The following is a 54,480-nucleotide window of genomic DNA, read 5'->3' as shown; positions in this document are numbered from 1 at the left end:
GGGCTAGGGTCGAGCCGTGAGCAGGATGGGTGACGTCGCGGCAGGCGGCGGGATGCGCGGAGGGGCGCGCGGCGGGAGGATCTCGAGCAGCGATCCGGACAGCCAGCGGGAGATCAACGCGGCGGCTCCGAAGGTCGACGACCTGCTCCGGCGCATCGCGGGACTCTTCCGCGACCACCGCCCCAAGCTCACGCTCACCGTGATCCTCGTTCTCGTCGGCGCCGCCCTCACGGTGGTGCCGCCGCTCCTCACCCAGCTGGCCTTCGACCGCGGGCTCTTCCCGCCCGGCGGACGCCCGAACCTCCCCGTGCTGCTCGAGCTGGTCGGCGTCATGGTGCTGGTCTGGGCGTTCTCGGCGATCCTCGGCGTCTGGCAGACCTACCTCACCGCGACCGTCGGCAACACGGTCATGGGGGAGCTGCGCATCCGCCTCTTCCGCCACCTGCAGGCGATGGAGCTCGGCTTCTTCACCCGCACCCGCACCGGCGTCATCCAGTCGCGCCTCGCCAACGACGTGGGCGGCGTGGCCAACGTGCTGACGAACACCGTCTCGAGCGTGCTCGGCAACACCGTCACCGTGATCGCGGCCGTCGTCGCGATGCTCCTGCTCTCGTGGCAGATGACGATCGTCGCCCTCGTCCTCACTCCGGTGCTCGTCGTGGCCCAGCGCCGCGTCGGCCAGGTGAGGGCGCGCATCGCGACGAAGACGCAGGAGTCGCTGTCCGAGATGACCGCGATCACCCAGGAGACCCTGAGCGTCTCGGGCATCCTCCTCGCCAAGAGCTTCGGCCGCCAGGAGTCGGAGGTGACGCGCTACGCCGACGAGAACGGCCGCCAGATCGAGCTCCAGGTGCGGCAGCAGATGTCCGGCCAGTGGTTCTTCGCGATGGTGCAGATCTTCCTCTCCGTCATCCCCGTGATCGTGTACCTCGTGGCCGCCTGGCTGATCCTCGGCGGCACCACCGTCACCGCCGGGACCGTCGTGGCCTTCACCACCGTGCAGGCGCGCCTGATGTGGCCGCTCCTGGGCCTGATGCGCGTCGCGCTCGACCTGCAGACGGCCGGAGCGCTGTTCGCCCGCATCTTCGAGTACCTGGACCTGCGCCCGGCGATCACGGATCGGGCGGATGCACGCGAGGTCTCGGGCGAGCTCGGCCGGGTCGAGCTCGACGACGTCGTGTTCCGCTACCCCGACCAGGCGGAGGACGCGCGCCCGACGCTCGACCACGTCTCGGTCGCGATCGAGCTGGGCCAGTTCGTCGCCTTCGTCGGTCCCTCCGGCGCGGGCAAGACCACCATCTCGTACCTCGTCCCGCGCCTCTACGACGTGGCCGGGGGAGCGGTGCGCTTCGCCGGCACCGACGTGCGCGAGCTGCGGCAGGAGTCGCTCGTCTCGCACATCGGCATCGTCAGCCAGGAGACCTACCTCTTCCACGCGACGATCGGCGACAACCTCCGCTACGCCCGCCCGGACGCGACGCAGGAGGAGCTGGAGGCGGCCGCCCGCGCCGCGAACATCCACGCGACGATCACGTCGTTCCCCGACGGCTACGACACACTGGTCGGCGAGCGCGGCTACCGGCTCTCCGGAGGCGAGAAGCAGCGGCTCGCGATCGCGCGCGTCCTGCTGAAAGACCCGGCGGTCCTCATCCTCGACGAGGCGACCAGCGCCCTCGACACCGTCTCGGAGCGGATCGTCCAGACCGCGCTCGACGACGCCGCCCGCGGCCGCACCACGATCGCGATCGCCCACCGGCTCTCGACCATCGTGTCGGCCGACGTCATCCACGTCGTCGAGGGCGGCCGGATCGTCGAGTCGGGCACCCACCGCGAGCTGCTCGGCCTCGGCGGTCTCTACGCCTCGCTCTACGCACAGCAGACGGAGTCGGCCCTCCAGGGCTGAGCCGCGGATCGGCGGCCGGACTTCGCGGGGCTACTCGCAGCCGACGCCGTCTGAGTCGCCGGGCCCCGTGCACGACGTCGGCGGAGAGCACGTGCCCCTACCGGTGGGGGAGGCGCACCAGTCTCAGCCGATGTCGTGCGCGCCGGAAGCGGTCACTCCGCCGGGCGGTCCTCGAGCATCTGCTCCATCAGCGAGATCTCGGCCTCCTGGGCCTTCACGACGGAGGAGGCGAAGTCGGTGGCGACCGTCACGCGGCTCCGGGCGAGCAGCGCCTCGGCCATGTCGATCGCGCCGCGGTGGTGGGCGATCATCAGCTCGAGGAACATCCGGTCGAAGTCGCGGCCCGTCGCGCTGCTGAGGGCCGTGATCTGGTCCGGTGTCGCGAGACCGGGCATGCTCGCCGGCACGACGCCGTCCTCGGTCCCCATCCCCATCGACGAGTGCTCGTCGGCGGCTCCGGCCAGGGTCGGCCGGCCCATCCAGGTCATCGAGGGCTCCGGAGCAGCCTGCGGCAGGCCCCACGAGTTCAGCCAGCCGAAGAGCTGCCCGGCCTGCTGCTGCTGGGTGAGCAGGATGTCCTTCGAGACAGTGAGGACCTCGTCGTCGGCGCTGCGCTCGCGGGCGATCATCGCCAGCTCGGCGCCCTGCAGGTGGTGCACCTGCATGTCGCGCGCGAAACCCGCTTCGGCGCTGGCGCTCGAGGGCGTCGCGGCGGAGGCGAACGGGGCGAGCGCGCCGAAGAGGTAGCCGCCGGCCGCCCCGAGGAGGAGCGCGACCACGGCGACCGCGGCGACGAGGATCCGGCCCCTACTGCTTGCCGGGCGCATCGATCCCTCCGGTGCAAGGGGCGCCGGGCTCCGGAGCGCTCGAGGACTGCCAGAATCGCTCGACGAAGGCATCGATGCGGGGGTCCTCGGGCGAGTCGATCGCGACCTGGGCGTCCCAGGCGCTCAGCACGATGGGCGACTCGAGGCCCTCGTAGGGCGAGACGACGGAGTAGGTGTCGGGCATCGCGGCGATCAGCGCGTCGACCTCGCTCTGCGGGAGCTCGGGGTCGTAGGTGGCCCAGACGGCGCCGTGCTCGAGGTCGTGCACCGCGTTCTCGTTCGGGACGGGCTCGTCGTAGACGCCGCAGTTCATCCACACGGCGTTGTGCGGGCCCCCCGCCGGCGGGGTCTGCGGGTAGTCGACGGCGCCGGCGACGTGGGTGGCGTCGTTGTCGAAGGTCTGCAGGCCGTCGATCTCGCGCGCCTCGACGATCTGCTGGTTCCCGAAGACGGTGACCGCGACGATCCCGCCGACCGCGAGGACGGCCAGGGCCGACAACGACCAGATCCAGATGCGGGAGCCGCGCTTGCGGCGGTCCTGCTCGCGCTTGTAGGCCTCGAGCTTCTCCTGTCGGGCGCGGTTCTTGGCGGACATCGTGTCTTTGGGCACGGCGGCGTCTCTCGTTCTGAGGGCGGAAGGCGCCTGTGGCGGGCGCAGGCGCCTGAGAGGCGCTCTCAGAGGATAACGAGCGAGGCTTCGGATCGGATCAATGCGCGGTCAGGGGGATCTCGATGCGCCCGCGGAGCGGGCCGCTCGATCAGCGGGAGAGGAAGCCGCGGAGGAGTGGGACGGTGCGCCGTGGCTCCGCTCAGGGGGCGAAGGTGAGCCAGAGCAGCAGGCCGTTCAGGACGATGAGGAAGACGGCGGCCAGGGCGGCGGCGAGGGTGGTGAACCAGCGGTTCGTCTGGTCGCCCATCAGGCGGCGGTCGCGGGTCAGGATCACGAGCGGCACGAGCGCGAAGGGGATGCCGAACGACAGGACCACCTGGCTGAGCACCAGCGCGCGCGTCGGGTCGAAGCCGATCGCGAGCACCAGGAGCGCCGGGATCAGCGTGACGAGACGACGGGCGACGAGTGGCACCCGCACCTGGAGCAGACCGTGCATGATCTCGGCTCCCGCGTACGCGCCGACCGAGGTCGAGGCGAGGCCGGAGGCGAGCAGGCCGACGGCGAACAGGGTCGCGACCACCGGTCCGAGCGCCGCCCCGATGGCCGCGTGGGCGCCCTCGAGGCTGTCGGTCCCGGCGACTCCCGCGAGGGAGTGCGCGGCGAGGAGCAGGATCGCGAGGTTCACGGTGCCGGCGATGGCGAGCGCGATCGTCACGTCGATCCGGGTGGCGACCAGGATCCTCCGGCGCGCGCCGACGCCCTCGACGTGGCCGAAGCGGTCGCGGGCGAGCGCGGAGTGGGCGTAGATCGCGTGGGGCATGACGGTCGCGCCGAGGATCGAGGCGGCGAGCAGCACCGACTCCGAGCCCTCGAAGCGCGGCACGAGACCGGCGACGGTCGCGCCCGCGTCCGGGGGATCGACGACCACGCCGACCGTGAAGCCGACGGCGATCAGCACCATCAGCGCCGTGATCACCCGCTCGAACGGCTGCGCCCCGCCCCGCGTCTGCACGAGCAGCAGCACCAGCGAGACCGCGCCGGTGACCACGCCGCCGGCCAGCAGCGGCAGTCCGAAGAGCAGGTTGAGCGCGATCGCGCCGCCGATCACCTCGGCCAGGTCGGTCGCCATCGCGACCGTCTCGGCCTGCAGCCAGTAGGCCCGGCGGCCCCAGCGGCCGCACAGGCGGTCGCCGAGCAGCTCGGGGAGGCTGCGGCCGGTCATCAGGCCGAGCTTCGCCGAGAGGTACTGGATGAGCCAGGCCATCAGGTTGCCGAGCACCACCACCCAGACCAGGAGGTAGCCGAACCGGGCGCCGGCCGTCATGTTGCTGGCGACGTTGCCCGGGTCGAGGTAGGCGACTCCGGCGACCAGCGCCGGGCCGAGCAGGCGGAGGAGGTGGATGTCGGCCGGACGCCGCGGCGGTGCGGCGATCGGTGAGGTCATTCGGGGTCCGTTCCGGGTCGACGGCGGCGCTCGCGGACCCCCACGATAGGGCACCGGCGCGACCGGCGGCACTCCCCTCCCGAGACCGCTCCCTGTGCCTCCGCCCACCCCCGTCACACGCCGGGAGCCGGTTGCTACGCTGGCGGGATGAGCCTGGATCGCGCCCTTCCCGCACGCCCGGAGACCGGGATGGCCTACGCCGATTCGGTCCTCGACCTCATCGGCGACACCCCGCTGGTGAAGCTGGGCCCGGTCGCGGCGGGCGTGCAGGCGACCGTGCTGGTCAAGGTCGAGTACCTGAACCCCGGCGGCTCGTCGAAGGACCGCATCGCGACCCGCATCATCGACGCAGCCGAGCGCGACGGGCTGCTGAAGCCCGGCGGCACCATCGTGGAGCCGACCAGCGGCAACACCGGCATCGGCCTCGCCCTCGTCGCGCAGCAGCGCGGCTACCGCTGCGTGTTCGTGCTGCCGGACAAGGTGGGGGAGGACAAGCGCAACGTCCTCACCGCCTACGGGGCCGAGATCGTCGTGACGCCGACGGCGGTCGCTCCGGAGGACCCCGCCTCCTACTACTCCGTCTCGGACCGCCTCGCCCGCGAGATCCCCGGCGCCTTCAAGCCCAACCAGTACGCGAACCTCAACGGACCGCTCAGCCACTACGAGACCACGGGCCCCGAGATCTGGCGCGACACCGCCGGCCGGCTCACCCACTTCGTCGCGGGAGTCGGCACGGGCGGCACCATCAGCGGCGTCGGCCGCTACCTCAAGGAGATGTCGGAGGGCCGCGTGCAGATCGTCGGCGCCGACCCCGAGGGCTCCGTCTACTCGGGCGGCGGCGGTCGCCCGTACCTGACCGAGGGCGTCGGCGAGGACTTCTGGCCGAGCGCGTACGACCCGAGCGTGGTCGACCGGATCATCGCCTCCAGCGACGCCGAGTCGTTCGCGATGACCCGCCGCCTCGCCCGCGAGGAGGGGCTGCTCGTCGGCGGATCGAGCGGGCTCGCCGTCTCCGTCGCGCTCAAGGCCGCCGCCGGTCTCGGGCCGGACGACGTCGTCGTCGTGCTCCTTCCGGACGGCGGGCGCGGCTACCTCGGCAAGATCTTCAACGACCGCTGGATGCGCTCCTACGGCTTCCTCGAGATGCGCGACGAGGGCACCGTCCGCGACGTGCTCCGCGCGCGGGCGGCGAGCGGGCAGGCCGACCTCCCGGCGCTCGTGCACGCGCACCCGACCGACACGATCCGCGACGCGATCGGCATCATGACCGAGTACGGCGTCTCGCAGCTCCCGGTGCTGACCGCCGAGCCGCCGGTCGTGATGGGCGAGGTCGTCGGAGCCGTCGACGAGCGCGAGCTGCTCGACCGCGTCTTCGCCGGATCCGCCTCGATGAACGACCCGCTCGGCGACTGCGTGGGCGACGCGCTCGCGCTGATCGGGCTCGGCGAGAGCATCACCGCCGCCCGCGCCGCGCTCACCGAGCACAGCGCCCTCCTCGTCACCGACGAGGGCAAGCCCGTCGCGGTGATCACCCGACAGGACCTTCTCACCTACGCCACGGCCTGACGGCCGCCGCCTCCGCACCTCCGACCCAGGGAGCCCGCACCATGCCCAAGAAGCAGCACTTCGACACCCGCGCCATCCACGCCGGCCAGGAGTTCGATCCGACCACCGGGGCGGTCGTGCCGCCCGTCTACATGACCTCCACGTTCGTCCAGGACGGCATCGGCGGTCTCCGGGGCGGCTACGAGTACGCCCGCTCGGCGAACCCGACGCGCGACTCGCTCCAGGAGCTCATCGCCTCGCTCGAGGGCGCGGACGTCGCCTACTCCTTCTCCTCCGGCCTCGCCGCCGAGGACACCCTGCTGCGCGCCGCCCTCGCGCCCGGCGACCACGTCGTCCTGGGCAACGACGCGTACGGCGGCAGCCACCGCCTGATCGACCGGGTGCACAGCGCCTGGGGCGTGCGCAACACGGCCGTCGACATGTCGAACCTCCGCGAGGTGCAGCGGGCGATCGTCCCCGGCGAGACGAAGATGCTCTGGGTCGAGACCCCGTCGAACCCGCTGATGACCATCAGCGACATCGCCGAGCTCGCCGACCTGGCCCACGCGCACGACCTGATCGTCGTCGTCGACAACACCTTCGCCTCGTCCGCGCTGCAGCAGCCGCTGGCACTCGGTGCCGACGTGGTCGTGCACTCGACCACGAAGTACCTCGGCGGCCATTCGGACGTCGTCGGCGGCGCGCTCGCCCTGCGCTCGGGGCCGCTGGCCGAGAAGATCGCGTTCCTGCAGTTCGCGGTCGGAGCGATCTCGGGCCCGATGGACGCATGGCTCACGGTCCGCGGCATCAAGACCCTCGGGGTGCGGATGGAGCGCCACTCCGTCAACGCGCAGGCGGTCGCCGAGTTCCTCGTCGAGCACCCGGCGGTGACGGCCGTGCACTACCCGGGCCTGCCCTCGCACCCCGGCCACGAGCTGGCGAAGCGCCAGATGTCGCGGTTCGGCGGGATGCTCTCGCTCGAGCTCGCGACGCCGCGCGCGGCCCGGAAGTTCGCCGAGTCGACCGAGCTGTTCCAGCTCGCGGAGTCGCTGGGCGGCGTCGAGTCGCTGATCGGCTACCCGAGTGAGATGACGCACGCGTCGGTGAAGGGCACGCCGCTGGAGGTCTCGGAGTCGCTGGTGCGCCTCTCGGTGGGCCTCGAGGACTCGTCGGACCTGATCGCGGACCTGTCGGCGGCGCTGCCGAAGAAGTAGAGGCGGGAACGCCGCCCCGCGGGGCGGCATCTCGATGGTGCGCCCGATCCGGCCCCTGCCAGGATCGGGCGCATGACCTCCTCGCGCCGCTTCGTCGATCTCAGCCACACCGTCGCGGACGGGCTGGTGACCTACCCGGGCCTGCCCGCTCCGCGCATCCGGTCGCACCTCACGCGTGAGGCGTCCCGCGCCTCCTATGCGCCCGGCACCGAGTTCGCGATGGACGTCATCGAGATGATCGGGAACACGGGCACCTACCTCGACAGCCCGTTCCACCGCTACGAGGGCGGAGCCGATCTCGCCGCTCTCCGCCTCGAGACGCTGGTCGATCTGCCTGCCGTCGTGGTCGACGCGACCGGAGCCACCGGACGGGGCATCAGTGCGGACGCGGTCGCGGGACTCGACGTCCGCGGCGCCGCCGTCCTCCTCCGCACCGGCTGGGACGCGCACTTCGCCACGCCCGGGTACGGCAGGGGCGCCCCCTTCCTCAGCGGCGCGGCGGCGGAGTCGCTCGTCGCCGCCGGCGCGGTGCTGGTCGGCATCGACTCGGTGAACATCGACGACACGGAGTCGGGCGGATCGCGGCCCGCGCACTCGGCCCTCCTCGCCGCGGGAGTGCACGTCGTCGAGCACCTCACCGGCCTCGGCGGGCTGCCGGCGACAGGGGCGCGCTTCACCGCCGTGCCGCCGAAGGTGCGGGGCTTCGGGACCTTCCCGGTGCGGGCCTTCGCGGTCGTCGACGAGCCCTGACCGGCGCAGGGCCCCCGGGCGCCTCCGGCTAACCTGGACCGATGCATCCCGCTCTCGCCGCCGTCGGCCGGCGCGTCCGGCCCCGCACGCGCCTCGCGGCGCTGGGCCGTCGTGTCCGCCCCCGCACGCGGCTGCGCTCCGCGGCCCGGGTCGTCCGCTCCGCCCCTCAGCGCCTCTCGAAGCGCCGCGCCGCCGTGATCGCCGCCCGGCCGATCGACCACCCCTCGCCCGCGCTCCGGCGCGAGCTGCTGCTGCTCGACCTGGCCAACCGCTTCTCCCGCCGCTCCGCGGTCGATCCGGCGGGCGAGGTCGTGGTGACGATGACCACGCACGGCGAGCGGCTGCAGCGGGTCCACGTGGCGCTCGAGTCGATCGCCCGCGGCGACGCCCGGCCCGCGCGCCTGGTGCTCTGGCTCGACGACCCGGCCCTGCACGCCGACCTGCCCGCGCCGCTGCGCCGCCTCCGCCGCCGCGGCGTCGAGATCCGCCTGGTCGACGGCTACCGCGTGCACACGAAGTACTACCCGCACCTGCTCTCGGGCCGGGCGGGGGAGCGCGACCTCGTCACCTCCGACGACGACATCGTGTACCCGCGCACCTGGCTGAGGGGTCTGCTCGACGCCCGCTCGCGCTACCCCCGCGAGACCGTGCTCTGCTACCGCGCCCACCGGGTGGGGATCGTCGACGGCGCCGTGGCTCCGTACACGAGCTGGACGCCGGTCGCCGACACGCGCGCGTCGACCGACGTCTTCGGCACCTCCGTCTCCGGGCAGCTGCTGCCCGCCGCGCTCCTCGGTGAGATCGCCGCGCACGGGGAGGCGTTCCGCGAGATCGCCCCGGACGCCGACGACATCTGGCTGCACGTGCGCGCGGTCGACGCCGGCTACCGGATCGCGCAGATCGAGCCCCGGGCCCAGCTGTTCCCGTTCGTGCCGCGGACGCAGCAGTCCGGGCTCTACCTCGTCAACTACTGGGACGGCGGCAATGACCGCCAGGCCCGCGCGGCCTACACGCCCGAGGTGACGGCGCGGATCGCGGCGGGCGCCTCCGCGAGAGGGGAGGTGGGGTGATGCGCCTGCTGTTCGTGAGCAACCTCTACCCGCCGCAGGTGCTCGGCGGATACGAGATGACCTGTGCGCGCGTCGCGGAGGCGATGGCGGTCCGCGGCCACACCGTGCGCGTGCTGACCACGCCGACCTACCTGCCGCCGGAGCCCTCGGGCGTCGAGGTGCACCGCACGCTGAGCCTGCGCACCTACTTCCCGCTGCCGCAGACGGGCGGCGAGATCGCTCAGCTGCTGCACCACGAGAGCGCCGTCTCGCGGTTCGAGAACACCCGCATCCTGCTCGAGGAGCTGCGCGACTTCGCGCCGACCCACGTGGTGGCCTTCAACCTGCTCGGGATCGGCGGCCTCGCGCTGATCGACCTGCTGCGGGCGGTGGAGGCCCCGTGGATGTGGAACCTCGGCGACCGCATCCCGAACGCCCTGGTCGACGGGCTGCCCGAGCGCGTGCTCCGCGTCTACGGCGCCCAGGCCCCCGACCACTTCGACCGCGGCGAGATCGTCGCGGTCAGCCGCTCCCTCGTCGACGCGATCGAGGCCGGCGGGCTGAGCCTGGGCGAGATCGAGGTGATCGGGCGCGGAGTGTCGGTTCCCCCCGACATCGCGGAGCCGCGGCGCTACCGCGAGGGCGGGACCACCCGGTTCACGTTCGCCGCGTCGCTCGGCGAGCACAAGGGCGTCGGGCTGGTGCTGGAGGCGGCGGCGTCTCTCGCGGAGGAGACCCGCGACTTCCGCGTGGACCTCTACGGCGACGGAGACGTGGACGGCTGGCGCGCCCGGGCGGACGAGGCGGGCCTGGCCGGCCTGGTCGAGTTCCACGGAGCGACGCCGCACGCCGAGGTGCTCGCCGCGCACGGCCGCGCCGACGCGTTCCTCTTCCCGACCTGGGCCGGAGAGGCGTTCGGCGTCGCGCCGGTCGAGGCGGCCGCGGCGGGCGCCGTGCCGATCGTGACGGCGGCCAGCGGAGTAGCGGAGTTCCTCATCGACGGCGTCGACTGCATCAAGATCACCCGCTCGGCCCCGGCGCTCCTCGAGGCGATGCGGGACGTGGCGAGCGGGGCCGTGGACCTCGAGGCGCTCGGTCGGCGGGGCCGGGCCGCGGCGCGCGGACCGCTCTCGTTCGAGCGCTCCGTCGAGCTGATCGAGGCCTCGCTCGAGCGCCGCTCCCGGCCTGGCCTCGCCGACCGCCTCGCCGACACCACCCTCGAGGCCGACATCATGGACAAGGATCTGCGGGCGATGGACGTGCTCCACCGCCGCTTCTCCGGACGGGACCACGACGATGACCACTGACCACGACTTCCTCCAGGACCCCGGCTCCGCGCCCACCCGGCTCGGCCGCGGCGGCGTCGTGCTCCGCGATGCCGTGCACCGGCTGGTCGCCCCCTGGTTCGAGCAGGCGCGGCTGCGCACGGAGGAGCTGCGCGCCGAGACGGCGGCGCTGCGCGACGAGGTGGCCGGGCTCCGCGGCGAGCTGAGCGCGGTGCAGGGCGACGTCTCCGTGCTGCGCGACGAGTCGGCGGGCCTCCGGGAGGCGCTGGACGAGCTCAGCGCGTCGGTCGCGGCCGACCGAGCCTCGTCCGAGGCGGCGGGTGCGGCGGCCGCCGAGCAGGCCGCCGACACCGCGGCGGCTCTCGACGAGCGCGTCCGCGGGGTCGAGCTCGAACTTCGGGCGGTCACCCGGCGCCTCGCGGAGGCGCTCGACCGCTGAGGCGGCGAGGCCCGGTCCTCGCGGCGATCAGGCGGGGACCGCCGTCCGCGCGAGCAGCTCGGCGATGCGACCGGTGCAGCCGCCGCAGCCCGTGCCGGCGCGGGTCGCCCGCCCGACGCAGGCGACCGTCCCGTGTCCCGCCGCAGCCGCATCGGTGATCACCGCCGCCGTCACGCCGTTGCACCAGCAGACCGTGGCATCGGGGGCGAACGGATCGCCGGTCGCCGCGGCACCCGCATCCGGGGCGTCCAGACGCAGGAGGCTCGACCGGTCCGCCGGCAGCTCCGAGCCCCGCTCGAAGAGGAGGCTGAGCTCGGCGCCGACCCGGGGCAGACCCACCGAGACGAACCCGCGCAGCACTCCTCCCGCGGTCACGAGCTTGGCGTAGCCCCCGCGGGCGGGGTCAGCCCATAGCGTCACTTCGAGGTGCTCCTCGCCCGGGCGGTGCGGGTCCCACGGCTCCGGGGCCACGTCGCCTCCTGCCACGAGGTCGACGCCCTCGGCCTTCAGCATCACGACCGCCGGTCGGGCGTCGGGGACGCGCTCCTCGCCGCAGCGGCCCTCCGCCTCCGCCCGGATCCGCGCTGCGAGCCGGTCCGCCTGCTCCCATCCCGGACCGATCAGTCCGCTCGGTCCGCCGGGCACGCGGCCGTCGGGCAGGGCCGAGCCGCGGGGGGCGACGTGCGCGCAGTCGCCGATCGCGAAGACGTCCGGGTCGCTCCAGCTGCGCAGCTGCTCATCGACCAGGATCCCGGTCGAGACGGCGAGCTCCGCGCCCGCGGCCAGCTCGACCCGCGCACCGACACCGCACGAGAGCACCAGCAGATCCCCCTCGATCTGCTTGCCGTCAGCGCAGACGAGCGCCTGGAAGTGCGCACGGCCGCGGTCGTCGTGCGCGAGCAGGACGCTCTCGGACCGGGCGTGCGCCACCATCTCGACGCCGGCCGCGCGGGCGGCCGCGGCCAGCATCCGGCCCCCGCCCGTGTCGAGATTGCGGGCCATCGGGATGTCGCCGTGGAAGACGACCACCACCTGCGCGCCCTGCTCGGCGGCGGCGAGGGCGAACTCGATCCCGAGCACTCCCGCCCCGAGCACGACGAGGCGCGCGCCGGAGCGCACGGACTCGCGGACCACCCGGGCGTCGGCCAGGTCGCGCAGCGCCACCACCCGCTCCGGGAGGGGCCGGGAGCCCGCGTCGAGCGACTCCGGATCGGCGGCGCGCACCGTCCGCTCACGTCGGGCCCGCTCCATCCCGGCGAGGGTCGGCACGTTCGCCCGGGCGCCGGTCGCCAGGACGAGGCGGTCGTAGGGGAGGCGCTCGCCGTCGTGCAGCCGCACGACGTTCCGCGCGCGGTCGATCCCCACGACGGCCGCTCCCAGGCACAGGACGACGCCCGCCGCCTCCGCCGCCGTCCGGTCGCCGAGGTCGAGGCGCTCGCGGGTCGCCCGGCCGACGGCGTACTCCGCGAGCAGGACACGGTTGTAGGGGTCGTCGCCCTCGGCGCCGACGACCGTCAGCGCGACCAGACCGGCCCGCACGGCCGGCAGCAGCTCCTCGACGAAGCGCGAGCCGACGGGGCCGTAGCCGATCAGGACGATCCGCTCGGGAGGTGTCTCAGGCATGTGCCGTCCCTTCCGCGCGGACCCAGACCCGCGTGCGCTTGAACTCGGGCATCGACGACACCGGGTCCACGACGGCCTCGGTGAGGAGGTTCGCGCACTGCTCACCCGCGTAGTGGAAGGGCAGGAACACCGTGTCGTGGCGGATGTCCGCGGTGACGCTCGCGCGGGCGCGGACCACGCCGCGCGCGTTCCCGATCGCCACAGGTGCTCCGTCGCGGACGCCGAGCCGGGAGGCGGTCGCCGGGTGGATCTCGAGCCGAGCCTCCGGGCGGGCCGCATCGAGCTCCGCGACCCGCCGGGTCTGGGTGCCCGACTGGTACTGCTGGAGGTAGCGGCCGGTCACCAGGGTCAGCTCCTCGCCGCGGTCCACGACGACGGGGACGGCGGGGATGACGGCGACCAGGCGCGCCCGGCCGTCGGGGTGCCCGAAGCGCTCAGCGAAGAGGCGCGGCGTCCCCGTGCCGCCCGCTGGGTAGGGCCAGTGGGCGGCGATCCCGGTGTCGAGCAGGGCGTGCGAGAGGCCGGAGTAGTCGGCCACGCCTCCCGCGGACGCGCGGGCCAGCTCGTCGAACACCTCCGAGGGGACCGCCGACCAGCTCGAGGGGGCGTCGAGACGGCGCGCCAGCTCGCTCATGATCCAGAGCTCGCTGCGCACTCCTGCCGGCGGGTCGATCGCCCGGCGGCGGCGGAGCACCCGGCCCTCGAGCGAGGTCATCGTGCCCTCCTCCTCCGCCCACTGCGGCACCGGGAGCACCACATCGGCCAGCGCGGCGGTCTCGGAGAGGAAGAAGTCGCAGACGACCAGCGTGTCCAGGGCCTCGAGCCCGGCGCGGACGGCGTCGGCGTCCGGAGCCGAGACGACCACGTTGGAGCCGTGCACCAGCAGGCAGTGCACGGAGCGTCCGAGCTCGGCGAGCAGGGCGGTGGCGGGCAGGCCCGGGCCGGGGATCGATTCGGGCGTCACGTCCCAGACGGCGGCGACGTGGCGCCGCGCCTCCGGATCGCGGATGGAGCGGTACCCCGGGAGCTGATCGGCCTTCTGGCCGTGCTCGCGTCCGCCCTGGCCGTTGCCCTGACCGGTGAGCGTGCCGTACCCCGACCCCTCGCGGCCCACCAGGCCGAGCACGAGAGCGAGGTTGATCGCGGCGGTCGCGGTGTCGGTGCCGTCGACGTGCTGCTCGACCCCGCGGCCGGTCAGCACGAACGACCGCCCCGCGGCGAGCCGGCGCGCGAGGGAGCGGAGGAGCGTGGTCGGCACGCCCGTGACCGCGGACGTGCGCTCCGGCCACCACGCCGAGACGCTGCGGCGCACCGCCTCGGCGCCGGTCGTGCGCGCGGCGAGGTAGGCGGTGTCGGCGAGGCCCTCGGCGAAGACCAGGTGGATCAGCCCGAGCAGGAGCGGCAGATCCGTCCCGGGAGCGGGCTGCAGATGCGTGCCGGCGCCGTCCTCCGTCAGCCGCGCGGTGGCCGAGCGGCGCGGGTCGACGACCACCAGGCCGCCCCGCGAGCGGGCACCGGCGAAGTGGGCGAGAAGCGGCGGCATCGTCGCGGCGACGTTCGAGCCCAGGAGCAGGATCGTGTCGGCGTCGTCGAGGTCGGACACCGGGAACGGCAGTCCGCGATCGACGCCGAAGGCGCGGTTGCCGGCCGCCGCGGCCGAGGACATGCAGAAGCGGCCGTTGTAGTCGATCCGGGAGGTGCCGAGAGCGATCCGAGCGAACTTCCCGAGCTGGTAGGCCTTCTCGTTGGTGAGGCCCCCGCCGCCGAAGACGGCCACCGCGTCGGCGCCGTGCCGCTCCCGGACGCCGCGCACCGCCCCGGCGACCGCGTCGAGCGCCTCCTCCCACGACGCCTCCGCGAGGACGCCGTCGGCGCCGCGCAGCAGCGGGGAGACCAGGCGCTGTCCGCTCGTCAGCAGCTCGGCGGAGGTCCAGCCCTTGGCGCAGAGCCCGCCCCGGTTCGTCGGGAACTCCCTCCCCTCGACCGCCACGGGTACGGGGCCCGCCGCGGGTGTCAGCGTCATCGCGCACTGCAGGGCGCAGTACGGGCAGTGGGAGTCGGTCGGGGCGGGGGCGCTCATCGTCAGATCCGGGTCCCCGTCTTCGCGGCGAGGCGGAGGTAGACGCCGGCCGTGATCGCGAGCATCACCGCGTAGGCGCCGACGAACCAGCCCAGCGCCGTGGTGTAGTCGCCGAACTCGGTCTTGGAGAAGCCGAGCAGCTGGGGGATCACGAAGCCGCCGTACGCGCCGATCGCCGAGATCAGGCCGAGCGCCGCGGCGGACGTGCGCTGGGCGCCGATGCCGTCGTCGCCGCGCTGGCGGGCGCGGAGGGCGAACACCGTGGGGATCATGCGGTAGGTCGCGCCGTTGCCGATGCCGGCCGCCGAGAAGAGCACGAGGAAGCAGGCGAGGAAGAGCCAGAAGCTGCCGAGCGGCAGTGTCGCGATCACGCCGAGGATCCCGGCGCCCATGGCGACGAAGGCGAGGACCGTGACAGGCGCTCCGCCGAAGCGGTCGGCCAGACGGCCGCCGGAGGGGCGGGACAGCGAGCCCACCAGGGAGCCGAGGAACGCGAGGCCGACCGTCGCCGAGCCGACGGCGAAGCCGGAGAACTCGGGGAAGGTGTCGGCGATGAGCTTCGGGAACACGCCGGCGAATCCGATGAAGGACCCGAAAGTGCCGATGTAGAGCACAGCCAGCAGCCAGAGGTGCGGCTCGCGGAGCGCGGCGAGGGAGGCGGCGACGTCGGACTTCGCGGTCGAGAGGTTGTCCATGCGCTTGGCGGCGCCGATCATCGCCACGACGATCAGGGGGACCCAGAGGAAGCCGGCGATCGGCAGGTTCAGCGTGGCCGCGGCGCCGACGGTGATCGCGATCGGCACGACGAGCTGCGCGACGGAGGCGCCCAGGTTGCCGCCCGCGGCGTTGAGCCCCAGAGCCCAGCCCTTCTGCGCGTGCGGGTAGAAGAAGGTGATGTTCGCCATCGAGCTGGCGAAGTTGCCGCCGCCGAAGCCGGCGAGCGCGGCCACCAGGAGCATGACGCCGAACGGGGTCTCCGGATTCGAGACCGCGATGCCGAGTCCGACGCTCGGGATCAGCAGGAGGCCCGCCGACACGATCGTCCAGTTGCGGCCGCCGAAGCGGGGGACCATGAACGTGTACGGGATCCGCAGGGTGGCGCCGACGAGGCTCGGCATCGAGATGAGCCAGAAGATCTGCCCGGTGTCGAAGGCGAACCCGGCCGCCGGCAGCGAGACGACGACGACCGACCAGAGCTGCCAGACGACGAAGCCGAGGAACTCGGCGAAGATCGACCACCTCAGATTGCGAGCGGCGACGGAGCGTCCCTCCGCCTCCCACTGGGCGGGGTCCTCGGGGTTCCAGCCGTCGATCCAGCGGCCCGGCCGTCGGATGATGCCGGTGGATGTGGCGGCGGTCGTGGGGACGGTGGTCGGGGGTGCAGCAGTCATCGTGGTCCTCCGGAGGGTGGGCGGCGCGCGCGAGGGCGCGCTCGGGACGGGGAGGTGGAGCGGTGGTGGTGCGGGGAGGAGGCGTCAGGCGTTGCGCCCGAACAGCTCCGAGACGATGTCGACCAGCTCGCGGGCGGGCGGATCGACGGCGGTGAGGAGGGGAGCGGAGGCGAGGTCGGCCCCCGCGGAGGCGGCCAGGCCGGCGAAGTAGCCGGGCGCGAGCAGGTAGGTGGCGACCACGACGCGCGCGCCGGGGTGGGCGGCGCGCTCGGCGGCGACCGCCTCCGCGACCCGCGGCTCGGCGGCCGAGATGAACGAGGTGCTCACCTCGCGGCCGAGCTCGGCGGCGAGGAGGCGGCCGGTGGTCCAGCAGTCCGCGACGGCACCGGCGTCGCTCGAGCCGGCGGCGGCGAGCACGACGCGGTCGCCGTCGTCGAGCCCTGCCTCGTGGAGCCGGCGGGCGAGCACGCGCGCCAGGCGGGGATCGGGTCCGAGCGCGCCCGAGACCCGCACCGGCCGCTCCGCCTCCGCCGCGGCCTCGGCGAGGTCGACGTGCACGTGGTAGCCGGCCGAGAGCAGCAGCGGCACGACCACCGCCGGCCGGCCCGGCTCGAGAGAGCCCAGGGTCGCGGGGACGTCGGGCTGCTGCACGTCGACGAAGGAGTCGAGCACGTCCAGCGCCGGGTTGGCCCGGCGGACCGCCTCGACCAGCGCGGCGACGGCACGCCTCCCGTCGTCGTCGGAGGTCCCGTGGGACGCGGCGACCAGAGCGGTCCGCTGGGCGACCTCGATCGTGCCGTCGCTCTCGCGCACCTGCCAGGTGGCGAGGTGCAGCTCCGCTCGTGTGAAGCAGGCGCCGGTCTCGAGGTCGAAGACGTCCTTGTGCAGGGGGGAGGCGATCGTGGGCCGCTGCACCCCGTCGACCAGACGCGAGCCGACGATGCCGCGCGAGAGCACGGCCGCGCCGGTCGCGGGGTCGAGGTTCGAGACGGCCCGCACCCGCCGGTCGGGCAGGAGGAACAGGGCGAGCTGCACACCGCCGACCAGGGCGGCCTCGCCCCAGAGCGGCTCGAGGTCGCCGACGGCGCAGACCGGCACCCAGGTGGTGGCGGTCGCGGGGGCGAGCCGATCGAGGAGGGTCATCGCTGCGCCTTCTTCCTGCGGGTGGGCCACCGCATCCGGTCGGACGCGATGAGGCAACGGTAGGGATCGCGCGTTTCGTGCGAGCACGCCTCCGGTGTCACGGGCGTAACGAAGCCCTCACGGCCTGCGGCGCTCGCCGAGAGGCGCGCGTCACACGCTGTTACACCGGGGCAACGGCGGGGAAACGGGCCGTCCCTACGGTGGACGTCATGACTCCTGGAGCGAACCCCGCCGCCCGGCCCCGACGTGTGCTCGTCGTCGGAGCGGGACCCGCCGCGCACCGCCTGGTCGACGCGCTCGTCGCCCGGGCCGGCGACCAGGCGCTGGAGATCACCGTCCTCGGCGAGGAGGTGCACCGTCCCTACGACCGCGTCGCACTCTCGAAGCGCCTCGACGGCGAGCACGACCTGACTCTCGGCGACGGCGCTCTGTGGGAGTCGGCGCGGCTGATCACCTCCTCCCGTGTCGTCGCGATCGATCCCGACCGCCTGCGCGTCGAGCTCGCGGACGGCCGCTCCCTCGAGGGCGACGAGATCGTCCTGGCGACGGGCTCCACCGCCACGGTCCCGCCGATCGAGGGCGCCGAGCACGGCCGCGTCTACCGCACGCTCGAGGACGTGGACGGGCTCGTCGCCGAGCTCGCCGCGTTCCGCGCCCGGCGCGGCCGCCCCGCGATCGTGGTCGTGGTCGGCGGCGGTCTGCTCGGCCTCGAGGCGGCGGGAGGCGCGCACCGGCTCGGTGCGCGCACCGCCCTCGTCCACTCCGGCCGCTGGCTGATGAGCGCGCAGCTCGACGAGGGCGCCGGGCAGGCCCTCGGCCGCATCATCTCGGCGCAGGGGATCGCGCTGCACCTCGGCAACCGGCCCACCGCGATCCTCACCTCGCCGACAGGGACGGTGCTCGGCGTCGCGCTGACCGACGGCAGCAGCATCAGCGCCGATCTCGTGGTCTTCTCCATCGGGATCACGGCGCGCGACGAGCTCGCCCGAGCGGCCGGGATCGAGGTCGCACCGCGCGGAGGTGTGGTCGTCGACGAGGCCTGCCGCACCAGCCGGGCGGGAGTCTGGGCCATCGGCGAGGTCGCCGCGATCGACGGCCGCACCGTCGGGCTCGTCGCACCCGCCAACGCGATGGCGGAGGTTGTCGCCGACCGGATCCTCGGCGGCGACGCGACCTTCCCGGGGGTCGACGACGCCACCAAGCTCAAGCTCTCGGGCGTGGAGGTCGCCAGCTTCGGCGACGCCCTCGGCACCACGGAGGGAGCGCTCGAGGTCGTCTACGCCGATCCGGCCCGCGGTCTCTACCAGAAGGTCGTCGTCTCGGACGATGCGCGCACGCTGCTCGGCGGGATGTTCGTCGGCGACGCGGGCCCCTACTCCTCCCTCCGCCCGCTGCTGGGGCGCGAGCTGCCGGCCGAGCCCGGCGCCTACCTCGCGGCGGCGGGGGCGGAGGCGCCCTCGGGCGACCTTCCGGACGACGCCCAGGTCTGCTCGTGCAACAACGTCTCGGTCGGCGAGGTCCGTCACGCGATCGGCGAGGGGTGCACCGAGCTGGGGCCGCTCAAGGCCTGCACCCGCGCGGGCACCCAGTGCGGATCGTGCGTGCCCCTGGTGAAGAAGCTGCTCGACACGGAGCTGATCCGTGCGGGCGTCGAGGTCTCCCGCGCCCTCTGCGAGCACGTGGCGCTCAGCCGCAGCGAGCTGTTCGAGTCGGTCCGCATCCTCGGGCTGCACTCGGCCGAGCAGGTGATGGAGCGCTTCGGCTCCGGGCTGGGCTGCGACGTCTGCAAGCCGGTGATCGCCTCCGTCCTCGCCACCCAGACGAACGCCTACATCCTCGACGGCGGCCAGGCGCCGCTGCAGGACACCAACGACCGCGCCCTGGCCAACATGCAGAAGGACGGCACCTACTCCGTCGTCCCGCGGATCCCCGGGGGCGAGATCACGCCGGCGAAGCTCAAGGTGATCGCCGAGGTCGCCGAGCAGTACGGCCTCTACACGAAGATCACCGGCGGGCAGCGGATCGACATGTTCGGCGCCCGCCTCGAGCAGCTGCCCGAGATCTGGCGCCTCCTCGTCGACGCCGGCTTCGAGTCGGGTCAGGCGTACGGCAAGTCGCTGCGCACGGTCAAGTCGTGCGTCGGATCGACCTGGTGCCGCTTCGGAGTCCAGGACGCGGTCGGGATGGCGGTCTTCCTCGAGGAGCGGTACCGGGGTCTCCGCTCGCCGCACAAGTTCAAGCTAGGGGTCAGCGGCTGCGCCCGCGAGTGCGCCGAGGCGCGGGGGAAGGACATCGGCGTCATCGCGAGCGACCTCGGCTGGAACCTCTACGTCGGCGGCAACGGCGGCTACCAGCCGGCGCACGCCCAGCTGCTCGCGCAGGACCTCGACGACGAGACCCTGGTGCGCTACATCGACCGCTACGTCATGTACTACGTGCGGACGGCCGAGCGGCTCCAGCGGACCGCACGCTGGCAGGAGGAGCTCCCCGGCGGACTCGAGCACGTGCGCGAGGTGGTCTGCGAGGACTCGCTCGGCATCGCCGCCGAGCTGGAGGCCGCCATGGCCACGCACGTCGACACCTACGTCGACGAGTGGGCGGCGACCCTCGCCGATCCCGACCGGCTCCGCCGCTTCCGCTCCTTCGTGAACGCCCCGGACACCGCGGATCCGCGCGTCGCGACCGTGCGCGAGCGCGGGCAGGTCCGGCCCGCCGGCCGGGACGAGAGACCGGACGGACCCGTGCTGGTCGCGGGGCCGAGGATCCCCGTCGGTCCTGCCGGGATCGGATCGGACTCGTGATGCAGCTCTCCCTCGACCTCGCCGGACGCCGCGTGCTCGTGATCGGCACCGCCTCCGGGACCCGCCGCGTGCTCGCCCGCTACCGAGCCGCCGGCGCACTCGTCGAGCGGCACGAGGCGGAGGACGCGCTCACCCCGGCGCCCCCGGCCCTGATCGTGTGGGTGGAGGGGCCGGCGCCGCTCCGAGCAGCGGCGGCCGAGCTCTGCCCCTGGATCCTCGACGAGGCCCCCGCGCCGACCCGGCCGGTCGGGCACGTCAGCATCGTCGGCGGCGGCCCCGGCGATCCGGATCTGATGACCCTCGCCGCCCGCCGCGCCCTCCGCGACGCGGACGTGGTGCTCTACGACCGGCTCGGTCCGCACGAGGGCCTGGCCGAGTGGGCGCCCGGCGCCGAGCTGATCGACGTCGGCAAGACGCCGGGTCATCATGCGGTGCCGCAGCACGAGATCGAGCGGCTGATGATCGAGCGGGCCCTCGCGGGTCTGGACGTCGTGCGCCTGAAGGGCGGCGATCCGTTCGTGTTCGGCCGCGGGTCGGAGGAGGTGCGCGCGTGCCGGCTCGCCGGCGTCGGCTCCACGGTCGTCCCCGGAGTGACCAGCGCGATCTCGGTGCCCGCCGCCGCCGGGATCCCGGTCACCCACCGCGAGGTCAGCAGGGCCTTCACCGTGGTCTCGGGCCATGCGCCGTTCAGCGAGCAGGAGCTCGGCCATCTGGCCGGGCTGGGCGGGACGATCGTGGTGCTGATGGGCGTGAACACCCTCCCGCACCTCGTCGCCGGGCTGCAGCGCGCGGGGATGCGCGCCGACACGCCCCTCGCGATCGTCGAGCGGGGCTGGTCGCGCGACCAGCGCACGACGGTCTCGTCGGTCGGCGGAGTGCTCGGCCTGCTCGCCGAGCTGGCACCGCGCTCGCCCGCCGTGATCGTCATAGGCGAGGTGGTCCGGCAGGCCGCGTGCCATGATGCGGGGGACCCCGAGAGCATCGCCCGAGCGGTCGATGCACTGACCGCGTGAGACCCCGAGGGGACCGAGCATGACCGGCACCGATCCCGACGCCGCCGTGGGGTTCCGACCCGACCAGCTGGACGGCTTCCGCATCGGGGTCACCTCCGACCGCCGCTCCGAGGACCTGATCGCCGCGTTCGAGCGCCGCGGTGCCGCCGTCACGCACGCCCCCACCATCCGCATGCGGGGCGTCGACACCGAGGGCGCGCTCGAGGAGGAGACCCGCGCCATCGTCGCCGCCCGTCCCGACGTGCTCCTCGCCACCACCTCCTACGGCCTGCGGCGCTGGCTCGAGGCCGCGGACGCCGCGGGGATCGAGCTGGCCGACGCGCTGTCCTCCGCGCGGATCCTCGTCCGCGGACCCAAGGCGCGCGGAGCGATCCGTGCGGCGGGTCTCGACGACCACGGGATGAGCGAGCGCGAGACGACCACCTCCCTCGTCGACCTGGCTCTGCGCGAGGGCGTCGCCGGCCGCACGATCGCGGTGCAGCTGCACGGATTCACCGACCCGGCTCAGCTGCAGCGTCTCCGCGACGCCGGCGCCCGGGTGCTCACGGCCGCGCCCTACCGCTGGAGCGTGCACGAGGACTCCGCCCGGGTGCTGCGGCTGATCGACGCGGTCTGCGGAGGGGGCATCGACGCCGTCACCTTCACCAGCGCGCCGGCGGTGGAGGCGCTCTTCACGGTCGCGGAGGCCGCGGGCCGCCTCGACGACCTCCAGGCGGCCTTCCGCGAGACGGTGGTCGCCGCCGCCGTGGGCCCCGTGACCGCAGCACCCCTGGTCGAGGCAGGGATCCTCCCGGTCGTGCCGGACCGGTTCCGGATGGGCGCGCTCATCCGCCTGACCTGCGAGCACCTCGAGCAGGCGTCGCCCCGCATCGAGACGGCCTTCGGCACTCTCGAGCTCCGAGGCCGGCACGCCGTCCTGGCCGGGACCCGGGTGGCGCTGACCCCGGTCGCGCTCGCGGTGTTCCGGACTCTCGTCGCCGCCGAGGGCGCGACCGTCGCGCGTCACGTCCTCGCGGCCTCCGCGCCGGAGGCTCTCGACGACCACGCGGTCGACGTCGCCGTCAGCCGCCTCCGTCAGGCCCTCCCCGAACCGCGGCTCGTGGCGACGGTGATCAAGCGCGGCTACCGGCTCGCGACCCCGCTCTGAGCGGCGGCGCGGTGCCACACTGAGCGCGTGGGCAGGCTGAGGGTCGTCGTCGCGCCCGACTCCTTCAAGGGGTCGGCGAGCGCGGTCGAGGTCGCACGGGCGATCGCCGAGGGCTGGAGCGCTGCGCGCGCGGGAGACGAGATCGTCCTCGCGCCGATGGCCGACGGGGGAGAGGGCACGGTCGAGGCTTTCGCGCTCGCGGTCCCGGGGTCGCAGCGGCTGCCGGTGGTCGTGCCCGGCCCGGACGACCGGCCGGTCCGCGCCTGGTGGCTGCTGCTCCCCGACGGGACAGCCGTCGTCGAGCTCGCCTCCACGAGCGGCATCACGCTGCTCGACCCGCTCCGACCGCTCACCGCGCACACGCGCGGCTTCGGCCGCGCGATCGCCGCCGCCCTCGACGCGGGGGCGCACGCCCTGCTGCTGGCGATCGGCGGCAGCGCCTCGACCGACGGCGGAGTCGGAGCGCTCCGCGAGCTCGGCGCGCGCTTCTCCACCGCCTCCGGCCGCGACCTCGGCGAGGGAGGCGGTGCGCTGCCCGCGCTCGCCGCCGCCGACCTCCGCGGGCTGCGTCCTCTGCCGCCCGGAGGTGCGGTCGTGCTCAGCGACGTCGCGACCCCGCTGCTCGGCGACTCCGGGGCGGCCCGCGTCTTCGGACCGCAGAAGGGGGCCGGCCCCGAGGACGTCCTCCTCCTCGAGAGCGGCCTCCGCCGTCTCGCTGCGCACCTGGACGCGGATCCCGATGCGCCGGGCTCCGGGGCGGCTGGCGGGACGGGCTTCGGGCTGCTCGCCTGGGGCGCGCGTACGACCTCCGGCGCCGGCGCCGTCGGACGGGCGATCGGGCTCCCGGCGCTCCTCGCGGGCGCGGACGTCGTCATCACGGGGGAGGGGCGCTTCGACGCGCAGTCCGCCGCCGGCAAGGTCCCGGTGCACGTCCTCGCGCTCGCCGAGGCGGCCGGGGCGCGGACGCTCCTCGTCGCCGGGGCGATCGCGGCGCCGACTCCCGGCTTCACCGCTGCGGTGTCGCTGACGGAGGCGGCGGGCTCCTCGTCCGCGGCCCTCGCGGACCCGTTCCCGCACCTGCGCGCCGTCGCCCGGGAGTGGGCCGCGCAGCTCCTCTGACCGTTCGCGGTGTCGGTGGTCGGGCGTACCGTCCGGGCATGCCCCGAGATGTGATCCGACCACCACATCTTGTGGTCGAGCCGCCGCGCGGACCCCACCGGTCGGGCATGCCGACACGCCGTGGCGCGTTGTACACAGTGAACGGGATCCTTCTGTCCACACCTGTGGATGGTTCGTCCGGATCCGCGTCCTTCCGCGGTTCCACGGGCTCCGGCCTGTGGATGAACGGGGGAGGAACCGGTGGATAACTACACGGCTGTAACTACTACGTCTAGTGGGCTGACACCGGCCCGCCCCCTATATGTAGTATTGCTGAGCAGGTCGGAGCGAGAGCCCCACCGGCACCCAGAACTCACCCGGACCACCCTCCGACCCCGCCCGCATCGCGAGCCGCCGGTCGGGGAGCGGCACCGGGACACCCCCTCCGAAAGGCGACACCCATGGCTGTGACGGTCTACACCAAGCCCTCCTGCGTCCAGTGCACCGCGACGTACCGCGCCCTCGACAGCAAGGGCATCGACTACGAGGTGTTCGACCTCTCCGTGGACGAGAAGGCCCTCGAGGCCGTCAAGGCCCTCGGCTACCTCCAGGCGCCGGTCGTCATCACGGACGACGACCACTGGTCCGGCTTCCGCCCCGACAAGATCGCGACCCTCTGAGGCGCACGGACGACGATCCGCAGCGTCGTCGGCGGGCGCCGTAGCGCCGCTGCGGCTTCCTCCTCCGCCTCGCGGCTCACCACGCAGCCGCCTCGGAGGCGGGACCGAGAACAGCAGCTGACGGGGAGAGGGGCCGAAGGATGAGCGGGCTCGTGTACTTCTCCAGCAGCTCGGGGAACACGCACCGGTTCATCGAGAAGCTCGGACGGCCGGCGCAGCGCATCCCGCTCCACGCCCGCCGCGACGGAGCCGCCCTCGACACGCTCCACGTCCACGAGCCGTACGTGCTCGTCCTCCCCACCTACGGCGGCGGCAACGGCGGGGGAGCGGTCCCCAAGCAGGTCATCCGGTTCCTCAACGATCCGTGCAACCGCTCCCTGATCCGCGGCGTCATCGGCGCCGGCAACACGAACTTCGGCGAGGCGTACTGCCTCGCCGGCGACATCATCGCCCGCAAGTGCGAGGTGCCGCACCTCTATCGATTCGAAGTATTCGGAACACCCGACGACGTCCGCGCCGTCGACGAAGGATTGGACACGTTTTGGACGCAGCAGTGATCGACGCTCCCCGCGACGCCGCACAGATGGACTACCACTCGCTCAACGCGATGCTGAACCTCTACGGCCCGAACGGAGAGATCCAGTTCGACAAGGACCGCGAGGCCGCTCGCGAGTTCTTCCTGCAGCACGTCAACCAGAACACGGTGTTCTTCCACACGCTCAAGGAGCGCCTCGACTACCTGGTCGAGAAGGAGTACTACGAGCAGGCCGTGCTCGACCAGTACTCGTTCGAGTTCATCCAGCAGCTCAACGACCTGGCGTACTCGAAGAAGTTCCGCTTCGCGACCTTCCTCGGCGCGTTCAAGTACTACACCTCGTACACGCTCAAGACGTTCGACGGGAAGCGCTACCTCGAGCGCTTCGAGGACCGCGTCGTGATGACCGCCCTCGGCCTCGCCCAGGGCGACGAGACGCTCGCGACCGCCCTCGTCGAGGAGATCGTCGCCGGCCGCTTCCAGCCGGCGACCCCGACCTTCCTCAACACCGGCAAGGCACAGCGCGGCGAGCTCGTCTCCTGCTTCCTGCTGCGCATCGAGGACAACATGGAGTCGATCGCCCGCGGCATCAACTCCGCGCTCCAGCTCTCCAAGCGCGGCGGCGGCGTCGCCCTCTCGCTCTCGAACATCCGCGAGGCCGGCGCCCCGATCAAGCAGATCGAGAACCAGTCCTCGGGCATCATCCCCGTGATGAAGCTCCTCGAGGACAGCTTCAGCTACGCCAACCAGCTCGGCGCGCGCCAGGGCGCGGGAGCGGTGTACCTCTCGGCGCACCACCCCGACATCCTCCGCTTCCTCGACACCAAGCGCGAGAACGCCGACGAGAAGATCCGCATCAAGACGCTCTCCCTCGGCGTCGTCGTGCCCGACATCACGTTCGAGCTCGCGAAGAACAACGAGGACATGTACCTCTTCTCGCCCTACGACGTCGAGCGCGTCTACGGCATCCCCTTCGGCGACATCTCCCTCTCGGAGAAGTACCGCGAGATGGTCGACGACCCGCGCATCAAGAAGACCAAGATCTCGGCGCGCGAGTTCTTCCAGACCATCGCCGAGATCCAGTTCGAGTCGGGCTACCCCTACATCGTGTTCGAGGACACGGTGAACCAGGCGAACCCGATCAAGGGCCGCATCAACATGTCCAACCTCTGCTCCGAGATCCTCCAGGTCAACACTCCGACGACCTACAACGAGGACCTCTCCTACGCGCAGATCGGCAAGGACATCTCCTGCAACCTCGGATCGCTGAACATCGCGCTGACGATGGACTCGCCCGACTTCGGCCGCACCATCGAGACCGCTATCCGCGGCCTCACCTCGGTGTCCGACCAGTCGCACATCACCTCGGTCCGCTCGATCGAGGACGGCAACGACAACTCGCACGCCATCGGCCTCGGACAGATGAACCTGCACGGCTACCTCGCCCGCGAGCGGATCCACTACGGATCCGAGGAGGGCATCGACTTCACCAACATCTACTTCTACTCGGTGCTGTTCCACGCCCTGCGCGCCTCCAACAACCTCTCCATCGAGCGCGGCACCACCTTCGAGGGCTTCGCCGACTCGAAGTACGCCTCGGGCGAGTTCTTCGACACCTACACCGAGAAGGAGTGGGCGCCGGCCACCGAGCGCGTCTCCCGCCTCTTCGCCGACTCGGGCATCGCGGTCCCCACCCAGGACGACTGGCGTGCGCTCAAAGCCTCGGTCATGGAGCACGGCATCTACAACCAGAACCTGCAGGCCGTCCCGCCGACCGGCTCGATCTCGTACATCAACAACTCGACGTCCTCGATCCACCCGATCGCGTCGAAGATCGAGATCCGCAAGGAGGGCAAGCTCGGCCGTGTCTACTACCCGGCGCCGTTCATGACGAACGACAACCTGGAGTACTACCAGGACGCGTACGAGATCGGCTACGAGAAGATCATCGACACCTACGCCGCGGCCACGCAGCACGTCGACCAGGGCCTCTCGCTCACGCTCTTCTTCAAGGACACGGCGACCACCCGCGACGTCAACCGCGCCCAGATCTACGCCTGGCGCAAGGGCATCAAGACGATCTACTACATCCGCATCCGTCAGCTGGCGCTCGAGGGCACCGAGCTCGACCAGTGCGTCTCGTGCATGCTCTAGAGCACGCAGCCCCACCCCCCTCCGCACGACCCATCCGCAGCAGCGAGAAGGAATCATGACTCCCCCCGAGAAGCTCAAGCTCGTCGACTCCGTCCAGGCGATCAACTGGAACCGGATCCAGGACGACAAGGACGTCGAGGTGTGGAACCGCCTCACGAGCAACTTCTGGCTGCCCGAGAAGGTCCCGCTGTCGAACGACATCCAGTCGTGGAACACGCTCACGCACCAGGAGCAGCAGCTCACCATGCGCGTGTTCACCGGGCTCACCCTGCTCGACACCGTGCAGGGCACCGTCGGCGCCGTCTCGCTCATCCCGGACGCGATCACTCCTCACGAGGAGGCCGTCTACACGAACATCGCGTTCATGGAGTCGGTCCACGCCAAGTCGTACTCCTCGGTGTTCTCGACCCTGTCGAACACCCAGGACATCGACGAGGCCTTCCGCTGGTCGATGGAGAACCCGAACCTGCAGAAGAAGGCGTCCATCGTGATGGACTACTACCGCGGCGACGACCCGCTGAAGCGGAAGGTCGCCTCCACGCTGCTGGAGTCGTTCCTCTTCTACTCGGGCTTCTACCTGCCGATGTACTGGTCCTCGCGCGCCAAGCTCACCAACACGGCCGACCTCGTGCGCCTGATCATCCGCGACGAGGCCGTGCACGGCTACTACATCGGCTACAAGTTCCAGAAGGGACTCGAGCGGGTCGACCAGGCCAAGCGCGACGAGATCAAGGACTACACGTTCTCGCTGCTCTACGAGCTCTACGACAACGAGGCGCAGTACACGCAGGACCTCTACGACCAGCTCGGCCTGACCGAGGACGTCAAGAAGTTCCTGCACTACAACGCCAACAAGGCGCTGATGAACCTCGGCTACGAGCCGATGTTCCCCAAGCAGGTCACCGATGTGAACCCCGCGATCCTGTCGGCCCTCTCGCCCAACGCGGACGAGAACCACGACTTCTTCTCGGGCTCCGGCTCCTCCTACGTGATCGGCAAGGCCGTGAACACCGAGGACGAGGACTGGGACTTCTGAGCGCCAGCATCATCTCTTCTCCGGCGACCAGCCCGTAAAGAGAACGAAATCGATGCCAGAAGCGCGCATAACCGAACAAGTCATTCTCCAAATTGGCGACCTTCACTACCCCGACTTTGCTAGTGCGACAACGCGAGTTGACAATCACGACAATTCGGTACCAGGTGCGCTTGATTCCTCGTTGGGACTTCCTATTCCCCACGCGATCAAGCGTGCTATCGAGTTTCAACTGAGCAGCAATCCCAGCGCCATACTGGCAATATGTGGGGACTTGACGACTCGGGGCGACGCGCAAGCCTTTCGAGATGCGGCCCGCTATCTGGCGACGATTGCACAGAAGGCCAAGCATCCTCAAGACTTTGAATACGTCCACGTTGTTCCGGGAAATCATGACGTCGCCTATCGCGGGTCGCAACCGTTCGTCTCTTTCGAAGACGTAGCGCGCTTCGAGGAACTTGCAACAACTGCGGAGGAAGAAGGGCTGCGGAATTTTACAGTCACATCTCGCTCGTCGTCATACGGCTCCGGTTACGGTGGCGTAGATTTCGTCAGCATCAATACCTGCCGCGGAGCGGGTGCAACAAGAGAAGCGGCGGCGGAAGTAAGCGGGGTATCGGCAGCGACCGAGTCAAGTGATTCAGCAGAAATTCTGGATATTCCGTTATTTCATCCTCATGAAATGTCAGTTATTCAGGACCGGTGGGGCACCCTCGATCAACGCCTGTTCCCGGTAATGCTTGGCCATCACGGATTGCTGCCTCAGCGCATCCCACGCCTCAACCCATATACGGAAATGGCTAATGCGGGCCAGGCTCGCTATGCCCTCGCCTCTCTCGGGCGCACAGTTTTGTATTTGCATGGTCATATTCATGAGCGTTCGACCGAAGTTATTGCGTTCCCTCAGGGATCGATTCCGACGCCTCAAGGACGCCTCGTAATAGTATCGGCGCCCGAGCTCCACGAGGGCTTCAATAAAATCACCGTGAAGTTCGATCCGGAAGGCTATCCTTTCGGCCTACGGATTGAGTACTTTGCAATGGCGCGGGGAGATCAGTCGCTAAGTCGGGAGCGTACGATCGAAATACCTCTTGGTGACTCCATGAATCAATCGCGATCTCAACGCAAGATTCTCGAGTACCTAGTGAGAGAGGGTCGGGCGACCGGGTTTGAACTTCTTGCGGAGCGGGATCGCTTGTCTTTAGATGTAACCGACAACGGAATTGAAACCTTCGTCGAGAAGTTATGCTGGAGTGGAATCTTGAGAAAGACCGATTTGCTCGAAGTGCAGTTCAATCGGGCGGGCTTTACGCTATGAGAAGTCCTAGGACGGCGATCCATTTTTTTGATGATCGATGGGAGCAGGACCGCATCGAGCATTTCTATTATCTAGAGACTGCAGCCTATCGAAGGTTGTCCTCCATTGCGAAGCATGCGGTGGTCAAAGGGCATCGTGGCACCGGAAAGACCACCCTTTTAAAGGCGCTCGATTGGCGTGAGCGAATCTCAAACAAGCACCTTGCTCGGGCGCTCCAGGGTAAGCCTTTCGCAGATGGAGTCGTCGGCTGTTTCATGCAGATTAAGCTGATGCCAGTCGATATGCTGGATATATGGCTGTCTGACTCTTCGAGAACAGTTCGATTCGCATTAATCTCTACTTATCTTCGGTCGGCGTGGTTGGTTGAGGCCGTCGACGCTCTAATCGGCCTGAACGCCGGCTTGCATTACTGCTCCTTTGCTGATGAAGTCGATGACTTCGCCTCCGTATCAGAGACTGTGTGGACTTGGAGCGCGCAGTCGTTGGATATTGATTCGCCAGCGGACCGCGCGACACTTACGCTCGAAAACATACGCTTTATCGCAAACGAAGTAATGCGGTCAATCCGAGCGTCGGCAGCTATTGGAACTATCGCGCCGGAAGTTCTAGTGGCCAAGTTCGACCTTCAGCCTTTCGCCGCAATAGTATCCAGATTGTTCACGCAGATGGCGGCAAACTTGCGGCGTCTCGATGCCTCAAGTTCCTGGATATTCAGAGTTTGTATGGACGAAGGGGAATTTCTTTCAGATGAGTGGGCTCTTGTAGTTCGCTCTCTGATTCGCGAAACAGACGGGCCTGTATACCTCGCAGTGTCTGTCCTTCAAACGCTTGGATCTGAAACCCGCCAAGTTGGAGCTGAGCTTTCCATCGATGACCGTGAGCTGATCGATCTCGATGATCGCTCTCCTGAGGAACTAGGTGCCCTAATGGCAGGAATAGTCCGGGCGCGTTTTCAGATGATCGGTGCGGGTCCTCGGCGTTTCGACGTCAAGACGTTCCTCGGTAACCCCGATGTGGACGAGCTCTGTCGCCGAGCCGTCGCCAAGAGCGAAAACCGTAGCGCTGAAATTCAGCTTCGCGCGCTCGGTGAAGCCCCGATCAGGCAGCACTTGAAAAATGTAGGTGCAATAGCAAGCGGCGCGGTAGCGTCCAGGTCCGAGCAGAGTTCTGGTTATAGGAAGAAGAAAACCGCCGGTTATCTGCACCTTCTTGGGGCGATCGGCATCAATCGGCCCTTCTACGCGGGCTGGCGTATTGCCACCGCTATGTCGGACAATAGTGTTCGTGACTTCCTGCGGTTCCTTCGATACTCCTTCGAGATCGCCGTGAACAGGGAGGACTATGACGGGTCTCTTGATGAGATCCTGACGTTCTTGTCGAAAAGCCGCCTTTCATTTGATATCCAGGATGCAGCGCTCGAACGGCTGGGTCGCCGAAAGTTGGATTCTATTCCGCAGAATCTGACGGACCCAGGAGAAGCGGAAATTCTAATCCGGCTCTTCGGGGAGCTGGCGCATCGGTCTGATTTTTACGCCGCCTTGCCGCTTACAAAGCCAAATGCAACAAGAATGGCCGTGCGCGCAAGTCCCCGAGATGGGGGAGACCCATCCTTTGACGATGTAAAGCGCGTTCTCGTTCGAGCAGCGAGCTACGGATATATTGCTGATCTGCGTCTCGGTAATGGCCAAGTGGTGAAATTCCGATTAAACCTCTCTTTGGCCCGGCACCTTGGATTCTCGTACTGGAAGCCCCAGTATGAGACGGTGGTGCCGTTCCGGCTCGTGCGTGCGGCGGTATTGAGTCCTGATATGCCCGTGACGCGACTTATGTCGCGAACTTATAGACGATCGGTCGAAGCTGCGTCGCAAACCATGCTTCCCGGCTTCGAGCTAGACTAGGACAACGTGGGCATGCACAGGTTGCAGTCAATCAGTCAGACAAAGGCGAAGATATCAAAGCAAATAATCGTCGACCATGTTGACCTCGTCATAGCCGCAGCAACCTGGGATAGGAGATGTTTGACAATTAGCGAACTCGCCTATCGAGAACGACCAGATAGAGCGCTTCTTTTGCGGTTCAAAGATAAAGGGTCTTCGGGGGCGGTCGAACGTCACGAAGGGCTTCTGCTTGAGGAGCTCTCCTCGATTACGGGCGGTCTGGTGAGCCGGATGGACGTCGATGTCGACGACCTAAAAAGCGCCTGGGCATCTTTCAGGCGTTTTATGCTAGAGGCGTATCGCACAAACGGTAGGCCGCTGAAGGTCGTCCTTGACCTGAACAGTGTTCCGCGCTATCTCGCTTTGAGCCTGTTTGGTCTGGCTTGGCGGTCAGGCGTATGTTCCGATATTACTGCGGTCTACTCTGCTGCGAAGACTTACCAGCATGAAAGTCCTGGTCAATTTACCGCTGGGCAATGGATGCCGATGGCTATTCCCACTTTAGGTGAGGGGGCGCCGGCGAGTTCGCGAAGCCATTTGATCGTCTCGGCTGGGTTTGAGGGAGATCACACTCGTCGTCTAGTCAGTGCTCTAGAGCCAGATCAATTGTCGATCGTGCTTACTGCTGGGATTGGGGCGGACCATGAGATGGTCGCGCGTCAGGCCAATAGTGCCTTGGCGGCGGAGTATCTGCTTGGGAAAAACGACATTGTCTGGCTGCCGGCTGGCGACGTAGGCGCTGCGTTGGCATCTTTACGAACGCACTTGAGGGCGTCGGGCCAGCGTGATGACCACTCGACGGTGGCGCACAGTTTCCTTCTTTCGGGTTCGAAGCTGGCATCGCTCGCTGTCGCGCTTTATTCGTTGGAGGAAGAGGTTGCGCAGGTCTATTACTCGGCTCCAGATGCTCGCCTCGAAGCGGGCGCGGCGGAAATAGAGTGGATTACGGCTGTGAAGGTACTCTTCTGATGGATCTGCACGCGCTCGAGGGGTATCAAAGGTGCGACGCGCCTCTCCGTTGGGCTGGAGGAAAAAGGCGGTTGGTCCCTCTTCTTTCTGCGTACGCAGGCAGCCGCGATCTGCGAGTTGTAGAGGCGTTCTTAGGCGGGGCAGCGGTCTCTCTTGGATTGGGCTCGACTTCTGTCCTGGCTTCGGACACCAATGAAGATCTGATGAATTTCTATATTGGTTGCCGCAACGCCGTCGACCGCGTAGTTGAGGCGTTGGGGCATTTCCGCGATACGAGCGATGGGTTTTATGCGGCGCGCGCGTCGTCGCCGACAGATCCTGAACTCGCTGCTGCCAGGTTTTTCTTCCTGAATCGGACGGCATACATGGGTCTTCATAGGACCAATCGGCTCGGGAAGTTCAATGTCCCATATGGTGGAGGGGGGCGTTTCGCATATGTTGCCGACTCGGAGCGGCTTCGAGTGCTGTCTTCGGTTCTGCAGAAGTTTGATTTGAAGACAGAATCTTACGAGGTTGTTGCGTCCGGAGCGACGTTTGGTGACCTTCTGTTTCTGGACCCGCCGTACGGAAGCCGGGGTGATCTGCCATTTCGTCGCTACGGTGCCCAACCATTCTCTTCCGTGGATCACGTGCGGTTGGCGAAGATGGCTCGAGAGCGAGCGCGCTGTGGAGCTGCCGTGTATGTCACGCTTCCTGTCGATGGACATCTTCTTTCTAATTACGTCGGTTGGGACATTGGGGGGGTTCGGAAGACCAAGTCCGGCGGGCTGAAGGAAGTTTTGCTGGTCGACGACGTCGCCCGAACGGAGGGAATAGGCAGTGGCGAGTGGTCAGCGGTTGCGTGGAAAGTTGGTGCCGGGGGTTCGTTACTTCAGGGAGGGTGCGCTACTCAGCCATCCGGCCGTTAGCGGGAGGCGCATCGCGACGCGCGGGAACCCGCTCAGCACCGACGTCGTGCCGGCCGCCCATGAGAAGCCCGGGCGCTCGAACGGCCCGCGGGTGCCGACGTAGGCCATCGTCTGCTCGACCCTTGCGCCAGCGTTGTCGACGGGGTAGCCCTCAATCGCTTGAGCGCGGACGAAGTTGCCGGCACCGGCAAGTAGCGCGTGTGAGATCCCGCGCTTGCGAAAGCCGGGGCAGAGTCGGACGCACCAGGCACTCCAGGTGTCGAGATTGTCGATGCACGGGATCTTCCGGTTCTTCGCAGAGCTGGTGCCGGCGCGCAGGTGGACGGCGGTCTAGCCGGCCACATCGTCGCCGTCGTGGGCGAGGACGCCCGGTGGCGGATCCTCGGCGGCCAGTTCCCGCATCCGCTCGCCTCGCGCCGGCCCCCGGAGCGAGTTGTTCTCGGGCGACGAGATCAGGCGGTAGCTCAGGCACCAGCACAAGCTCCCGTCGGGGCGCTTCGGGCCGTTCACCGTCGCCACTTCGTCGAAGTCGGTGGCGGGTCCTACCTCGATCGTTATGGCGGCAGCCTTCAACCGTCCGGTTCACCCGATAAGGCGTTCACCACGGAGGAGGAACGTCACGGACCTCGCTCCTTATCCGCGGAAGACGCGTCGGCCGACCCCATCCTTCCTCCGTTGTGAATATCTCGACCTGATTCACCACTCCGCCGGATGAATCGCACCAGCACCCCCTGTTGGACGGCGCCCAGGCGGGGCGCCTACCGTGGACGAGGTATCCAACGAAGGAGCACTCCCTGTGAAGCACGTCCCCCTCGGCACCTCCGGTGTCGACTCCCCGAACGTCGTCCTCGGCCTCATGCGCATCCCCGAGATGAGCGACGAGGCGATCCGCGGCCTCGTCGGCGCCGCCCGTGACTCCGGCATCGACTTCTTCGACCACGCCGACGTGTACGGCGGCGAGCTGCACCGCTGCGAGGAGCGCTTCGCCGAGGCGATGGCGCTCACCCCGTCGGAGCGCGAGCAGGTCGTCCTGCAGACCAAGGCGGGCATCGTCCCGGACGGCCCCTACTTCGACTTCTCGTACGAGCATCTGATCGCCTCGGTCGAGGGCTCGCTGAAGGCGCTGCGCACCGACTACGTCGACGTGCTGCTCCTGCACCGGCCCGACGCGCTCGTCGAGCCCGACGAGGTGGCCCGCGCGTTCGACGAGCTGCACGCGTCCGGCAAGGTGAAGCACTTCGGCGTCTCGAACCAGACGCCGTACCAGATCGAGCTGCTGAAGAAGTCGCTGAACCAGCCGATCGTGGCGAACCAGCTGCAGCTCTCGATCACTCATGCGCCGCTGATCGCGCAGGGTGTCGCCTCCAACATGGTCGGCGAGGACCAGTCCGTCATGCGCGACGCCGGCATCCTCGACTACTGCCGACTGAACGACATCACCGTGCAGGCCTGGTCGCCCTTCCAGGCGGGGTTCTTCACCGGCGTCTTCCTCGACAACCCGGCCTACCCCGAGCTGAACGCCGTCATCGACCGGCTCGCAGCGACGTACGAGGTCCCGGCGATCGCCGTGGCCACCGCCTGGATCACCCGCCACCCGGCGGGCATGCAGGTCGTGCTCGGCACGACCAACGAGCAGCGCGTGCGCGATGCGGCCCTCGGCTCCGATCTGCCGCTCACGCGGCCGGAGTGGTACGAGCTGTTCCGCGCGGCGGGCTACCTCGTCCCCTAGAGCTCCCACCCCGGAGGAAATGCGCGTCGGCGCAGAGAGGCACGGACTCCCCGGAGTCCGTGCCTCTTCCCGTCCCCGCGGGACGCCGGTCGGAACGCCCGCCGCGGTGTGCCGTGGACCGAAGCGGCATCTCGCTGGGGAGGGGCGGGAATAGGAACGGCACCCCTGCGTTGAACTTGAGCGTAACCGACTCAACTTCCTCAGGAGGACAGGTGCCCGACAACTACAGCGAGGCCGGAGCGAGCTCGTTCGACGACTTCCTCGCCCGCTACCTCGACGGTGAGCGCGCCCGCGCGGCGCGGTCGATCGACCTCAGCCGATTCCTCACCGCCCGTACCCGCGACATCCTGCAGTCCGCAGGACGCTTCGCCCTCGAGCGCGGCCAGACCGAGCTCGACGCCCTGCACGTGCTCCGCGTGCTCATCGACGACGAGACCGTCTCGCAGGCCGTGCGCCGCATCGGCGTCGACCCCGCCGCCATCGCCACCGCCGCGGAGGCGCGCCTCCCGCAGGCCGACGAGGCCCACGCCTCGCAGAACGCGGCCACCATCACCCCCAGCGCGCAGCGCGCGCTGTTCCACGCCTACCAGGTCGCCCGCTCCAGCGGTTCGACCTACATCGAGCCCGAGCACCTCTTCTTCGCGCTCGTGCTCGGCCAGGACGCCCCCGCCGGGCAGGTCCTCGCCCGCGCCGGCGTCACCGCCGAGGCCCTCACCCAGGGCATGCGCGAGACCGAGGCCCCGCAGCAGCAGGAGGCGGGACAGCCCGCCTCCGACACTCCGCTGCTCGACAAGTTCGGCACCGACCTCACCGCTCTCGCCCGCGAGGGCCGGCTCGACCCGGTCATCGGGCGCGCCGACGAGATCGAGCAGACCGTCGAGATCCTCAGCCGCCGCACCAAGAACAACCCGGTGCTCGTCGGCGAGGCCGGCGTCGGCAAGACCGCCATCGTCGAGGGCCTGGCCCGCGCGATCGTGGCGGAGGAGGTCCCCGAGCAGCTGCGCGGCAAGCGCGTGATCTCGCTCGACCTCCCCGGCATGCTGGCCGGCACCCGCTACCGCGGCGACTTCGAGGAGCGCCTCACCGGCACCATGGACGAGATCGCGGCGCACTCCGGCGAGCTGATCGTCTTCATCGACGAGGTCCACACCGTCGTCGGTGCGGGCGGCGGCGGCGAGGGCGGCATGGACGCGGGCAACATCCTCAAGCCGCGTCTGGCCCGAGGCGAGCTGCACCTCGTCGGCGCCACCACGCTCAAGGAGTACCGCACCATCGAGAAGGACCCGGCACTGGAGCGGCGCTTCCAGCCGGTCCGCGTCGGCGAGCCCGGCATCGAGGACGCGGTCGCCATCCTGCACGGCCTGCGCCCCGCCTACGAGGAGCACCACCGCGTGCGCTTCACGGACGAGGCCCTGCGCGCCTCCGTCGAGCTCTCGGCCCGGTACCTCACCGACCGCGTGCTGCCCGACAAGGCGATCGACCTGATCGACCAGGCCGGCGCGCGCCTCCGCCTCCGCCTCGGAGCCGGCGTCGACACCGGAGCTCTGCTCGAGCGTCTGGCGACCCTGGAGGCCGACAAGAACGCGGCCGTCTCGGCCGAGCACTACGAGGAGGCGTCCCGCGTCCGCGACGAGATCAGCGCCGTGCAGGCGGAGCTCGACGCGGCCACCGGCAGCGCCCCCGCGGAGGCGGTCGTCGGCGAGACCGAGATCGCGGCCGTCATCGCCCGCGCCACCGGCATCCCGGTGTCGCGGCTCACGGAGGGGGAGCGCGAGCGCCTCGCGCACCTCGAGACCGAGCTGCACCAGCGGGTCATCGGCCAGGACGACGCGGTCACCGCGGTCGCCCGGGCCGTCCGCCGTAGCCGCACAGGCCTCGGCGACTCCTCGCGCCCGGTCGGCTCGTTCCTCTTCCTCGGCCCGACCGGTGTCGGCAAGACGGAGCTGGCGCGCACCCTCGCGGGCTCCCTCTTCGCCGATGAGCAGTCGGTCATCCGCTTCGACATGAGCGAGTTCGGCGAGCGTCACACGGTCTCGCGGCTGGTCGGCGCCCCTCCCGGGTACGTCGGCTACGACGAGGCCGGTCAGCTGACCGAGCGCGTGCGCCGGAACCCGTACTCGGTGGTCCTCTTCGACGAGATCGAGAAGGCGCACCCCGACGTGTTCAACCTGCTGCTGCAGGTGCTCGACGACGGGCGTCTGACCGACGGCCAGGGGCGGACGGTCGACTTCCGCAACACGGTGATCATCATGACCTCGAACCTCGGCTCGGAGTTCCTGGCCTCGCGGTCGGGTGCGCTCGGCTTCGTCGCTCAGAGCGACGCGTCGGCCGAGGGCTTCGCCTCGGAGAAGGACCTGCGCGATCGCGTCATGGGCCGTCTCCGCGAGGCGATGCGCCCCGAGTTCCTCAACCGGATCGACGAGATCGTCCTGTTCCGCCGCCTCGGCCGCGAGCAGCTGCGGGAGATCGTCGGCATCGTCCTCGACACCACGCGCTCCCGCCTCGCTCCCCGCGAGGTGACGCTCGAGGTGACGGAGGCGGCCGTCGACTGGCTCGCCGAGAACGGCTACGAGCCGCAGTACGGCGCCCGGCCCCTGCGCCGGCTCGTCCAGCGCTCCATCGACGACCGGATCGCCGACCTGTTCGTCAGCGGCGAGGTCTCCGACGGAGGCGCGGTCCGCGTCGACGCCGTCGCCGGCGAGCTGCTGGTGACCTCGGCCGTCGCCCTCCCGCTGGCCGCGTAGCCGGTCCCGCTCCGACCCCCGTCCCTCCTCCTCCCGCGAGACGCCGCTCGTGACGACGGCACCGCCCGTCGTCGCGAGCGGCGCCCGCGGAGGGGGAGGGGCGGGGGTCTTCGCGTCCCCACGGCTTGCCACAGCGGTCCGGGCGGGATAGACACGAGAGCACGAGAACCGGAGGCACGATGTCGAACCCGCGCTACTACGACCCCGTGGGCAAGGCGGTCCGGGCGCTGCTCGTGCTGAGCCTGGTCTGCTTCGCCCTGGCGGTGGGCATGTTCGCCCTCGACATCGTCATGCCCGGCACCATGACGGACGAGCGTCGGCCCTGGGCCGAGGCCAGCGGGGCGCTCGCCTCGTTCGGCGTGCTGGCCCTCATCGTCTACTTCGCGACCGTCGCGATCGTCGGCGCGATCCGGGGCCGCGGGCAGTAGCCCCGGCTCCGACGCCGTCGTCCGACAGGAACGCGTCCGGCCCGCGGGATCCGAGGATCCTCGCGGGCCGGACGCGTTCTCACGAGCCGTCAGGCGCCGGTCAGGGGCACTTCTTCGCGGTGATCGTCACCTTCAGCGTGGCGTCCGGAGCGACGGGGGAGCCGCCGGCCGGCTCCTGCCCGGTGACCTGGCCGGCGTCGGGCGCCTTCGGGTCCTCGGCGCAGGCGAGCGTGATCTTCGTGAAGCCGGCGGCGCCGAAGGCGTTCTTCGCGGCCTCCAGATCCTGGCCCGTCACGTTCGGCACGGTCTTCTGGTTGCCGGAGCTGGTGAACACGGTGATCGCGGTGCCGCGCGGGGCCGACCCCGACGGGTCGGCGCGGGTGACCGTCCCGACCGCGGCGTCGCTCGCCTCCGTGCCGCCCTGCACGACGCCGAAGCCGGCCGCCTCGAGCTTGGCCTCGGCGTCGGCGGAGGAGAGCCCGACGACATCCGGGATGTCCACCTTCGGGACGACCTGCAGCGAGCCGTCGGCCTCCGGGAAGTCCGTCCCGCCGTACGTCGCGTCGGCGGCGCGCATGACGACCGGCCAGATGCGGTGGCGCGCGGTGGCGGCGGATCCGGAGTCGAAGGAGTAGCGGCCGAGGCGCAGGTTCGCGTCGCCCTTCACGTTGAACACGCCGACGGCGGTCGCGACGCGGGTGCTCGCTCCGGTCATCCAGGTGGCCTTCGCGTCGTCGGTGGTGCCGGTCTTGCCGATCAGCGGAACGCCGTCGCCGGTGCGGGAGGCCACGGCCGTCCCTCCGCCGGTGAAGGTCGCCTGCAGCGCGACGGCCGCGGTTGCGGCGACGTTGCGGTCGATCGACTGGCGGCAGTTCGCCGGGGGCACCGGCTGGTCGGCTCCGGCGGAGTCGGTGATGCGGTCGATCGCGACGGGGTCGCAGGTCGTGCCGCCGGAGGCGATGGTGGCGAAGGCGCCGGCCATCGAGAGGGGCGAGACGTAGTTCGTGCCGAGCACCGACGACGGGTTGTGCTCGAGCTCCTCGCCGCTGCCCTGCTTCACCCCCATGTCGACCGCGGTGTCGCGGATGCCGCACAGGTCGAGCTCACGGGCCATGCCGACGAAGCCGGTGTTGAGGGAGGTCTTCGTGAAGGACACCGGGGTGCCGACCTCGCCGGTTCCGCCCTCGTCGTTCTTCGCGCTCGTCTCGTTGCTCGTGTCGGTGCCGCCCGAGACGCAGGAGTCCGTGAAGGTGCCCCAGGTGGACTTGCGCGTCCCGTCGACCGACTCGTTGATGCTGTGGCCCTCCTTCAGCCACTCCACCAGGGTGAAGAGCTTGTAGGTCGAGCCCGGCTGGATCCCGGAGGATCCGCCGTTGGCCCGATCGGTGCTGTAGTTCACGGCGCTGTAGGACGGGTCGGTCGTGAGGACGTCCGGATCCTGCGAGTACTTCTTGTTCTGCGTCATCGCGAGCACGCGCCCGGATCCGACCTCGACGCTGACGGAGACGGCTCCGACGTCGAAGTTCCAGGTCTGCGGGACCTGCGCGTCGACGGCGGCGACGGCCGCGTCCTGCAGGCCGACGTCGAGCGTCGTGTAGACGTCGAGGCCGCCGCGGCGGAAGTTGGTCCAGCGGGTGTCCTCGTCGGCGCCGAAGATCTCGTTGTTCTTCAGGACGTTGGTGACGTAGTCGCAGAAGAAGCCCGCGTTGCCCGCGGTCGAGCAGCCGGTGCTGGGCTGGGTGATGCGGGGCTCGATCGGAGTGGCGACGGCGGCGTCGTGGTCCTCCTGCGAGATCTTCCCCTCCTCGAGCATCTTGCCGATGATGTAGTCGCGGCGGTCCTTGTTGCGGGCGTAGCCGTTCGCGGCGCCGTTGTCCGGGTTGTCGGGCTGGTCGATCCGCAGGACGGCCGGGTTGTTGACGATCGCGATGAGGCTCGCGGCCTGGGCGATCGAGAGGTCCGCGGCCGAGGTCGCGTAGTAGTAGTTCGCGGCGGTCTCGAGGCCGTAGGTGGTGCCTCCGAAGAACGCGATGTTGAGGTAGCCCTGGAGGATCTGGTCCTTCGTGTACTGCTTCTCGAGGCCGATGGCGAGCTTCATCTCGCGGAGCTTGCGCTCAGGGGAGGTCCGAGTGGCCTCGTCGATCGCGGCCGCGCGCTCGGCGTCGTCCGAGATGTTGCGGACGGCCTTCTCGACGAGGACGTTCTTCACGTACTGCTGGGTGATAGAGGATCCGCCCTGCACGTCGTTGCCGAGCACGTAGGTCTGCGCGACGGCGCGGAGCGTGCCGGGGAGGTCGACTCCGCCGTGGTCGTAGAAGCGGGGGTCCTCACCCGAGACGGCGGCGTCCTTGGCGGCCTGGGCGATGCGGTCGAGCGGCACCTCGACGCGGTTCTCGACGTAGAAGGAGGCGAGCAGCTGCGGGCCGTCGGAGCCGGTCGCGTAGATGTTGCTCTTCTCGGAGAGCTTGTCGACCTCGAGGTAGTCGGGCAGGCCGTCGAAGACGCCGATCGACTGGTTCGCGGCGACTCCGGCGAGCGCCACGGCCGGGGTGACGGTGGCGGTCACGAGGACTCCGGCCACGACGCTCATGCCCAGGAAGCCCACGATCGCCTTGACCACACCACCGGTGGTCCTTCTGTCGGACGCCAAACCTTCTCCTTCGCGAATCCCCCCGGATGCTGCGACGACCGCGGCCGACGCCCTGCACGCTCCGTGCGGCAGGTCAACCTCGACAGACTAACCCGAGAGCCCCCGAAGACGAAGGCCCGGCCAGAGGCCTGAAAAGACCCTGACCGCCACCCGGGGGACGGTGTTCCCTAGGCTGTCGGCATGGCGAGCCCCTCCTCCGACCCCCGACCGGCCGACGCGACGACCCCGGAGGCCGCTCCGGTCGCGCCCCCGCAGGCCGTCCCCGCACCGCCCACGGGCGCCCTCTCGTACGCTCTCGGCTTCCTCGCGTTCATCGGGATCCCGTTCCTCAGCCTGATCGTGGGCGGCATCGTCATGGCGTCCGTGTACCCGTCCGCCCGGAGGAAGGGCGGGATCGCCGCCGAGAACGCGCGGAACGCGGCGAACTGGGGCCTGACGGTGATCCTGATCGGGGTCGTGACGCTCGGCGCGCACGTCGTGCTGCTCTTCGCCGCCTCCGACACCCCGCTCGCGAAGGACTTCTATCCGATCGGCATCCCGATCACGCTGTTCGCCGTGCTCTGGCTGGTGCACTTCGTGCTGATCATCTGCGGACTGGTGAAGGCGAACCAGCGCGAGGTGTTCCGTCCGCGCATCGCGATCCCGTTCCTCCGCCCGCCCGCGGCCTGAGCTCAGGCGCCGACGGGCCAGAGGTAGTCGAGCCCCGGCGGCGTGCCGGGGAACAGCGGGCCGTAGTGCTCCTCGTCCTTGGTCACGAGCTTCGAGCGGTGCGAGAGGTGCAGCCGCTCGTCGCCGAACCACGGCGGGAGCGGGTAGTCGCCGGTCAGGTAGGCGGCGAGATCCTCCGGGGCGGCGGCGAGGGCCTCCTCGGTCTTCACGAGGCACGTGTCGGCGAAGCCGCGCTCCGTCCACTCCGCGCAGGTCTCGCGCTGGTAGGTCATCAGCGCCGGCCGGTAGCCCCGCCACATCCGCGTGACGGGGTGGTTCTGCCAGCCGTACCCCGGGACGGTCAGCGCCCGCATGACCTGCAGCGTCTCGACGCGCTGCTTGCCGAGCCGCTTGCCGTCGAGGGCGCGGACGCTGCGGTGGAAGTCGGGGTAGGGGAGGAAGGTCTGCACGCCTCCCAGTCAACAGCGGCCCGTCTCCCTCCGGCCACCCTCCCGTCACGCCGATGTCGCCTGGCGTGCGTAGCGTCCGGGGCATGACCGGACTCCCCCTCCTCGCCACCGACGACGTGCAGCTGCGCTGGGCGCGACCCGAGGTCCTCGACTCCGCCCGCCACCGGATGCTGCGCCTGCTCACCCTCGCCGAGCGCCTGCGCTACGAGGCGACGAGTCGGCGCGAGGTCCGCGACGGCTTCCTCCTCGGCCGGGTCCTCGTGCGCGAGCTGGCCGCCGAGACGCTCGGGATCGATCCCCTCGAGGTCGCCGTGGACGCGCGCTGCGAGCGCTGCTCCGGACCGCACGGCCGCCCGGTGCTCCGCGGCGAGCACCCGGCGCTGGAGCGGATGCGGATCAGCATCGCGCACTGCGACGGCGCGGTGGTCGCGGCGCTGGCGACCGGACGCGACATCGGGATCGACGCGGTGCGCGCCCGCAGCGTCCGCGACCGCGTGGCCTCCGGGGCGACGACGGCGGAGCAGGTGCTCGCCGATCTGCGCTCGCAGGCGGTCGCGAAGGCCGACGGGCGCGGGACCTCGAGCGACGAGCCCGTCCGCTTCCGCACCAGGGAGGGTGCGACCGAGGCCTGGATCGAGGGCTCGAGCCGCTACTTCGCCGTCTCGGAGCCGGCGGTCCACTCCGGGCTCGTCGTGGCGGTCGCGGTCGCTCAGGAGTGACCGCGGGGCGCGGTCCCCGGCCGTTGCGCCGGTCCGCGCCTAGGCGAACAGCGACAGCGTGATCGTCGAGCGGTAGGAGCCGGCCTCGACGTCCGGCTCGGCCAGCAGCCGCAGCTCGGCGTCGGCGCTCCAGGTGCCGGCCCCGCCGGCGGCTCCGAGCAGCAGCGCGTCGCGCAGGCCCGCGCCTCCCTCGAGGGAGGAGGCGACCGGATCGCCCGCGACGGCGCCGGTGCCGGTGATCAGGCGCGGGGTCCAGCCGAGATGGTCGGCTCCGATCGAGGCGCTCGGGCCGGTGAGGGCGCTCGCCGAGGCGAGGACGTACCAGTCGTTCTGCGCGCCGACGCGCGAGTCGGTGACGGTGACCGTGGGCAGCCCGCCCGTGAACCGGCGCTGGAGGGCGGTGGAGCCCGACTCGGCGAGGTCGACGGCGTCGGCGGCGACGGAGAGCGAGAGGGAGCCGGGCTGCGCGGGAGGGGTGATGTCGACGTCGACGTCCACTCCGTCGAGGTCGTGGAGCAGGGGCGGCGTGCGGACCGGGTCCTCGCCGGTGAGGGGATCGGCGGCGTCGGGCGGGGTGGCGGAGGGGGAGTCGGCGGGATGGTCCGCGGCGGGCGGGTCTGTCGCGGGCGGATCTGTGGCGGGCCGGTCTGCGGGGGAGGAGCCGGTCGTCGGCTGCGCGGGGTCGACGGGGTCCGCGGAGGAGGGGCTCGAGGAGCGGCGGTCGGAGGCGCCGGATCCCGCACCGGGAGCGGAGGGGTCCGCAGTCGCCGCCCCATCCTCCGCGGGCGAGGCGGCGGTCGGCGTCGACACCGCTTCCGGGGCGGTCATCGCCTCGGGCGCGAGGGCGGCGGAGGCGAACACCACGGAGAGCACGAGGGTCGTCGTCGGGACGAACGCGGCGAGAGCGCGGGTGGTGCGGGTCACGGACGGTCCAGTTCTGCGGGCTCTGCGATGCGCCCGCCTGTGATTACTACCAGGAGCGCGAAGTGCTCTGCACCCCCGCTTCCGGGTGGAGTGCCGCGGAGCGCGCCAGCGGGCTCGGCCAGCGGAATACATGCGTACTGTTCGACACATCCTCATTTGCTTCGAGCCGGGAGTTCACTCTTGTCCTTTGCCTCCGTGCGTTCGCACGCCTTTGCCATCATCACAGCGACCATCGCCGGGGTAGCCCTCATGGCACCGACGGCGTCGGCCTCCGAGTCGCAATGTCCGAGCGGGTACAGCTGCGTCTGGACAGATGCCGATTACCAGGGCAGCTACTCCGGGCGCGGGAATGCGAATTACGACGAGTGGCATGCGTTGGGGGGACGGGTCTTCAACGACTCGATCTCGAGCTTGAAAAACCGCTACACGGGCACGAAGACCTGGTTTGAAGACGCGAACAGAGGCGGGGCTCAGCTGCGGATCCTCAGCGGACACCAGGTCTCCAACCTGCAGCGCATCGCATCGGGGAAGAACTACCACCCCGACTGGAACGACTTCATCTCGAGCGTCGACTGATGCGGCCGTTAGGGCGTTCGGCCGCTCTCCTCGCCGTCGGCGCGACCGTCGTTCTCCTCGTCGGGTGCGCATCAGCGATTCGACAGGCGTCGTCAGGCGACCTCGACATCGGCCCGTACGCCGATGTTCACCCCGTCCTCGACCCTGCGGCGGAGTCGATCAGGACGCCGACGGACGCCTGCTTCCTCGACGAGGCGGCGCTGAACCGAGTCGGTCCGGCCGATGATCTCCTCATCGGGGCGTGCATTCGGACGAGCGGCCGCTCCTTCCGCCCCGTGGAGGTCGACCTGGCGGCGCTCCCGCCGCTGCCGGACACGTCCTCCGGCAGCTGGTGTCCGGAGGGAGAGGCTCGGCTGGGGTACGGCTTCGACGGCTCCGCTGATGCACCGATGGAGGCGGCGAACCAGGCGTTCGTGGCGCAAGCGGCCGCCGATGCGACCTGGGGCGCGGCGGCGGATGCCTGCGACGAGTCGGTCGAGCGCCCGCCCCATCTCGGACGCTCTTCCGGGGGTGACGCCGCCCAGGCGGTCGCGGGGTCGGCTCACGACGTCCTCCGTCGCACAGGGACGATCCCCACGGCGGATCTCCGATGGGAAAAAATGCGCTCCGAACGGATCAGCTGCTCGAAAGACCACGGGCTCCGCTTCGATCCGGCGGAGCCGCACGCTTGGGGGCCGGAGATCCCGGATGATCCGGACGCCGCTGTCCGCACCGCCGTCGTCGACGTGCAGTGCAAGGAGGAAACCCGCCTCATCGAGAAGCCGACCTCGCTGCAGTCGCCGTACGAGGTCGCCCTGTTCGACCTGCACCGCACCGAGCCTGATGACATGGCGCAGAACAAGCGCGCGGTCCTCGAGCGCGCCGACGCGGTCATGGCGCGGGACGGGGCGGCGACATGACCGCCGACCCGCGATCGAGCACCCGGACCCGGGTACGAGGGCCGGTGTTCCGCATTGCTCCGGTGGCGCTCGCCGTGCTGGTGCCGCTGGCCGGGTGCACTCCCGCGGATGCGCCGGTCGATGAGCGACTCGACATCAGCGCCTACTCGGAGGTGCACGCCGTCCTCGACCGGACGAACGAGCTGATGACCTACCCGATCGACGCGTACTTCATCGACGCGGAGGGGCTCGGCCGGATCGTGCAGGCCAATGCCCTGCTGCTGGACGACTGCATGCGGGAGGGCGGCCGGACGGACCCGTCGGCGGCGTTCGACCTCACCCGGTCCGCCGTCGTCACGGAGACGACCTTCGGCATCTGGAGCCCGGAGCGCGCGGCCCGCTCCGGATACGGCTTCGACATGCCTAACGCGGCGGCCGTCGAGGCGGCGAGTGCGGCGGTCATCGAGGCCGCCGCCGCCGATCCGGGGTGGGAGGACGCGATGAGCGCGTGTGAGGACCGGGTCGAGACCCTGCCCGGCCTGGGACGCGACTACGCGGCCGATAAGGGGATGGAGATCACTCAGCTGCCGCAGGCGATCACCAACGACGCCGGGCGCCTCGCATCGGCGGATCCCCGGTGGAACCGGGCGCGCACCCGGTGGGGCGACTGCCTGATCGCGCACGGACTGCAGCTCCGCACCGACAGCGAGCAGCCCTGGTCGCCCCAGGTGCCCGACGACCCCGAGGCGGCGATCCGGACGGCGGTGCAGGACGTGCAGTGCAAAGAGGACACCCGGCTCGTCGAGACGCTGAGCTCTCTGCAGGCGCAGTACCAGGCGGCGCTGATCGACAGGCACCGCGCCGAGCTGGACGAGGTGGCGCAGAAGGAGCGCGCAGTCCTGGAGCGCGCCGATGCCGTCATCGCGCGGTACGGGCGCTGAGCCGTGGCCGACCAGCACGGATCGGTGCGCCTGCCCGCCGTCGCCCGGCCGCGAGCGCTCGTAGCCTTCCTCGTGAGCGTCCTCCTCGTCGGAGCCGTCGGAGTGGGCGTGGGAGCCTCGCTCCGATCCGCCGACGACCTCGACGCGGCGGCCGAGCAGCCGCCGCCCCCGGTCGAGGTCGAGGTGGAGCGGCGCTCCATCGAGCCGCCGCGGACAGTGCAGGGCGTCGTTGACCCGGGTGACATCCGGACCGTTCCGTTCGCGGGCATCAGTGCACCCGCGGTCCTGCCCTACGTGACCGAAGTGGGGACACCGCAGGGCGGGGTCCTCGCCAGCGGGGGACTCCTGCTCGCCGTCGCAGGCCGTCCGCTCCTCGGGCTGCGGGTCACGGCTCCGCTGTACCGCGATCTGCACGTCGGCGACTCGGGGCCCGACGCCGAAGCATTCGAGGTGGCGCTCAGCGCGCTCTCCGACGCCGACTTCGCTGTGGACGGCACCGTGACCGAGGCGACCGTCGCTGCCGCCGACGCGCTGTGGCGCGAGCGCGGCTACCGGCTCCCGACCGAGACCGTCGCGTCGCCCGCGGGCGGATCGTCGGATCCGGGGGCGACGTCGACTCCCGGTCCTACGCCGCCACCCACCGCGGTCACGCGCCCCTTCGTCGACGTGACGCAGATCGTCCAGTTGGAGTCGGACTCCGTGACCGTGCTCTCGGCGCCGGCGGTGGGGGCGACGGCCTCCTCCGAGGAGCCGCTCGCCGTCCTGCAGACGAGCCCGCGGCGCATCACCGCCCGGGCGACCGTGATCGACGCCGAGGCGCTTCAGGCGGGGACGCCGGTCGTGCTCCACGCGGACGGCCGGCCCGAGCGATCGGGGGCCGTCGTGCGGCAGGGGGACTTCGTCGCCGCGGACAGCACCGCCGGGAGCGCGTCCGGCCGCGACCTGTTCCTCGACCTGCCCGAGGACTGGGCCGACCTGGGTGACAAGGCGTCCGTCGTCGTCTCCGCGGCGAGAGCGGGCGACCCCGTCCTCGCCGTCCCGCTGACGGCGGTCCACCGGGCCTCCACCGCTCCGTTCGTCGTGGTCGGCCGGTCCTCCCGATACCGGACGGGCGAGGAGGTCCCCGTGACAGTGCTCGGAGTCGGAGACGGCTGGGCACACCTCGACGAGTCGACGGGACCGGCCGAGGGCGACACCGTCGTGGTGACGCCGTGAGCGGGCCGCTGCTGTCGCTGCGCGGCGTCGGCCGCCGCTATCCCGGCGGGGGATCAGCGGGCGCGCTCTCGGGGCTCGACCTCGACGTCCGTGCGGGGGAGTTCGTCGCGATCGTCGGACGCTCCGGCGCCGGCAAGTCGACGCTGCTCAACATCCTCGGGCTTCTCGACTCGGCGGACGAGGGGGAGTACCGCCTCGCAGGCGTCGACGTGGCCTCGCTCCCGGAGCGGGAGCGCGACGCGCTGCGGTCCCGGACGTTCGGCTTCGTGTTCCAGGACTCCTTCGTCCTGCCGCGGGAGACGGTCGCCCGGAACACGGCGCTCCCGCTCCGGACCCGCGGAGAGCGGACGGGGGACCAGCGCGACCCGGTCGCGCAGGCGCTGGAGGGCGTCGCGCTCCTCCCACTTGCGGATCAGCGCGCGGGCACGCTCTCCGGAGGCGAGCGGCAGCGGGTCGCGATCGCGCGCGCCGTCGTCGGCCGACCGGCCGTGATCCTGGCGGACGAGCCGACCGGGAACCTCGACTCCGCGACCGCCGATGCCGTCCTGGAGGTGCTGTCCGCGCTGCACCGCGCGGGCGTGACGATCGTGCTCATCACGCACTCGCCGGAGGTGGCAGCGCACGCCCAGCGCCGGCTCCGCCTCGAGAACGGACGAGTGGTCGACGACTCGGGTGCGGTGCCGGACACAGACCAGGGCGCGGGTCTGTCCGCTGCGGACTCCTCCGAGGCGGCACAGGGCGCCACCGATCCGTCCGACCCCGCCCCGGCTGCAGCACCGCGTCGCCGCCGCGCTCCGCACCTCGCCGACGCGGTGTCGTCGCTCCTGCTCTCGCCCGCCCGGACCCTCGGGATCCTCGCCGCGTTCGTCCTCGCTGTCGCCGGGCTGGTGACCTCGGTCGGGATGAGCGCGGCCGCGGCGCAGCAGATCTCGGCACGGCTGGACGCCGCGGCCCTCGATCAGATCACGGTGCGCCTCCCGGCCGAGACGACCCTGCCTCAGCTGCGGGAGGCGGCGTCCGACATCGGGGGCCTCGAGGGAGTGGAGGCGGCGAGCGCCCGCCTGACCCTTCCGGCGGCGGTCGCGCACCCGGAGCGCTGGGTGGCCTCCTCCGTCGTCGCCACCGACGCCGCGGTGGTCGCCGTCGACCGGGCCTTCCTCGACGTCGAGCTCGTCACCACCCGTCCCTCCACCGCTTCCGAGTGGCTCGACGCGGTGGACGGAGGTCCCGTCGCCCTGCTGGGCGCAGGAGCGGCGGCCGATCTCGGGATCCCCGTCGGCAGGACGGGCGACACCGTCCGGATCGCCGGGACGCCCGTGGTGGTCGCGGGCTTCGTCGAGTCCTCCCAGCGCGATCCGGCGCTCGCGGAGTCGATCCTCGTCTCGCTGACCGACCTCGAGGTGCCCGCCCGAGCCGAGCCCTCGGTGGTCGCCCGCACCGCGCCCGGCCGGCCCGCCGCGATCGCCGAGTCCGTGCCGCTCGCCGTCGACGCCGCCCACCCCGAGCGCTCGGTCGTCCAGACGGTCGCCGACTTGCGGCTGCTCAGCCGGGGCGTGAGCAGCGACCTCGCCGCGAACCTCCTCCTGGTGTCGCTGCTCCTACTCGTGCTGGTCTGCCTGACGAGCGCGACCTCGATGTTCCTCGCCGTCTCGGCTCGCACCCGCGAGATCGCGCTGCGGCGGGCCGTCGGAGCGACACGGTCCGACGTCAGGGCGCTCTTCCTCGCCGAGGGGACGGTGATCGGAGCCGCGGGCGCCTTCTCAGGCCTGGCTCTGGGGGTCCTCGCGACCGCCGTCCTCAGTGCCGCGCAGGTCTGGACGCCGGTGCTCGACCCGCTCAGTGCCGCGGCGGGAGTCCTGGCCGGGATCGGAGCGGGCGCGGTCTCGGCCGTCGCCCCCGCCCTCCGGGCCGCGCGCATCGAGCCCGCGCTCGCCCTCCGCGCCGGATGACCCTCCGCGGACGGGCCGCCACTGGACGACCAGAGCGAGCGGACTGCGATGCAGGGCGAGTGCCCCCCGACCCACCGCCGCTTCCGCCCCGGACGCCCGGCCGCACACGCAGAGGAGGGAGCGCCCGCGGGCACTCCCTCCTCCGTCACGACCGGTCGACCGGCCGCCGTGCGCTCAGCAGACGCGGGCCGGGTAGGCCACCGTCTGCGCGAGGGTCTCGGAGCCCGCCGTGGCGGTCACCGTCACCTGGCTGCCCGGCATGCTCGCGAGGCGGGTGGTGAACGCGGCCGATCCGCTCGCACCCGCGGCCACCGCGGTGACCGTCTTCGAGCCGTAGGCCGAGGCCATCGCGACGTCGATCGGAGCGGTGCCGCCGTTCTTGGCGAGGACAGTCAGCACCGCCTTCCCGGCCACGCAGCGCGACGTCACGGTCACCGGCACCGTCAGCGCCGGGGCGGCCGCCTCGGGGACGACGATCTCGCCGATCTTGAGGAACGAGCCCGGCGTGGAGAAGGTCAGCTTCAGGCCGGTGGCCGAGACCGCCGCGAACGGGATCGTGGTCAGCGTGCCGTTCGCCGCCGGAGCGACGTTCTGCGCGGTGGTCGGCTTCCAGGTGCCGTCCTCGGCGCGGTAGGCCACGCTCACCGACGCCAGGGTGCCCTCGGTGTTGGTGAAGGTGAGCCCGGCGACGCGGTGCGCCTCGGTGTTCGTCAGCGTGAACTCGGCGCTGCCGGCGAAGGTGCCGTCGGTCCAGGTCGACCAGGGGGTGCTCACGTTGCCGTCGCAGGCGTTCTTCGCGGGGAGGGTCGCGTACTTCGTCTGGCTGAACGACGCCGAGACCGCGGCTCCGGGGACGCGGCAGACGTTCGTCGGCGGCGCGGTGCCCCAGATCTGCACCTCCGAGACCGACTGCCACGTGTTCGCCGCGCTGGTGAGGTGCAGGCGGAGGCCCGTGGTGTCGGGCAGGGAGGACAGGTCGAGGATCGCCGTCGGGGCGGATCCGGTCGCGGCCTGGCTGAGGGTGGTGGCGACCGAGGAGGTCGTCCATGCGCCGTTCACCTGGTACTCGACCTCGATCCGCGAGGGCCAGGTCGCGGTCGCACCGTCCTTGTAGGTGCTGACCGTCACCGAGTCGAGGTTCTGCGCCGCGCCCCAGGAGAAGGAGAGGCGGCTGTCGCGCGGGTAGCCGGCCGAGGACCAGTCGTCCCAGCCCTTGCCCTTGACGTCGCCGTCGATGAGCTTGCCGGCGAGGTCCGTGCGGCTCGAGACCGCGACCGACGCTCCGGGAGCGAGGTTCGCGATGCCCGGCTCCGCCACCTCGATCGTGCGGGTGAAGCGGCGGCCGGAGGAGAATCCGGCGTCGGCGGCGAGCGTGCCCGTCACCTGCACCGTGCCGAGCTCGGCGGGGCCGGGGGCGGCCCAGGTCACGGCGACGTCGCGGGTCGAGCCGTTGCTCGCGACCGAGACCGTCGAGGGGAGCGCGGCGGCGATGTCGGCGCCGCGGCGGACCTGCTTCGGCAGACGGGCGTCCACGACCGACCAGACGCCCTCGCCGACCCCCTTGTCGTCCCAGTAGGAGAGGTTCCAGCCGGACCCCCAGCGCGCCGGGTCCTCCTGAGCCGGATTCCGCATCGCGAGGCGGCCGTTCTCGCCGACCGTCATCGGGAGCCAGACGTAGGTCGAGTCCGACTTGCCCTCGTTCCAGCGGTCGCCCATGTAGACGTACTTCCCGGGAGCGAGGGTGAGGACGTTCGTCGACTGCGAGCCGAAGGTGGTCTTGCGGGAGTCGCCGATCGAGAGCAGGCCGTCGCCGCCCTCCGGGATCGCGTTGTAGGCGACGTTCTCGTCGGCGTCGCCCTTCTCGACTCCGCGGGTCCACGCGCCGAGGATCGAGTCGGCGGTGTAGTAGGTCTGCGGGTTCGGCGCCCAGCCGGTCGCCCCGGAGGCGATCGTGTAGTACTTGCCGCCGTTGGCGAAGATCGCGGGCGCCTCGAGGTGTCCGCACTCCTTCACGATCTGGAAGTCGGTGCCGCGCACCGGTGCTCCGGCCGCACCGTCGGCGAAGACGTAGGGGTACGTCCCGTCGGCCGAGTACTGGTTCGCGTCGAGGGTGTCGGTCGTAGTGGTCCGCTCGACGTTGGTGTAGTCGGCGTCCAGCTTCGCCACGTAGAGCGAGTAGTTCTCCTCGGAGGAGTAGGAGATGTACGCGGTGCCGTCCTCGTCCTGGAAGACGGTCATGTCCCGTGCCTGCCCGGGCACGGCGGAGGTGGTGCAGGCCTTGTAGTCCGTGCGGTTGTAGAGGCGGTAGACGCCCTGGAGCGTGAAGGGCCCGGTCGGGCTGTCCGAGACGGCGACTCCCGCCATCGAGCGCGCGTAGGTGCTGCCGCCCGGCGTGGTCCGGCCGTCGGAGTGCCACCACATGACCCACTTGCCGGTCTTCTCGTTGAAGAGGACCTTGGGGCGCTCGAAGATGGCGGTGTTCGGCGAGGCCTGCGTCGTGTCGAGGTGGTAGTCGAGCTCCGCGATGCGGTCGGCGCGAGGGGCTCCGGAGTCGTCGACGGTGTCGTAGAGCGCGTCGAAGTAGGGGGCCTCGAGGTCGGCCGGAGCCGAGACGCTGCGCAGCGCGGTGCCCTTGTTCTCCCAGTTGTGGCCGTCGGTGGAGCGGTAGACCGCGACTCCGGGGCTGTTCCAGTAGCCCTTCGTGCGGTCCTCGCCGTACCAGTACTGGACCTGCTGACCGCCCTCCTCGACGGTGACGATCTGGCCGCCGTGCGCCTGGATGTGGCGGCCGTCGGTGTCGTACCAGTAGGGCTGGAAGTAGCCGGCCGCGGTGCTGCCCGGGTCCTGGACCGCCGGGTAGTCGGTGTAGGTCACGGGCGTCGAGGTGCGCGGCACTCCGTCGTCGGGATCCGTGGCCACGGCGGCCGAGGCCGACTGCGCTCCTGCTCCCAGGAGTGCTGCGACGAGCAGCGCGGCCACCGCCGCGGCGGCCGTTCGTGGTCGAGACGTCATGCTGTGCTCCTTTGCACCGGGGACTTCGCGCATGTTCACGCAAACATCAGGCTTCCACGAGGGTCTGATGACGTCAACATCCGAATCCACTCGATCGCCGGATCCCGACGGCTGCGGGCCCGGTCCTCGCTGCTCGACCTTCCGGCGCGAGCGCTCCGCCCGGTTGGAGGGCGCGCTCCGCGAACCGTCGATCATCCGATGCCGCCCGAACCGCCCCCGCCCCCGGGCCGGAGGGCTCGAGGGCGATCGGACGTGCGGTGCGGCCTAGCCGCCGACCGCCTTCCGGGTATCGATCTCAGGGCTGCGAGGATCTCGCGCGCTCGAGGATGGCCTCGATCACGGCGGACTTCGCCTCGGCGTAGTCGTTCCCGTCCTCCCAGCGCCGGAGGAGGAGAGACGCCTTCGTGCTGCGGTAGAGCTCGCGGTCGGCCGGGTCGGTGCGCAGCCGGTCGCGCAGGAGGAGGTACGCGTCGATCGCGGGATGACCCTCCTCGTAGATGTGGACGTGGGCGTCCCGTCCGGGCGTGCGGACGAGCCGGTGCCCGGGCTCGCGGGTGCGCAGGACGTAGCCGGCCTCGAGCAGCGGCGCGACGTGGTCCTCCTCCGCCGTGACGTCGGGCACGACGACCAGCACGTCGATGATCGGCTTCGCGGGCAGGCCCGGGACGGAGGTCGAGCCGATGTGCTCGACCCGCACGCCCGGGACGGCCTCGAGGATGCGCCGCCGGTGCTCCTCGAACAGGGCGGACCACTCGGGTTCGTGCTCGTGCAGGGCGAGCTCGAGCGGCTCCGGTCCGCCGACGAGCTCGACGGATGCGACGTCGGGGCGGCGGGGGGAGCGGTGCGGAGTCACCGGGTCATCCTGCCAGGGGTGCCGCAGGGCGGGTGCGGTTCACTTGAGCGGTGAGCACCCTCCTCGTCACCGCGCACCCCGACCGCGACTCCCTCACCGCCGCCCTCGCCCGGCGGCTGCGGGACGAGCTCGGCCCCGACGGAGTGGAGACGGCCGACCTCGACGCCGAGGGCTTCGACCCGCGGTTCGGCGCGGCCGACCGGGACCGCTACCGAGGTGTCGGCCCGGTTCCGGACGACGTCCTCCGCGAGCAGCGCCGGCTCGACGGCGTCGACCACCTCGTGCTCGTCTTCCCCGTCTACTGGTGGTCGATGCCCGCGCTGCTGAAGGGCTGGATCGACCGCGTCTTCCTCGCCGGCTGGGCCTTCGACATCGACCCCGTCCACGGCACGCAGCGGAGGCTCGGCGCTCTGACCGTCCACCTCGTCCTCATCGCGGGGGACTCCGCCGGGACCTACGAGCGGCACGGCTACGAGCAGGCGCTGCTGACGCAGATCCAGCACGGGATCATCGACTACTGCGGGGCCCGGCGCGGCGGGGCCGTCTTCGTCCACGAGTCCGAGCGCGAGGACGACGCGAGCCGCAGGGCGGCGGTCGAGGACGCGGTCGAGCGGACCGTGGAGGCGATCAGGGCTGATCCGCCTGCAGCGCTCCGGTGACGAGGGCCTGAACGAGGGTGTCGGCGTCGTAGTCCGGATCGTGGGCGGCGCCGATGCAGAGGTTGCCGATGCCCTTGAGGAGCATGTAGCCGCTGAGACTCGACGCCGGGATCCGGGCGGGTCGTGCCGCTTCGAGCAGGTCGCCGCAGACGGGGACGAGCCGCTCCACGAAGTAGGCGTGCAGGGCGTCGGATCCGGCGCTGTCGCCCTGGAGCGCACCGGCGAGGCCGTGCTTGGTCACCAGGAGGTCGACGAAGTGGGCGACCCAGGCCCGGAGGGCGGCCTCCGGGGTCGCGCTGTCGGCGAGCAGCCGTGGGCCCGCCTCCGCGCAGGCCTCGACCTGGTGGCGGTAGACGGCGACCACGAGCTCCGAGCGGGTCGGGAAGTGCCGGTAGATCGTCCCCATGCCGACGCCGGCCTCCGCCGCGATCTCGCGGACCGGCGCGTCCACGCCGGAGGCCACGAACACCGTCGCCGCGGCGGCGAGCAGTGCGTCGCGACTCGTCCGCGGTCGGCCGGGCGTGCGGGGCACACGGTCGCTCATCGGTTCTCCTTGCTTTTCGGAGCGGCGCTCCGTAATGTCTCCGAGCGCCGCTCCACCACGTTCCGGAGCAGTGCTCCGCAATGTTCCGGAGCAGCGCTCCGACGATTGTGCCAGAGCGCCGCCCCCCAGGAAGGACCCTCGTGCCCACTCCGCTCCTCGACTCCCTCGACCGCGTCGTCGGACCCGGCGCCCCCGTCGTCTCCCTCGCTCCGGTCGTGCTCGACGCCCCCGGCCGCCCCGTCCCGCTCGAGGTCCGCGTCTCGGCCCCGACGACGGGGTCGGATCTGCCCGTCGTGCTGTTCTCGCACGGCAACGGCTGGAATCTCGACGGCTACGCCCCGCTGACCGCCTTCTGGGCGTCCCGCGGCTTCGTCGTGATCCAGCCCACCCATCTCGACTCCCGCCGCAACGGCTTCGGCTTCGACCACCCGGTCTTCCCGAGCATCTGGACGGAGCGGATCGCCGATCTGACCCGCTCCCTCGACCGGCTCGACACCCTCGAGGCGGCCGTCCCCGGCCTCGCCGGACGGATCGACCGCGCCCGGATCGCCGTGGCCGGCCACTCCTGGGGCGGGCAGACCGCGCAGGCCCTCCTCGGCGCCCGCGTCCTCGACGACGACGGCACCGCCGGAGCCGACCTCTCG

44 protein-coding genes and 1 pseudogene (1 of these 45 cut by a window edge) are annotated in these 54,480 nt (G+C 70.8%); 31 read left to right on the top strand and 14 right to left on the bottom strand.

What is annotated here, in order from left to right; all coding sequences use genetic code 11:
- Nucleotides 1-25: 25 nt before the first annotated feature.
- Nucleotides 26-1,903, top strand: coding sequence for an ABC transporter ATP-binding protein (locus C5D66_RS10195; RefSeq protein ID WP_104256360.1), 1,878 nt, complete (start codon nt 26-28; stop codon nt 1,901-1,903).
- Between the two features lie 152 nt (nt 1,904-2,055).
- Here C5D66_RS10195 and C5D66_RS10190 read toward each other — a convergent pair whose 3' ends face one another.
- The 3 genes from C5D66_RS10190 to C5D66_RS10180 form a co-directional block, all read right to left on the bottom strand.
- Nucleotides 2,056-2,730 (bottom strand): DUF305 domain-containing protein, encoded by a 675-nt coding sequence (locus C5D66_RS10190; RefSeq protein ID WP_104256359.1) that lies wholly within the window; start codon nt 2,728-2,730, stop codon nt 2,056-2,058.
- Nucleotides 2,711-3,340: a DUF3105 domain-containing protein gene (locus tag C5D66_RS10185; RefSeq protein WP_244230507.1), complete on the bottom strand. Its 630-nt coding sequence runs from the start codon at nt 3,338-3,340 to the stop codon at nt 2,711-2,713. Before C5D66_RS10185 ends, C5D66_RS10190 begins: the two co-directional genes overlap by 20 nt.
- A 199-nt stretch (nt 3,341-3,539) precedes the next feature.
- On the bottom strand, nt 3,540-4,784 hold the full coding sequence (locus tag C5D66_RS10180) for an Nramp family divalent metal transporter (RefSeq protein WP_104256358.1): 1,245 nt from the start codon (nt 4,782-4,784) through the stop codon (nt 3,540-3,542).
- A 189-nt stretch (nt 4,785-4,973) separates the two neighbouring features.
- On the opposite strand from C5D66_RS10180, the gene C5D66_RS10175 reads away from it, so the two are divergent.
- The 6 genes from C5D66_RS10175 (at nt 4,974) to C5D66_RS10150 (ending at nt 11,067) form a co-directional block, all read left to right on the top strand.
- Nucleotides 4,974-6,350, top strand: coding sequence for a cystathionine beta-synthase (locus C5D66_RS10175; RefSeq protein ID WP_104256357.1), 1,377 nt, complete (start codon nt 4,974-4,976; stop codon nt 6,348-6,350).
- Nucleotides 6,351-6,391: 41 nt separating this feature from the next.
- Complete coding sequence (locus tag C5D66_RS10170) at nt 6,392-7,543, top strand: cystathionine gamma-synthase (protein ID WP_104224345.1); 1,152 nt, start codon at nt 6,392-6,394, stop codon at nt 7,541-7,543.
- Between the two features lie 72 nt (nt 7,544-7,615).
- Nucleotides 7,616-8,293, top strand: a complete 678-nt coding sequence (locus tag C5D66_RS10165; RefSeq protein WP_104256356.1) for a cyclase family protein — start codon at nt 7,616-7,618, stop codon at nt 8,291-8,293.
- 41 nt (nt 8,294-8,334) lie between these two features.
- Nucleotides 8,335-9,363, top strand: a complete 1,029-nt coding sequence (locus C5D66_RS10160) for a glycosyltransferase (RefSeq protein WP_104256355.1) — start codon at nt 8,335-8,337, stop codon at nt 9,361-9,363.
- On the top strand, nt 9,363-10,649 hold the full coding sequence (locus C5D66_RS10155; RefSeq protein WP_104256354.1) for a glycosyltransferase: 1,287 nt from the start codon (nt 9,363-9,365) through the stop codon (nt 10,647-10,649). The genes C5D66_RS10160 and C5D66_RS10155 overlap by 1 nt, the downstream gene beginning before the upstream one ends.
- A complete protein-coding gene (locus tag C5D66_RS10150; protein ID WP_104256353.1) occupies nt 10,639-11,067 on the top strand; it encodes a hypothetical protein in 429 nt (142 codons plus the stop codon). Before C5D66_RS10155 ends, C5D66_RS10150 begins: the two co-directional genes overlap by 11 nt.
- Before the next feature lie 27 nt (nt 11,068-11,094).
- Here C5D66_RS10150 and C5D66_RS10145 read toward each other — a convergent pair whose 3' ends face one another.
- The 4 genes from C5D66_RS10145 to nirD form a co-directional block, all read right to left on the bottom strand.
- Nucleotides 11,095-12,690, bottom strand: coding sequence for an NAD(P)/FAD-dependent oxidoreductase (locus tag C5D66_RS10145; RefSeq protein ID WP_104256352.1), 1,596 nt, complete (start codon nt 12,688-12,690; stop codon nt 11,095-11,097).
- On the bottom strand, nt 12,683-14,770 hold the full coding sequence (locus tag C5D66_RS10140) for a molybdopterin oxidoreductase family protein (protein WP_104256351.1): 2,088 nt from the start codon (nt 14,768-14,770) through the stop codon (nt 12,683-12,685). Before C5D66_RS10140 ends, C5D66_RS10145 begins: the two co-directional genes overlap by 8 nt.
- 2 nt (nt 14,771-14,772) lie before the next feature.
- A complete protein-coding gene (locus C5D66_RS10135; RefSeq protein ID WP_104224352.1) occupies nt 14,773-16,161 on the bottom strand; it encodes an MFS transporter in 1,389 nt (462 codons plus the stop codon).
- A gap of 84 nt (nt 16,162-16,245) precedes the next feature.
- Complete coding sequence (gene nirD, locus C5D66_RS17605; RefSeq protein WP_104256350.1) at nt 16,246-17,304, bottom strand: nitrite reductase small subunit NirD; 1,059 nt, start codon at nt 17,302-17,304, stop codon at nt 16,246-16,248.
- 209 nt (nt 17,305-17,513) lie between these two features.
- Between nirD and nirB the strand changes: the two genes are divergently transcribed.
- The 12 genes from nirB to C5D66_RS17640 all read left to right on the top strand — a co-directional run bounded on the left by nirB (nt 17,514) and on the right by C5D66_RS17640 (nt 32,897).
- On the top strand, nt 17,514-20,105 hold the full coding sequence (gene nirB / locus C5D66_RS10125) for a nitrite reductase large subunit NirB (protein WP_104256349.1): 2,592 nt from the start codon (nt 17,514-17,516) through the stop codon (nt 20,103-20,105).
- The gene (gene cobA, locus C5D66_RS10120; RefSeq protein ID WP_104256363.1) at nt 20,105-21,118 is read left to right on the top strand and encodes a uroporphyrinogen-III C-methyltransferase; all 1,014 of its coding nucleotides are present in this window, start codon (nt 20,105-20,107) and stop codon (nt 21,116-21,118) included. The genes nirB and cobA overlap by 1 nt, the downstream gene beginning before the upstream one ends.
- Before the next feature lie 19 nt (nt 21,119-21,137).
- Nucleotides 21,138-22,265, top strand: a complete 1,128-nt coding sequence (locus C5D66_RS10115; RefSeq protein ID WP_104256348.1) for a uroporphyrinogen-III synthase — start codon at nt 21,138-21,140, stop codon at nt 22,263-22,265.
- Nucleotides 22,266-22,301: 36 nt separating this feature from the next.
- Nucleotides 22,302-23,384: a glycerate kinase gene (locus C5D66_RS10110; protein WP_219814251.1), complete on the top strand. Its 1,083-nt coding sequence runs from the start codon at nt 22,302-22,304 to the stop codon at nt 23,382-23,384.
- 440 nt (nt 23,385-23,824) lie between these two features.
- Nucleotides 23,825-24,043 (top strand): glutaredoxin-like protein NrdH, encoded by a 219-nt coding sequence (gene nrdH / locus C5D66_RS10105; RefSeq protein WP_068255139.1) that lies wholly within the window; start codon nt 23,825-23,827, stop codon nt 24,041-24,043.
- 140 nt (nt 24,044-24,183) lie between these two features.
- Entirely contained in the window at nt 24,184-24,600 is a 417-nt protein-coding gene (nrdI, locus tag C5D66_RS10100; RefSeq protein WP_104224357.1) for a class Ib ribonucleoside-diphosphate reductase assembly flavoprotein NrdI, read from the top strand.
- A gap of 26 nt (nt 24,601-24,626) precedes the next feature.
- A complete protein-coding gene (gene nrdE / locus C5D66_RS10095) occupies nt 24,627-26,732 on the top strand; it encodes a class 1b ribonucleoside-diphosphate reductase subunit alpha (RefSeq protein WP_104256362.1) in 2,106 nt (701 codons plus the stop codon).
- Between the two features lie 55 nt (nt 26,733-26,787).
- Nucleotides 26,788-27,768 (top strand): class 1b ribonucleoside-diphosphate reductase subunit beta, encoded by a 981-nt coding sequence (gene nrdF, locus C5D66_RS10090; protein ID WP_104224358.1) that lies wholly within the window; start codon nt 26,788-26,790, stop codon nt 27,766-27,768.
- 52 nt (nt 27,769-27,820) lie between these two features.
- Nucleotides 27,821-29,083 carry a metallophosphoesterase gene (locus C5D66_RS10085; RefSeq protein WP_104256346.1) on the top strand — a complete coding sequence of 421 codons (1,263 nt, stop codon included), beginning with the start codon at nt 27,821-27,823 and terminating at the stop codon, nt 29,081-29,083.
- Nucleotides 29,011-30,981 carry a hypothetical protein gene (locus C5D66_RS16810; protein WP_146083211.1) on the top strand — a complete coding sequence of 657 codons (1,971 nt, stop codon included), beginning with the start codon at nt 29,011-29,013 and terminating at the stop codon, nt 30,979-30,981. The genes C5D66_RS10085 and C5D66_RS16810 overlap by 73 nt, the downstream gene beginning before the upstream one ends.
- Nucleotides 30,982-30,987: 6 nt before the next feature.
- Entirely contained in the window at nt 30,988-31,989 is a 1,002-nt protein-coding gene (locus tag C5D66_RS16805) for a hypothetical protein (protein WP_146083210.1), read from the top strand.
- Nucleotides 31,989-32,897, top strand: a complete 909-nt coding sequence (locus C5D66_RS17640; RefSeq protein ID WP_104256344.1) for a Dam family site-specific DNA-(adenine-N6)-methyltransferase — start codon at nt 31,989-31,991, stop codon at nt 32,895-32,897. Before C5D66_RS16805 ends, C5D66_RS17640 begins: the two co-directional genes overlap by 1 nt.
- Here C5D66_RS17640 and C5D66_RS10070 read toward each other — a convergent pair.
- Nucleotides 32,856-33,455: pseudogene (locus tag C5D66_RS10070) on the bottom strand (GNAT family N-acetyltransferase). The gene C5D66_RS17640 and the pseudogene C5D66_RS10070 sit on opposite strands and share 42 nt — an antisense overlap.
- 238 nt (nt 33,456-33,693) lie before the next feature.
- On the opposite strand from C5D66_RS10070, the gene C5D66_RS10065 reads away from it, so the two are divergent.
- From C5D66_RS10065 to C5D66_RS10055, 3 genes are all read left to right on the top strand, one after another.
- A complete protein-coding gene (locus tag C5D66_RS10065; RefSeq protein ID WP_258061406.1) occupies nt 33,694-34,626 on the top strand; it encodes an aldo/keto reductase family oxidoreductase in 933 nt (310 codons plus the stop codon).
- Between the two features lie 212 nt (nt 34,627-34,838).
- Complete coding sequence (locus C5D66_RS10060; protein ID WP_104256343.1) at nt 34,839-37,370, top strand: ATP-dependent Clp protease ATP-binding subunit; 2,532 nt, start codon at nt 34,839-34,841, stop codon at nt 37,368-37,370.
- A gap of 179 nt (nt 37,371-37,549) precedes the next feature.
- Entirely contained in the window at nt 37,550-37,798 is a 249-nt protein-coding gene (locus C5D66_RS10055; RefSeq protein ID WP_104224361.1) for a hypothetical protein, read from the top strand.
- Nucleotides 37,799-37,898: 100 nt separating this feature from the next.
- Here C5D66_RS10055 and C5D66_RS10050 read toward each other — a convergent pair whose 3' ends face one another.
- Nucleotides 37,899-40,448: a transglycosylase domain-containing protein gene (locus C5D66_RS10050; protein WP_258061408.1), complete on the bottom strand. Its 2,550-nt coding sequence runs from the start codon at nt 40,446-40,448 to the stop codon at nt 37,899-37,901.
- Nucleotides 40,449-40,628: 180 nt separating this feature from the next.
- Here C5D66_RS10050 and C5D66_RS10045 point away from each other — a divergent pair, with 180 nt between their 5' ends.
- Nucleotides 40,629-41,117, top strand: coding sequence for a DUF4870 domain-containing protein (locus C5D66_RS10045; protein WP_104256342.1), 489 nt, complete (start codon nt 40,629-40,631; stop codon nt 41,115-41,117).
- 2 nt (nt 41,118-41,119) lie between these two features.
- On the opposite strand, the gene C5D66_RS10040 is transcribed toward C5D66_RS10045, so the two are convergent.
- Nucleotides 41,120-41,566 (bottom strand): MSMEG_6728 family protein, encoded by a 447-nt coding sequence (locus tag C5D66_RS10040; protein ID WP_104256341.1) that lies wholly within the window; start codon nt 41,564-41,566, stop codon nt 41,120-41,122.
- An 83-nt stretch (nt 41,567-41,649) separates the two neighbouring features.
- Between C5D66_RS10040 and C5D66_RS10035 the strand changes: the two genes are divergently transcribed.
- The gene (locus C5D66_RS10035) at nt 41,650-42,285 is read left to right on the top strand and encodes a 4'-phosphopantetheinyl transferase superfamily protein (RefSeq protein ID WP_104256340.1); all 636 of its coding nucleotides are present in this window, start codon (nt 41,650-41,652) and stop codon (nt 42,283-42,285) included.
- A gap of 39 nt (nt 42,286-42,324) precedes the next feature.
- On the opposite strand, the gene C5D66_RS17160 is transcribed toward C5D66_RS10035, so the two are convergent.
- Nucleotides 42,325-43,209 carry a hypothetical protein gene (locus tag C5D66_RS17160; RefSeq protein ID WP_104326896.1) on the bottom strand — a complete coding sequence of 295 codons (885 nt, stop codon included), beginning with the start codon at nt 43,207-43,209 and terminating at the stop codon, nt 42,325-42,327.
- Nucleotides 43,210-43,236: 27 nt separating this feature from the next.
- Here C5D66_RS17160 and C5D66_RS17600 point away from each other — a divergent pair, with 27 nt between their 5' ends.
- The 5 genes from C5D66_RS17600 to C5D66_RS10005 all read left to right on the top strand — a co-directional run bounded on the left by C5D66_RS17600 (nt 43,237) and on the right by C5D66_RS10005 (nt 48,768).
- Nucleotides 43,237-43,785, top strand: coding sequence for a peptidase inhibitor family I36 protein (locus tag C5D66_RS17600; RefSeq protein ID WP_104256408.1), 549 nt, complete (start codon nt 43,237-43,239; stop codon nt 43,783-43,785).
- 389 nt (nt 43,786-44,174) lie between these two features.
- Complete coding sequence (locus tag C5D66_RS16790; protein ID WP_146079308.1) at nt 44,175-44,684, top strand: hypothetical protein; 510 nt, start codon at nt 44,175-44,177, stop codon at nt 44,682-44,684.
- Nucleotides 44,685-44,728: 44 nt separating this feature from the next.
- The gene (locus tag C5D66_RS10015) at nt 44,729-45,604 is read left to right on the top strand and encodes a hypothetical protein (RefSeq protein ID WP_146079309.1); all 876 of its coding nucleotides are present in this window, start codon (nt 44,729-44,731) and stop codon (nt 45,602-45,604) included.
- Between the two features lie 3 nt (nt 45,605-45,607).
- Nucleotides 45,608-46,819: a hypothetical protein gene (locus tag C5D66_RS10010; RefSeq protein ID WP_104256405.1), complete on the top strand. Its 1,212-nt coding sequence runs from the start codon at nt 45,608-45,610 to the stop codon at nt 46,817-46,819.
- Nucleotides 46,816-48,768 (top strand): ABC transporter ATP-binding protein, encoded by a 1,953-nt coding sequence (locus C5D66_RS10005; RefSeq protein ID WP_104256404.1) that lies wholly within the window; start codon nt 46,816-46,818, stop codon nt 48,766-48,768. Before C5D66_RS10010 ends, C5D66_RS10005 begins: the two co-directional genes overlap by 4 nt.
- Nucleotides 48,769-48,942: 174 nt before the next feature.
- On the opposite strand, the gene C5D66_RS10000 is transcribed toward C5D66_RS10005, so the two are convergent.
- Both C5D66_RS10000 and C5D66_RS09995 read right to left on the bottom strand, forming a co-directional pair.
- Entirely contained in the window at nt 48,943-51,780 is a 2,838-nt protein-coding gene (locus tag C5D66_RS10000) for a discoidin domain-containing protein (protein WP_104256403.1), read from the bottom strand.
- Between the two features lie 295 nt (nt 51,781-52,075).
- Complete coding sequence (locus C5D66_RS09995; RefSeq protein WP_104256402.1) at nt 52,076-52,633, bottom strand: GrpB family protein; 558 nt, start codon at nt 52,631-52,633, stop codon at nt 52,076-52,078.
- Nucleotides 52,634-52,683: 50 nt separating this feature from the next.
- On the opposite strand from C5D66_RS09995, the gene C5D66_RS09990 reads away from it, so the two are divergent.
- Nucleotides 52,684-53,292 carry an NAD(P)H-dependent oxidoreductase gene (locus tag C5D66_RS09990; protein WP_104256401.1) on the top strand — a complete coding sequence of 203 codons (609 nt, stop codon included), beginning with the start codon at nt 52,684-52,686 and terminating at the stop codon, nt 53,290-53,292.
- Here the strand turns inward: C5D66_RS09990 and C5D66_RS09985 are convergent.
- On the bottom strand, nt 53,261-53,836 hold the full coding sequence (locus C5D66_RS09985) for a TetR/AcrR family transcriptional regulator (protein ID WP_104227392.1): 576 nt from the start codon (nt 53,834-53,836) through the stop codon (nt 53,261-53,263). The two genes, C5D66_RS09990 and C5D66_RS09985, sit on opposite strands and share 32 nt — an antisense overlap.
- Before the next feature lie 140 nt (nt 53,837-53,976).
- Here C5D66_RS09985 and C5D66_RS09980 point away from each other — a divergent pair, with 140 nt between their 5' ends.
- On the top strand, nt 53,977-54,480 hold the 5' portion of the coding sequence (locus tag C5D66_RS09980; RefSeq protein WP_258061410.1) for a chlorophyllase. 441 nt of this gene lie beyond the right edge of the window; 504 of the gene's 945 nt are visible here — the first part of the coding sequence; the start codon lies at nt 53,977-53,979; its stop codon lies beyond the right edge, outside the window.

The organism is Rathayibacter sp. AY1B4 (assembly GCF_002932815.1).
Lineage (GTDB): Bacteria > Actinomycetota > Actinomycetes > Actinomycetales > Microbacteriaceae > Rathayibacter.
This window is presented reverse-complemented; position numbering and strand designations above follow the sequence as displayed.

Excerpts from the sequence above, each read along its gene's own strand:
- C5D66_RS10150 (WP_104256353.1), top strand. The coding sequence starts at position 10,639 with ATGACCACTGACCACGACTTCCTCCAGGACCCCGGCTCCGCGCCCACC.
- C5D66_RS10140 (WP_104256351.1), bottom strand. The coding sequence starts at position 14,770 with ATGAGCGCCCCCGCCCCGACCGACTCCCACTGCCCGTACTGCGCCCTG.
- C5D66_RS17600 (WP_104256408.1), top strand. The coding sequence starts at position 43,237 with ATGCGCCCGCCTGTGATTACTACCAGGAGCGCGAAGTGCTCTGCACCC.
- nrdI (WP_104224357.1), top strand. The coding sequence starts at position 24,184 with ATGAGCGGGCTCGTGTACTTCTCCAGCAGCTCGGGGAACACGCACCGG.
- C5D66_RS10055 (WP_104224361.1), top strand. The coding sequence starts at position 37,550 with ATGTCGAACCCGCGCTACTACGACCCCGTGGGCAAGGCGGTCCGGGCG.
- C5D66_RS10145 (WP_104256352.1), bottom strand. The coding sequence starts at position 12,690 with ATGCCTGAGACACCTCCCGAGCGGATCGTCCTGATCGGCTACGGCCCC.
- C5D66_RS10190 (WP_104256359.1), bottom strand. The coding sequence starts at position 2,730 with ATGCGCCCGGCAAGCAGTAGGGGCCGGATCCTCGTCGCCGCGGTCGCC.
- nrdE (WP_104256362.1), top strand. The coding sequence starts at position 24,627 with ATGGACTACCACTCGCTCAACGCGATGCTGAACCTCTACGGCCCGAAC.
- C5D66_RS10155 (WP_104256354.1), top strand. The coding sequence starts at position 9,363 with ATGCGCCTGCTGTTCGTGAGCAACCTCTACCCGCCGCAGGTGCTCGGC.
- C5D66_RS10165 (WP_104256356.1), top strand. The coding sequence starts at position 7,616 with ATGACCTCCTCGCGCCGCTTCGTCGATCTCAGCCACACCGTCGCGGAC.
- C5D66_RS10085 (WP_104256346.1), top strand. The coding sequence starts at position 27,821 with ATGCCAGAAGCGCGCATAACCGAACAAGTCATTCTCCAAATTGGCGAC.
- C5D66_RS10160 (WP_104256355.1), top strand. The coding sequence starts at position 8,335 with ATGCATCCCGCTCTCGCCGCCGTCGGCCGGCGCGTCCGGCCCCGCACG.
- C5D66_RS10135 (WP_104224352.1), bottom strand. The coding sequence starts at position 16,161 with ATGACTGCTGCACCCCCGACCACCGTCCCCACGACCGCCGCCACATCC.
- C5D66_RS10115 (WP_104256348.1), top strand. The coding sequence starts at position 21,138 with ATGACCGGCACCGATCCCGACGCCGCCGTGGGGTTCCGACCCGACCAG.
- C5D66_RS16810 (WP_146083211.1), top strand. The coding sequence starts at position 29,011 with ATGCTGGAGTGGAATCTTGAGAAAGACCGATTTGCTCGAAGTGCAGTT.
- cobA (WP_104256363.1), top strand. The coding sequence starts at position 20,105 with ATGCAGCTCTCCCTCGACCTCGCCGGACGCCGCGTGCTCGTGATCGGC.
- C5D66_RS17640 (WP_104256344.1), top strand. The coding sequence starts at position 31,989 with ATGGATCTGCACGCGCTCGAGGGGTATCAAAGGTGCGACGCGCCTCTC.
- C5D66_RS10175 (WP_104256357.1), top strand. The coding sequence starts at position 4,974 with ATGGCCTACGCCGATTCGGTCCTCGACCTCATCGGCGACACCCCGCTG.
- C5D66_RS16790 (WP_146079308.1), top strand. The coding sequence starts at position 44,175 with ATGGAGGCGGCGAACCAGGCGTTCGTGGCGCAAGCGGCCGCCGATGCG.
- C5D66_RS10180 (WP_104256358.1), bottom strand. The coding sequence starts at position 4,784 with ATGACCTCACCGATCGCCGCACCGCCGCGGCGTCCGGCCGACATCCAC.
- C5D66_RS10195 (WP_104256360.1), top strand. The coding sequence starts at position 26 with ATGGGTGACGTCGCGGCAGGCGGCGGGATGCGCGGAGGGGCGCGCGGC.
- nirB (WP_104256349.1), top strand. The coding sequence starts at position 17,514 with ATGACTCCTGGAGCGAACCCCGCCGCCCGGCCCCGACGTGTGCTCGTC.
- nirD (WP_104256350.1), bottom strand. The coding sequence starts at position 17,304 with ATGACCCTCCTCGATCGGCTCGCCCCCGCGACCGCCACCACCTGGGTG.
- C5D66_RS09985 (WP_104227392.1), bottom strand. The coding sequence starts at position 53,836 with ATGAGCGACCGTGTGCCCCGCACGCCCGGCCGACCGCGGACGAGTCGC.
- C5D66_RS10035 (WP_104256340.1), top strand. The coding sequence starts at position 41,650 with ATGACCGGACTCCCCCTCCTCGCCACCGACGACGTGCAGCTGCGCTGG.
- nrdH (WP_068255139.1), top strand. The coding sequence starts at position 23,825 with ATGGCTGTGACGGTCTACACCAAGCCCTCCTGCGTCCAGTGCACCGCG.
- C5D66_RS10045 (WP_104256342.1), top strand. The coding sequence starts at position 40,629 with ATGGCGAGCCCCTCCTCCGACCCCCGACCGGCCGACGCGACGACCCCG.
- C5D66_RS10000 (WP_104256403.1), bottom strand. The coding sequence starts at position 51,780 with ATGACGTCTCGACCACGAACGGCCGCCGCGGCGGTGGCCGCGCTGCTC.
- nrdF (WP_104224358.1), top strand. The coding sequence starts at position 26,788 with ATGACTCCCCCCGAGAAGCTCAAGCTCGTCGACTCCGTCCAGGCGATC.
- C5D66_RS10170 (WP_104224345.1), top strand. The coding sequence starts at position 6,392 with ATGCCCAAGAAGCAGCACTTCGACACCCGCGCCATCCACGCCGGCCAG.